The sequence below is a fragment of the Shinella sp. genome, from assembly GCF_052438155.1.
Lineage (GTDB): Bacteria > Pseudomonadota > Alphaproteobacteria > Rhizobiales > Rhizobiaceae > Shinella.
Genome location: NZ_JBQVPI010000001.1, coordinates 328777 through 385207 on the forward strand (window position 1 = coordinate 328777; position 56431 = coordinate 385207).

General features: G+C 63.0%; 51 protein-coding genes and 1 tRNA gene (1 of these 52 cut by a window edge). 34 read left to right on the plus strand and 18 right to left on the minus strand.

The genetic code is table 11. The annotated features are described in order from the left end of the window. Positions 1-88: 88 nt before the first annotated feature. From ACT6VE_RS01570 to trxB, 4 genes are all read right to left on the minus strand, one after another. Positions 89-1210, minus strand: a complete 1122-nt coding sequence (locus tag ACT6VE_RS01570) for an alkene reductase (RefSeq protein WP_444796867.1) — start codon at positions 1208-1210, stop codon at positions 89-91. A gap of 30 nt (positions 1211-1240) precedes the next feature. Beyond that, positions 1241-1546: an ArsR/SmtB family transcription factor gene (locus ACT6VE_RS01575; protein WP_444796868.1), complete on the minus strand. Its 306-nt coding sequence runs from the start codon at positions 1544-1546 to the stop codon at positions 1241-1243. A 505-nt stretch (positions 1547-2051) separates the two neighbouring features. Next, positions 2052-2948 carry a LysR family transcriptional regulator VtlR gene (locus ACT6VE_RS01580; protein ID WP_069058115.1) on the minus strand — a complete coding sequence of 299 codons (897 nt, stop codon included), beginning with the start codon at positions 2946-2948 and terminating at the stop codon, positions 2052-2054. A 113-nt stretch (positions 2949-3061) separates the two neighbouring features. Then, the gene (gene trxB, locus ACT6VE_RS01585; protein WP_444796869.1) at positions 3062-4036 is read right to left on the minus strand and encodes a thioredoxin-disulfide reductase; all 975 of its coding nucleotides are present in this window, start codon (positions 4034-4036) and stop codon (positions 3062-3064) included. 247 nt (positions 4037-4283) lie between these two features. Between trxB and ACT6VE_RS01590 the strand changes: the two genes are divergently transcribed. Continuing rightward, positions 4284-4751 (plus strand): Lrp/AsnC family transcriptional regulator, encoded by a 468-nt coding sequence (locus ACT6VE_RS01590; protein ID WP_444796870.1) that lies wholly within the window; start codon positions 4284-4286, stop codon positions 4749-4751. Here ACT6VE_RS01590 and ACT6VE_RS01595 read toward each other — a convergent pair. Both ACT6VE_RS01595 and ACT6VE_RS01600 read right to left on the minus strand, forming a co-directional pair. After that, positions 4723-5706, minus strand: a complete 984-nt coding sequence (locus ACT6VE_RS01595) for a mitochondrial fission ELM1 family protein (RefSeq protein ID WP_444796871.1) — start codon at positions 5704-5706, stop codon at positions 4723-4725. The two genes, ACT6VE_RS01590 and ACT6VE_RS01595, sit on opposite strands and share 29 nt — an antisense overlap. Position 5707: 1 nt before the next feature. Then, positions 5708-6838, minus strand: a complete 1131-nt coding sequence (locus ACT6VE_RS01600) for a glycosyltransferase family 4 protein (RefSeq protein WP_444796872.1) — start codon at positions 6836-6838, stop codon at positions 5708-5710. Between the two features lie 144 nt (positions 6839-6982). Between ACT6VE_RS01600 and ACT6VE_RS01605 the strand changes: the two genes are divergently transcribed. After that, on the plus strand, positions 6983-8101 hold the full coding sequence (locus ACT6VE_RS01605; RefSeq protein ID WP_444796873.1) for a glycosyltransferase family 4 protein: 1119 nt from the start codon (positions 6983-6985) through the stop codon (positions 8099-8101). Positions 8102-8153: 52 nt separating this feature from the next. Here ACT6VE_RS01605 and ACT6VE_RS01610 read toward each other — a convergent pair whose 3' ends face one another. The 4 genes from ACT6VE_RS01610 to ACT6VE_RS01625 all read right to left on the minus strand — a co-directional run bounded on the left by ACT6VE_RS01610 (position 8154) and on the right by ACT6VE_RS01625 (position 13538). Beyond that, a complete protein-coding gene (locus ACT6VE_RS01610; RefSeq protein WP_444796874.1) occupies positions 8154-8981 on the minus strand; it encodes a glycosyltransferase family 2 protein in 828 nt (275 codons plus the stop codon). A 24-nt stretch (positions 8982-9005) separates the two neighbouring features. Further along, on the minus strand, positions 9006-9482 hold the full coding sequence (gene greA, locus ACT6VE_RS01615; protein ID WP_444796875.1) for a transcription elongation factor GreA: 477 nt from the start codon (positions 9480-9482) through the stop codon (positions 9006-9008). Between the two features lie 319 nt (positions 9483-9801). Next, positions 9802-13284, minus strand: a complete 3483-nt coding sequence (gene carB, locus ACT6VE_RS01620; protein ID WP_444796876.1) for a carbamoyl-phosphate synthase large subunit — start codon at positions 13282-13284, stop codon at positions 9802-9804. A 50-nt stretch (positions 13285-13334) separates the two neighbouring features. Then, positions 13335-13538, minus strand: a complete 204-nt coding sequence (locus tag ACT6VE_RS01625; RefSeq protein WP_444796877.1) for a hypothetical protein — start codon at positions 13536-13538, stop codon at positions 13335-13337. A 43-nt stretch (positions 13539-13581) separates the two neighbouring features. Here ACT6VE_RS01625 and ACT6VE_RS01630 point away from each other — a divergent pair, with 43 nt between their 5' ends. Then, positions 13582-14763 (plus strand): FAD-dependent monooxygenase, encoded by a 1182-nt coding sequence (locus tag ACT6VE_RS01630; protein WP_444796878.1) that lies wholly within the window; start codon positions 13582-13584, stop codon positions 14761-14763. A gap of 152 nt (positions 14764-14915) precedes the next feature. Here the strand turns inward: ACT6VE_RS01630 and blaOXA are convergent, their stop codons facing one another. Then, entirely contained in the window at positions 14916-15722 is an 807-nt protein-coding gene (gene blaOXA, locus ACT6VE_RS01635) for a class D beta-lactamase (RefSeq protein ID WP_444796879.1), read from the minus strand. A gap of 110 nt (positions 15723-15832) precedes the next feature. On the opposite strand from blaOXA, the gene ACT6VE_RS01640 reads away from it, so the two are divergent. After that, positions 15833-16720: a LysR family transcriptional regulator gene (locus ACT6VE_RS01640; RefSeq protein WP_444796880.1), complete on the plus strand. Its 888-nt coding sequence runs from the start codon at positions 15833-15835 to the stop codon at positions 16718-16720. Between the two features lie 4 nt (positions 16721-16724). Here the strand turns inward: ACT6VE_RS01640 and ACT6VE_RS01645 are convergent, their stop codons facing one another. Beyond that, positions 16725-17384: a dihydrofolate reductase family protein gene (locus ACT6VE_RS01645; RefSeq protein ID WP_444796881.1), complete on the minus strand. Its 660-nt coding sequence runs from the start codon at positions 17382-17384 to the stop codon at positions 16725-16727. A gap of 85 nt (positions 17385-17469) precedes the next feature. After that, positions 17470-18261: a LytTR family DNA-binding domain-containing protein gene (locus tag ACT6VE_RS01650; RefSeq protein ID WP_444796882.1), complete on the minus strand. Its 792-nt coding sequence runs from the start codon at positions 18259-18261 to the stop codon at positions 17470-17472. Positions 18262-18351: 90 nt separating this feature from the next. Between ACT6VE_RS01650 and ACT6VE_RS01655 the strand changes: the two genes are divergently transcribed. From ACT6VE_RS01655 to ypfJ, 3 genes are all read left to right on the plus strand, one after another. After that, positions 18352-18870, plus strand: a complete 519-nt coding sequence (locus ACT6VE_RS01655) for a DUF2306 domain-containing protein (RefSeq protein ID WP_444796883.1) — start codon at positions 18352-18354, stop codon at positions 18868-18870. Between the two features lie 115 nt (positions 18871-18985). Beyond that, positions 18986-19918 (plus strand): phosphatase PAP2 family protein, encoded by a 933-nt coding sequence (locus ACT6VE_RS01660; protein WP_444796884.1) that lies wholly within the window; start codon positions 18986-18988, stop codon positions 19916-19918. A 101-nt stretch (positions 19919-20019) separates the two neighbouring features. Further along, positions 20020-20961 (plus strand): KPN_02809 family neutral zinc metallopeptidase, encoded by a 942-nt coding sequence (gene ypfJ / locus ACT6VE_RS01665; protein ID WP_444796885.1) that lies wholly within the window; start codon positions 20020-20022, stop codon positions 20959-20961. 58 nt (positions 20962-21019) lie between these two features. On the opposite strand, the gene ACT6VE_RS01670 is transcribed toward ypfJ, so the two are convergent. After that, positions 21020-22018, minus strand: coding sequence for an aldo/keto reductase (locus ACT6VE_RS01670; RefSeq protein WP_444796886.1), 999 nt, complete (start codon positions 22016-22018; stop codon positions 21020-21022). Positions 22019-22122: 104 nt separating this feature from the next. On the opposite strand from ACT6VE_RS01670, the gene ACT6VE_RS01675 reads away from it, so the two are divergent. From ACT6VE_RS01675 to ACT6VE_RS01685, 3 genes are all read left to right on the plus strand, one after another. Then, complete coding sequence (locus ACT6VE_RS01675) at positions 22123-23025, plus strand: LysR family transcriptional regulator (RefSeq protein ID WP_444796887.1); 903 nt, start codon at positions 22123-22125, stop codon at positions 23023-23025. Positions 23026-23166: 141 nt separating this feature from the next. Next, positions 23167-24420, plus strand: coding sequence for a TCR/Tet family MFS transporter (locus ACT6VE_RS01680; RefSeq protein ID WP_444796888.1), 1254 nt, complete (start codon positions 23167-23169; stop codon positions 24418-24420). A 151-nt stretch (positions 24421-24571) separates the two neighbouring features. Then, positions 24572-25957: an MATE family efflux transporter gene (locus ACT6VE_RS01685; protein WP_444796889.1), complete on the plus strand. Its 1386-nt coding sequence runs from the start codon at positions 24572-24574 to the stop codon at positions 25955-25957. A gap of 735 nt (positions 25958-26692) precedes the next feature. On the opposite strand, the gene carA is transcribed toward ACT6VE_RS01685, so the two are convergent. Beyond that, positions 26693-27901, minus strand: a complete 1209-nt coding sequence (gene carA, locus ACT6VE_RS01690; RefSeq protein ID WP_444796890.1) for a glutamine-hydrolyzing carbamoyl-phosphate synthase small subunit — start codon at positions 27899-27901, stop codon at positions 26693-26695. A gap of 322 nt (positions 27902-28223) precedes the next feature. On the opposite strand from carA, the gene ACT6VE_RS01695 reads away from it, so the two are divergent. From ACT6VE_RS01695 to dnaG, 3 genes are all read left to right on the plus strand, one after another. After that, positions 28224-28673 carry a GatB/YqeY domain-containing protein gene (locus ACT6VE_RS01695; protein ID WP_444796891.1) on the plus strand — a complete coding sequence of 150 codons (450 nt, stop codon included), beginning with the start codon at positions 28224-28226 and terminating at the stop codon, positions 28671-28673. A 244-nt stretch (positions 28674-28917) separates the two neighbouring features. Continuing rightward, complete coding sequence (locus tag ACT6VE_RS01700; RefSeq protein ID WP_444797432.1) at positions 28918-29250, plus strand: hypothetical protein; 333 nt, start codon at positions 28918-28920, stop codon at positions 29248-29250. Positions 29251-29337: 87 nt separating this feature from the next. Beyond that, positions 29338-31305 (plus strand): DNA primase, encoded by a 1968-nt coding sequence (gene dnaG, locus ACT6VE_RS01705; RefSeq protein ID WP_444796892.1) that lies wholly within the window; start codon positions 29338-29340, stop codon positions 31303-31305. A 51-nt stretch (positions 31306-31356) separates the two neighbouring features. Here dnaG and ACT6VE_RS01710 read toward each other — a convergent pair whose 3' ends face one another. After that, complete coding sequence (locus ACT6VE_RS01710; protein WP_444797433.1) at positions 31357-31740, minus strand: VOC family protein; 384 nt, start codon at positions 31738-31740, stop codon at positions 31357-31359. A 141-nt stretch (positions 31741-31881) separates the two neighbouring features. Between ACT6VE_RS01710 and recQ the strand changes: the two genes are divergently transcribed. The 3 genes from recQ (at position 31882) to ACT6VE_RS01725 (ending at position 34575) form a co-directional block, all read left to right on the plus strand. Beyond that, complete coding sequence (gene recQ, locus ACT6VE_RS01715; RefSeq protein WP_444797434.1) at positions 31882-33747, plus strand: DNA helicase RecQ; 1866 nt, start codon at positions 31882-31884, stop codon at positions 33745-33747. 74 nt (positions 33748-33821) lie between these two features. Further along, positions 33822-34298, plus strand: a complete 477-nt coding sequence (locus ACT6VE_RS01720; protein WP_444796893.1) for a VOC family protein — start codon at positions 33822-33824, stop codon at positions 34296-34298. 64 nt (positions 34299-34362) lie between these two features. Further along, positions 34363-34575 carry a hypothetical protein gene (locus tag ACT6VE_RS01725; RefSeq protein WP_444796894.1) on the plus strand — a complete coding sequence of 71 codons (213 nt, stop codon included), beginning with the start codon at positions 34363-34365 and terminating at the stop codon, positions 34573-34575. A 21-nt stretch (positions 34576-34596) separates the two neighbouring features. On the opposite strand, the gene ACT6VE_RS01730 is transcribed toward ACT6VE_RS01725, so the two are convergent. After that, entirely contained in the window at positions 34597-35367 is a 771-nt protein-coding gene (locus ACT6VE_RS01730; protein ID WP_444796895.1) for an SDR family oxidoreductase, read from the minus strand. A gap of 115 nt (positions 35368-35482) precedes the next feature. Here ACT6VE_RS01730 and ACT6VE_RS01735 point away from each other — a divergent pair, with 115 nt between their 5' ends. The 15 genes from ACT6VE_RS01735 to ACT6VE_RS01805 all read left to right on the plus strand — a co-directional run bounded on the left by ACT6VE_RS01735 (position 35483) and on the right by ACT6VE_RS01805 (position 48260). Beyond that, a complete protein-coding gene (locus ACT6VE_RS01735; RefSeq protein WP_444796896.1) occupies positions 35483-36211 on the plus strand; it encodes a class I SAM-dependent methyltransferase in 729 nt (242 codons plus the stop codon). A 127-nt stretch (positions 36212-36338) separates the two neighbouring features. After that, complete coding sequence (locus ACT6VE_RS01740) at positions 36339-36794, plus strand: GFA family protein (RefSeq protein ID WP_444796897.1); 456 nt, start codon at positions 36339-36341, stop codon at positions 36792-36794. A gap of 37 nt (positions 36795-36831) precedes the next feature. Then, positions 36832-38019 (plus strand): glycine C-acetyltransferase, encoded by a 1188-nt coding sequence (locus ACT6VE_RS01745; RefSeq protein ID WP_444796898.1) that lies wholly within the window; start codon positions 36832-36834, stop codon positions 38017-38019. A 33-nt stretch (positions 38020-38052) separates the two neighbouring features. Further along, on the plus strand, positions 38053-39090 hold the full coding sequence (gene tdh, locus ACT6VE_RS01750) for an L-threonine 3-dehydrogenase (protein ID WP_444796899.1): 1038 nt from the start codon (positions 38053-38055) through the stop codon (positions 39088-39090). 13 nt (positions 39091-39103) lie between these two features. Further along, a complete protein-coding gene (locus ACT6VE_RS01755; protein WP_444796900.1) occupies positions 39104-39451 on the plus strand; it encodes a GFA family protein in 348 nt (115 codons plus the stop codon). 423 nt (positions 39452-39874) lie between these two features. Next, on the plus strand, positions 39875-41929 hold the full coding sequence (rpoD, locus tag ACT6VE_RS01760; RefSeq protein ID WP_444796901.1) for an RNA polymerase sigma factor RpoD: 2055 nt from the start codon (positions 39875-39877) through the stop codon (positions 41927-41929). A 459-nt stretch (positions 41930-42388) separates the two neighbouring features. Continuing rightward, a complete protein-coding gene (locus tag ACT6VE_RS01765; protein ID WP_444796902.1) occupies positions 42389-43780 on the plus strand; it encodes a family 16 glycosylhydrolase in 1392 nt (463 codons plus the stop codon). 57 nt (positions 43781-43837) lie between these two features. Then, on the plus strand, positions 43838-45508 hold the full coding sequence (locus ACT6VE_RS01770) for an alpha/beta hydrolase (protein ID WP_444796903.1): 1671 nt from the start codon (positions 43838-43840) through the stop codon (positions 45506-45508). A 128-nt stretch (positions 45509-45636) separates the two neighbouring features. Next, on the plus strand, positions 45637-45990 hold the full coding sequence (locus tag ACT6VE_RS01775; protein ID WP_444796904.1) for a DUF1428 domain-containing protein: 354 nt from the start codon (positions 45637-45639) through the stop codon (positions 45988-45990). A 54-nt stretch (positions 45991-46044) separates the two neighbouring features. Next, positions 46045-46170: a hypothetical protein gene (locus ACT6VE_RS01780; RefSeq protein WP_444796905.1), complete on the plus strand. Its 126-nt coding sequence runs from the start codon at positions 46045-46047 to the stop codon at positions 46168-46170. A gap of 13 nt (positions 46171-46183) precedes the next feature. After that, positions 46184-46606 carry a secondary thiamine-phosphate synthase enzyme YjbQ gene (locus tag ACT6VE_RS01785; protein ID WP_444796906.1) on the plus strand — a complete coding sequence of 141 codons (423 nt, stop codon included), beginning with the start codon at positions 46184-46186 and terminating at the stop codon, positions 46604-46606. Positions 46607-46663: 57 nt separating this feature from the next. Next, positions 46664-47014, plus strand: a complete 351-nt coding sequence (locus tag ACT6VE_RS01790) for a nuclear transport factor 2 family protein (RefSeq protein WP_444796907.1) — start codon at positions 46664-46666, stop codon at positions 47012-47014. A 111-nt stretch (positions 47015-47125) separates the two neighbouring features. Then, entirely contained in the window at positions 47126-47527 is a 402-nt protein-coding gene (locus tag ACT6VE_RS01795; RefSeq protein ID WP_444796908.1) for a hypothetical protein, read from the plus strand. A 230-nt stretch (positions 47528-47757) separates the two neighbouring features. After that, entirely contained in the window at positions 47758-48069 is a 312-nt protein-coding gene (locus ACT6VE_RS01800) for a hypothetical protein (RefSeq protein ID WP_444797459.1), read from the plus strand. Next, positions 48006-48260, plus strand: a complete 255-nt coding sequence (locus ACT6VE_RS01805) for a GNAT family N-acetyltransferase (protein ID WP_444796909.1) — start codon at positions 48006-48008, stop codon at positions 48258-48260. The genes ACT6VE_RS01800 and ACT6VE_RS01805 overlap by 64 nt, the downstream gene beginning before the upstream one ends. A gap of 297 nt (positions 48261-48557) precedes the next feature. On the opposite strand, the gene ACT6VE_RS01810 is transcribed toward ACT6VE_RS01805, so the two are convergent. Beyond that, positions 48558-49313: an SIMPL domain-containing protein gene (locus ACT6VE_RS01810; protein WP_444796910.1), complete on the minus strand. Its 756-nt coding sequence runs from the start codon at positions 49311-49313 to the stop codon at positions 48558-48560. A gap of 154 nt (positions 49314-49467) precedes the next feature. Here ACT6VE_RS01810 and ACT6VE_RS01815 point away from each other — a divergent pair. The 3 genes from ACT6VE_RS01815 to ACT6VE_RS01825 all read left to right on the plus strand — a co-directional run. Next, positions 49468-49543: transfer RNA gene (locus tag ACT6VE_RS01815), tRNA-Ile, on the plus strand. A gap of 538 nt (positions 49544-50081) precedes the next feature. After that, entirely contained in the window at positions 50082-55319 is a 5238-nt protein-coding gene (locus tag ACT6VE_RS01820) for a beta strand repeat-containing protein (protein ID WP_444796911.1), read from the plus strand. Between the two features lie 724 nt (positions 55320-56043). Then, positions 56044-56431 carry the 5' portion of an ABC transporter permease gene (locus ACT6VE_RS01825; protein ID WP_444796912.1) on the plus strand. 332 nt of this gene lie beyond the right edge of the window, so 388 of the gene's 720 nt are visible here — the first part of the coding sequence; its start codon is at positions 56044-56046; its stop codon lies off the right edge, out of view.

A 56431-nucleotide genomic window follows, 5' to 3' on the forward strand; every position in this document is an offset into this window, starting at 1 on the left:
TTTATACATCCACCCCCCCCACTTTTTCGCTATTTTTCCCGGTTTTCGTGGGATTTCTTGTTCCCCCCCCCCCCCGACGCTCAGTTGATCAGGCGACGTTTTCCAGGGCCGGATAGTCCGTATAGCCCTTGGCGCCGCCGCCGTAGAAGGTGGCCTGGTCCGGCGGGTTCAGCACGGTGTCGTTCTTCAGGCGCTCCACGAGGTCCGGGTTGGATATGAAGAGCTTGCCGAAGGCGACGAGGTCGGCCTTGCCTTCTTCCACGGCGTCGATGGCGAGTTCGCGGTTGTAGCCGTTATTGACCATCCAGGCCGCCTTGCCGCCGGCAGCCTGATAGGCTGCGCGCAGTGCCGCATAGTCGAACGGCGCGTCGCCCTGCTGGTGATCACGCGGACCGCCGGTCGCGCCTTCGATGATGTGGATATAGGCGAGGTCGTATTTGGCGAGGCCTTCCACGACATAGGTGAAGAGCGGCTGCGGGCTCGGATCCGAGGAATCGTTGGCCGGCGTCACCGGCGAGATGCGGATTGCGGTGCGGCCGGCACCGATCTCCTTGGTGATGGCATCGACGACCTGGAAGAGCAGGCGGGCGCGGTTTTCGATCGAGCCGCCATATTCGTCGGTGCGCTCGTTGCTGCCGGAACGCAGGAACTGGTCGAGCAGATAGCCGTTGGCGGCGTGGATCTCGACGCCGTCGAAACCGGCATCCACGGCAGCGCGGGCGGCACGGCGATAGTCTTCGATGATGCCTGGAAGCTCATCCTTTTCCAGAGCGCGTGGCTCGGAGGTCTCGGCGAAGCTGCCCGTGCCATCGGCATTGATCAGATAGGTCTTCGACTTGGCGCGGAGCGCCGACGGGGCGACCGGCTTGCCGCCGTTCGGCTGCAGCGTGTCATGCGAGATCCGGCCGACATGCCACATCTGCACGACGATCTTGCCGCCGGCCTTGTGCACGGCGTCGGTCACCTGCTTCCAGCCTTCAAGGGCTTCCGGCTTGTAGAGGCCCGGCACGTCGGCATAGCCCTGGCCCTGGTGGGAGATGGCGGTTGCTTCGGTGATCAGGAGGCCGGCCGAGGCGCGCTGCTCGTAATAGGCGGCGTTCAGCGTGTTCGGTACCGCACCCGGGGAGCGGTTGCGCGTCAGCGGCGCCATGACGATGCGGTTGGCAAGCTGGATGTCGCCGATCTTGAGAGGGTCGAAGAGCGAGGTCATGGATAGTCCTTCTTCTGGCTGGGAGTGCGCTTAGAGGGCGCGGTTGATGTGGTGGAGAAAGGCCGCGATCTTGTCTTCGTCGCGTCTGAAGAACACCCACTGGCCGACCTTGCGCGTCGTCACGAGGCCGGCGCGCTGGAGGGTGGCAAGGTGGGCGGAAACGGTGGACTGCGAAAGCTCGCAGCGCTTTTCGATCTGGCCGGCGCAGACGCCAAACTCCAGCGGATGCTCCTGGCCGGCGAAATGGACCTGCGGGTCTTTCAGCCAGGCCAGGATCTCGATCCGCTTGGGATGGGCGAGGGCTTTCAGGATTTCGTCGGTGTCGAGCGTCGTCATCTGTCTATCGGGGTCCGGCGATGTATATATCGGTTAACGTCGATATTGGGTTCGCCAATGGCCGATACAAGGGGTGTCGGCAAAAAAAGAGGGCCACAAGCGAAGCTTGGGCCCTGCAAGTTTGAAGGTCAAAAAACCTCCAGAGGGGAACAGCCAACGCGCGGCACTGGGAGGAGAAAGACCGCAGGTGCGCTGGCTGTTATAAATATGGGGGAGGGGCGGCATTTCTTCAAGAGAAGCGCGTGCCAAGTTTTGCGGAAATGTTGAAAATTTTGTCTTGGTTAACGAAAGGCAAAAAAAGAGGGCCGCAAGATGAACTTGGGCCCTTTATAGTTTTGAAGGTAATAAAACCTCCAGAGGGGAACAGCTGGTGCGGTGGCACTGGGAGGAAAAAGCCACCAAAATGCATCAGCTGCGTGCGATATGATGGTTTTTTGGGCATACATCAATGATTCAATGTGCATGTCAGCCATGCATGAGGCGCAGGTCTTTGAAAACGGCCTTTTCAGAAGTTCCAGTTGCGCGCCTTGGCGACGATGAAATCCCTGAAAACCTTGAGCTTGGCGGAGTTTTTCATCTCGCTCGGATAGCAGAAATAGGTGTCGAAGGAGGGAATGTCCGCACTGACGGGCAGTTGCAGAAGTCCCGGGTCGCGCCCGACAATATAGTCCGGCAGCATCGCGACGCCGATGCCGAGCAGGCAGGCGCGCTTGATCGAGGTCTGGCTGTTGATCTGCAAGACGGAGGGGCGGGGATTGTCCGAATCGCGACCGGCGATTTCCAGCCAGTTGACGTCGAGCAGGTAGTTGGGTGCCGGTTCGCCGAAGGTGATGATCTTGTGGTTGTCGAGGTCGTCGATCGACTGCGGCTCGCCGTAGCGGTTGATATAGGAGGGCGCCGCGTAGATATGCATGTGCACGGTGAACAGCCGGCGCTGGATGAGATCCGATTGCTGCGGTTCCCGTAGCCGGATCGCGCAATCGGCATGGCGCATGTTCACGTCCAGCTCCTCGTTGTCGAGGATGAGCTGCACCTGCATGTCGGGATAAAGCGCCAGGAACTCCTGCACCTTGTCGGTCAGCCAGCCCTGGCCAAGACCGACCGTGGTGGTGATGCGCAGCTTGCCGCTTGGCTTTTCGGTGTTTTCGGTGAGCTGGACACGCACGCTTTCCAGCTTCATCAGCACGTCGTGCGCGGTGCGATAGAGGATTTCGCCCTGTTCGGTGAGGATCAGGCCGCGGGCATGGCGATGGAAGAGCTTGATGCCGACATCCTGCTCCAGCGCACTTACCTGACGGCTGATGGCCGATTGTGAAAGATGCAGCTTGTCCGCCGCATGCGTGAACGAGCCCGCCTCGGCCGCGGCATGAAAAATCCGCAGCTTGTCCCAGTCGAGCGCCATCCTATCCCCCATATGTCTGTGAGGCGGGGAGCGCTCGCTTCCCGCCTGGTCGCTGATCTTGCTGTTCCCACGTGGGCGGTCGGATCGAATCCGCCGCCCTTAGTTGGCGGCTTCTACTCGGCCGCAATTGCGACAGGCATATGACCTGCAAGGTATTTTTCGGTTTCGAGGGCCGCCATGCAGCCCATGCCGGCGGCCGTAACCGCCTGGCGATAGATGTCGTCGGTGACGTCGCCTGCGGCAAAAACACCGGGCACGTCCGTCGCCGTGGAATCGGCCGCCGTCCAAAGGTAGCCGTTCGGCTTCTGGCGCAGCTTGCCCTTGAAGAGTTCGACCGCCGGTGCATGGCCGATCGCCACGAACACGCCGTCGATGGCGACGTCGCGCGTCTCTCCGGTCTTGACGTTGCGCAGCTTCACGCCGTTGACAGAGGCCGGCATCGGCGGCTTGGGGTCCGTGCCCAGATATTCGACCACCTCGTGGTCCCAGACGATCTTGACGTTCTCCTTGGCGAACAGGCGCTCCTGGAGAATCTTTTCCGCGCGAAAGCCGTCGCGACGGTGCACGACCGTCACGGTCTTGGCAAGGTTGGAGAGATACAGCGCTTCCTCGACGGCCGAGTTGCCGCCGCCAACAACGATGACGTCCTTGTTGCGGTAGAAGAAGCCGTCGCAGGTGGCACAGGCCGACACGCCAAAACCCATGAACTTGTGTTCGGTGTCGATGCCGAGCCACTTGGCCTTGGCGCCGGTGGCGATGATCAGCGCATCGGCCGTCCATTCGGTGCCGCTGTCGGTGGAGACGCGGAACGGGCGCACGCTCATGTCGACATTGGTGACGAGGTCGTTGACGATCTCGGCGCCGACATGCTCGGCCTGTTTGAGCATCTGCTCCATCATCCACGGGCCCTGAACCGGATCGGCGTAACCCGGGTAGTTTTCCACATCCGTGGTGATCATCAGCTGGCCGCCCTGTTCCATGCCGGCAATCAGCACGGGCTCCAGCATGGCGCGGGCGGTATAGATGGCGGCGGTGTAGCCGGCGGGGCCGGAGCCTATGATCAGCACCTTGACGTGGCGGGCGGACATGGTCGTTCCTTCCGGGGCATCAGGCCCCAATGGGCCGACCGCGCGATCCCGCGCATGGCTCGGCCAATGTTCGTTGTTCAATATCCATTTATGAAGGGAGTGCACCGAGTTTCAAGTGCGCGCTGCGCTTTGCCAACAGGCAAGCGATCCCGCGTGACATATTTGTGCCTCTTGCGGTAACAATGTTGCGCTGATGCGGCGATTCGGGTCACTTCCGGTCGCTTTCCCGAAAGGTCTGTAAATTCCCATGTTTCGTGCCGAACTCGACGCCATCGACATCCGTATCCTGAAAGAGCTTCAGGCCGATGGCCGGATGACCAATGTGGAGCTTGCGTCGCGCGCCGGCATCTCCGCACCGCCCTGCCTGCGCCGCGTGCGCAAGCTGGAGGAGAAAGGCATCATCGAGGGCTACACCGCGCTGCTGAACGCGCCGGCACTTGGCTACGATCTCGTCGCCTTCTGCATGGTTGGTCTCAAGCACCAGTCGGAGGCGAACCTCAAGGCCTTCGCGGCGGCGACCGGCGAATGGCAGATGGTTCGCCAGGCCTGGATGGTCTCCGGTGACAGCGATTTCCTGCTGCACTGTGTCGCTGAAAACCTCACCCGCTTCCAGGACTTCGTCATAGAAGAACTGACGGCCAATGCGCAGGTCGATACCGTGCGCACCATGCTGACGATCCGTCAGGTCAAGAAGGTCGGGCTGGTCGAACTCTGACATCCTGCCAACGGGCGAGGATGTCGCGCGCGAGCCCCGGTGTCGAATTGACCGGGGTGTACCGGCCGGTGGCGGGCGCCTCGGGAAAACGTCCTATGGCGGCTTCCTGCGAAAGTGCCGCAAGGAACCGGCCGATCTTCGCGTGCCCACCCGAGGGGTGGAAAACCTGTACGGGAACGCCCAGTGCGGCGGCTTCGCCCACCATGTTGGTCGAATCCGCGGTGACGACGATTTCATCGGCCCATGCGAGATAGGCGAGCAAGGGATTGTCGCCCGTGCCATCCCAGAAGAGCACGTTCGGCCGCTTGGCGAGGTCGGCAAGGGCCATTGCGAGCGGCGCTGGCGTCCGGCGCGAGGCCGTGATCATTAAGGCGTTTCCGGCATCCAGCTTCACCTCAAGGCCGTTGAGGAGACGTCTTACATCGTCCTCGGAAAACTGGTGGTGACGGCTGTCGCCACCGATGAGGACGGCAACCCTTGGTTGGGACAGGGAAGCAAGCCTGTCGGCCATTGCGTGGCGTGCCGTTTCCAGGCGCTCTGGCGACATCCGGTTCGGAGCTGTCGTGACGACGAGCACGTTCTCGCCCCGGGGTGCATCGTGCTGCTGCACGATGAGCAGGTCCGCCTTATGCCGCCGCATGCGCGGATCCTTGAAGAGCACGCAGAAGGTCGTCGGCGACAGGGATTTCAGCGTTCTCAAATAGGTCACGGCCCGCCGGCCCGTCGCAAGGCAGATATCCGGAAACGGTGGGGCAAGCGGCGAGTCGGGCTTTTCCGGTGCGTCCTTGGGATCGATCGGCCCCCAGGGCATCAGCCAAGCGAAGGGGCGGCGCGGTGCGACGCGGCGCAGAACGGGCGTTGCGCCCATGGCCTCGGCAAGCCCGATCAGCGGCTGCTCGTCGCCGGCCTTGCCGTCTGTGAGGACCCACACGCTGGGAGGGGCGCTCGCCGCCATCTCAGCGCTGTGGCTCCGCCATCAGCCTCTGATAGGCGGAGAATTCCTTCTCCAGCATTTGCGCCGTCGTGAAATTCGCCAGGACATGTTCGCGGCCACGCTGCCCCATCGCCGCGAGCCGATCCGGGTCGGCGAGCGCGTCGCTCAGGGCGGTTGCCAGGGCGGCAACATTGCCGGGCGGCACAAGCCAGCCGGTTTCGCCCGGCAGGACGGTTTCGCGGCTGCCACCATGATCGGTGGCGATGACCGGCGTGCCCATCGCCTGCGCCTCGATGGCGGCCCGGCCGAAGGCTTCGGGCTCGGTCGAGGCGGATACAGCGAGATCGGCAGCGGCGAGAATGGCCGGCACATCCCGCCGGCTTCCGGCAAAGGCGACGCGGCCATCAAGGCCGAGGCGCGTCACCTCACGTTGCAATTCGGCAATTAGCGTGTCGGATCCGCTTCCGGCGAAGGCCAGGCGAACATCCGGCCGGCCGAGACGGGAGACGGCCTCCAAAAGGACAGCGTGCCCCTTCCAGCGCGTGATACGGCCGACCATCACCACCAGCGGCCCATCGCCCACGGCGCCCAGCTCTGCGCGCAGCGCCGCCCGCGTTTCGGCCGAAATGGCCGCGGGCTCGAAGAGCGACGGTTCGACACCGCGCGGTGCGACGATCACACGTGCCTCGGGGAAGCCATAGACCTCGACGATATGGCGGCGAATGAACTGCGAGTTTGCGATAACGAGCGGCGCGCGCAGCATGGCGCCATTGTAGAAGCGCTTGAGGGCATTGCCGTGACCGTAGACCCCGTGGAAGGTCGTGACGAAGCGCACCGGCCTTCGGGCAAGGCGACGCGCCAGAAGCCCGACCCAGGCCGGCACACGGCTGCGGGCATGGATGATATCGATGTCTTCCTGATCGACCAGACGCGCGATGGCGCGCGCCGCCGAAACGGCAGAGAACAGCGACTTTCGCCCGACAGGCAGGGTGACGTGCTTCGCACCGGCCGCTTCCGCCGCGGCCACCAGAGGGCCTCCGGCACTGGAAATCCAGTTGGGCAGGCCGAGCGCGCCAAGATGGCCCGCCATTTCCACCGCGCTGCGCTCCACGCCGCCATCGCCGAGGGCGGGAAGAAGTTGCAGGACCTTCATGGTTTCGGGCCGCTTCGGGAGACTTTGAGATGTATGCATGTTTCTTGCCACTGCTTGAATATCGGTCCATAGGAGCCATGTATTCTCCCGGTTGCGAGACAGGTATCGCCTGCGGACCGAAGTGCGACTTTTGCCCGAGAAATGATGAAAATGATAGTGGTCGTCACACAGTGCTTTCCCCCGGCGATCGGCGGAATCGAGAATTTGATGGGTGGCGCGGCGGCGGCGCTTGTCGCGCAGGGCCACCACGTCGTCGTCCTGGCTGATGGGCATAAGGGACGCGTCGATGACTCAAGGTGTTTTGGGGCTGTGCAGTATTTTGGCGGCTGGAAGCCGTTGCGCCGGTGGCGCAAGGCCAGGGCGCTGCGCCATCTTCTGAGAAGCGGAACCGTCCAGGCCGTGCTGGCCGACAGTTGGAAGAGCGTCGAAACGCTGGTGCGCAGCGGCGCGCCGGCCGGCGACGCGACCATCGTCTGTTTTGCCCATGGCAACGAGTACCCGCAGACGCCGAGCGGGTCCAAGGCGCGGCGGATTGCCGGTGCCCTCGCGCGCATCGGAACGGTTGTCGCTGTCTCGCAATTCACGGCAGACCGGGTGAAGAGCTACCGCGATTCGGAAGCGGTCGTCGTGCGTTCGCCACCGGTTGAGGAGCTTGTGCCAAGTTCAGCCGAGGACCGGGCGTGGGCGGAAGGCCTTTGGGCCGGCGGCAGCCCGAAACTGCTGTCCCTTGCGCGCCTTGAACCGCTGAAGGGCGTTGATCATACGATTCTGGCACTTGGCCATCTTGTCGAGCAGCACCCCAATATTCGCTACATCGTTGCCGGTCCGGGAAACGACCTGCCGCGTCTCCAGTCCCTGGTAGTGGAAACCGGGTTTGAGCGCCGGGTGGTGTTTGCCGGCCCTGTTACGGGTGGGCGGAAAACGGCACTTTATGAGAGCGCCGACCTGTTCGTCATGCCGACCCGGCGGGTCGGCGACCGGGAGGAAGGCTTCGGGATGGTCTATCTGGAGGCGGCGCAGTGCGGATTGCCCATTATTGGCGGTCTTTCGGGTGGCGCGCGCGATGTGCTGCGTCACGAAGATGCGGGCCTTCTTGTCGATGGGCAGGATGTCGCTGCGATCGCTGCTGCGATCGCCTCGGTTGTCGATGACGATAAGCGGCGTTCGGTCATGTCGGACGCCGCGCGCAAGGCTGCCGCGGAGACGGGTTGGTCCACGCAAGTGGCCGCGCTGGAGAAGGATCTCGGCGTCTCGGCAGGCTAAGGAAAGCCGGCTTCATCTCGAGGGTACGAAGTGTCGCGCTTGGGCGATGCCGTCATCGATCCGAGGATTGTTTCGCGCTTTCTTGCTTGCGAACGATCTCGCGCGTGAGAGCGAGACGCAGGGCGCGCCCTGCGCTGAGGATGGTCGCGATGACGAACCCCTCCAAGCCGACGGCAAACAGGCGTCGGATGATGTAATTCTTGAAGAAAAACCAGAGCGGATCGGCAACGATGAGGAGGAGCGGCGGTTTATGTCCCTTCCTTGCCCGTTCCTCGGCGGACATCCTGGAATAGGAACCTGTCTTTTCCCAGATATGCATATAGGACTTGAGTGAAATATGCGCGACGTCGCCCTTGAGGGTAACGGCTTTGCTGCCGTCCCTTATGATGACCTTGTCATGCACCGCACTGTCCTTGAAACCGGCACGCCGGCGGTCGTAGAGGCGGGGCGTCACATTGGTGGGATTGAACAGGCCGGGGCGCAGGGAGCGGGCTGACATCGCGACATGGCGGATGCGCAGGGAATATGCGGCAGGGCGTTCTGCCTCCGGTGTCTCGAAGATGGCCCTTATGCTGGCTTTGACGTCATCGAGCAGGATCTCGTCGGCATCGATGTTGAGGATCCAGTCGTTCCGGCACAGCCCTTCGGCATAGACCTTCTGCTGGCCGTACCCCTCCCAGTCCCTGTGATGAACACGGTCGGTAAACGACCGTGCCACCTCGATCGTGCCGTCGGTGCTGCCACTGTCGACGACAACGATATCGTCGGCAAGATCCTGCACGGCTGCCAGCGCAAGCGGCAGCCGTTCCACTTCATTTTGGCAAATGATGAAGACCGACAGAGGGAGTTTCCTGTCAGCGGCCAAACTGTTCCCGACCATGGTCTTTCGCCCCGCGTGGCTGGCTTATCCCCAGGTGATGGCGAGGATTTCGTAGGCCTTGGAGCCGCCGGGCGCGTTCACTTCGATCGATTCGCCGACTTCCTTGCCGATCAGCGCGCGGGCGATGGGCGAGGAGATGGAGATGCGGCCCTGCTTCACGTCGGCTTCCTGGTCGCCGACGATCTGGTAGACCTTTTCTTCCTCGGTGTCCTCATCCATGAGTTTGACCTTGGCGCCGAACTTGATCGTCGAGCCGGACATCTTGGAAAGGTCGATGACTTCCGCGCGGGCGACGAAGTCTTCAAGTTCGCCGACACGGCCTTCGTTGTGGCTCTGAGCTTCCTTGGCGGCATGATACTCGGCATTTTCCGACAGGTCGCCATGGGCGCGCGCTTCGGCAATCGCCTCAATGATTCGCGGACGCTCTTCCTGCTGACGCCAGCGCAGTTCTTCCTGCAGCTTGACGAAACCGCCGTGAGTCATCGGTACCTTTTCAACCATTTTATCCCGTCCTTCAGCCCACGTCGCCAGGCTCCCGCCCGCGCGAACGCAAAAGAAAACGGCCCCCGGAGAAGAATCCCCGGAACCGTCGAAAGCATTTGAACGATTCTTATAGCAGATTGCGGCAGCCGAAAGCCAGTATTTTCGCCGCAGGGCAGCATCCGCCCACAGATGGCCGAACAATCCTCCGTCGCAGATCGCGCCGGATCTCGCGGCTTGCGTGCACGATGCGGCGATTGCTCTGCAAGACCGCGGAAGAAGAAAAGCCGGGCGAAGGTCGCCCGGCTTTTGCTGCTTTACAAGGAGAAACGGGCAGGCCTCAGAAATACGACTGGAGCGGCCGCACTTCCAACTGGCCCTGCTTCAGCGCCCTGATGGCCTGGGCGGCGGCGAGCGCGCCGGCCATGGTCGTGTAGTAGGGCACCTTCTGCATGAGGGCGGCACGGCGGAGCGACTTCGAGTCCGAGATCGCCTTGTTGCCGTCCGTCGTGTTGATGACGAGGCTCACCTGGCGGTTGCGGATGGCGTCCTCGACATGCGGTCGGCCTTCCTGCACCTTGTTGATCTTGATCGCCTCGATGCCCTTTTCCGCGAGGAAGCGGGCGGTGCCGGAGGTTGCCATCACCCTGAAGCCGATTTCGGTCAGGATGCGGATAGCGGGCAGGACGCGGTCTTTGTCCTCGTCGCGCACTGAGACGAACACGGTGCCGTCACGCGGCAGATCGACGCTGGCGCCGAGCTGGGCCTTGGCGAAGGCCATGGCGAAGTTCGTGTCGAGGCCGATCACCTCGCCGGTCGAGCGCATTTCCGGGCCGAGCAGGATATCGACGCCGGGGAAGCGGGCGAAGGGGAAGACGGCTTCCTTCACCGCGATGTGCGGCAGGTTGCGCGGATCGGGCTTGCTGCCGTAGGCTGCGATCGCCACGTCGAGCGCTTCGCCCGCCATGATGCGGGCGGCGATCTTGGCGATCGGCGCGCCGATGGTCTTTGCCACGAAGGGCACGGTGCGCGAGGCGCGCGGGTTGACTTCGAGCACGTAGACCGTGCCGTCCTTGATGGCGAACTGAACGTTCATCAGGCCGACGACGTGGAGCGCTTTCGCCATGGCCTTGGTCTGGCGTTCCAGCTCGTCGACGACCTCGTCGGACAGTGTGTGGACCGGCAGCGAGCAGGCCGAGTCGCCCGAGTGGATGCCGGCCTCCTCGATGTGCTCCATGATGCCGGAGACGAAGACGTCCTTGCCGTCGGAGATCGCGTCGACATCCACCTCGATGGCGTTGGTGAGGTAGGTGTCGAAGAGCAGCGGGTTCTTGCCGAGCAGGGTGTTGATCTGGCCGGTCTTGTCGTTCGGGTAGCGCTGCTTGATGTCTTCCGGCACGAGGCCCGGAACGGTGTCGAGCAGGTAGGTCTGCAGCATCGATTCCGAATGGATGATCTGCATGGCGCGGCCGCCGAGCACGTAGGACGGACGCACGACGAGCGGGAAGCCGATTTCGGCTGCGACAAGGCGCGACTGCTCCACCGAATAGGCGATGCCGTTGTTCGGCTGGGCGAGGTCCAGCTTCTGCAAGAGCTTCTGGAAGCGGTCACGGTCTTCGGCAAGGTCGATCATGTCCGGCGCGGTGCCGAGGATCGGGATGCCGTTCTTTTCGAGCGCTTCGGCAAGCTTCAGCGGCGTCTGGCCGCCGAACTGCACGATGACACCCACGAGTTCGCCGTTGGTCTGCTCGGCCTTCAGGATCTCGATGACGTCTTCCGCCGTCAGCGGCTCGAAATAGAGGCGATCGGAGGTGTCGTAGTCGGTCGAGACCGTTTCCGGGTTGCAGTTGATCATGATCGCTTCATAGCCGGCATCCTTCAGCGCGAAGGCGGCATGGCAGCAGCAATAGTCGAACTCGATGCCCTGGCCGATGCGGTTCGGGCCACCGCCGAGGATAACGATCTTCTTGCGGTCGGAAATCTCGGCTTCCGAGCGCGTGGCGCCGGCAAACGGCGTCTCGTAGGTCGAGTACATGTAGGCGGTCGGCGAGGCGAACTCGGCGGCGCAGGTGTCGATGCGCTTGAAGACCGGGCGCACGTCGAGGCGGTTGCGAAGTTCCGCGACTTCCTTCGGGCGCTTGGCCGAGAGGGTGGCGAGGCGGGCGTCGGAGAAGCCCATGGCCTTCAGCATGCGCAGGTTTTCGGCGTCTTCCGGCAGGCCATGCTCGCGGATGCGGGCCTCCATGTCGACGATCGCCTTCAGCTGCTCGAGGAACCACGGGTCGATCTTCGAGCCCTCATGTGCTTCTTCGAGCGTGAAGCCGAGGCGCAGCGCCTGGGCGACCATGCGCAGGCGGTCGGGCGTCGGCGTGGAAATGGCGGCGCGGATGGCGTTCTTGTCGTTGCCGTCGCTGAGGCCGGGGATTTCGATCTCGTCGAGGCCGGTGAGGCCCGTTTCGAGGCCGCGCAGGGCCTTCTGCAGCGATTCGGCGAAGGTGCGGCCGATGGCCATGACTTCACCGACCGACTTCATGGCCGTCGTCAGCGTCGGTTCGGCGCCGGGGAACTTTTCGAAGGCGAAACGCGGGATTTTTGTCACGACATAGTCGATCGACGGTTCGAACGAGGCCGGCGTCGCGCCACCGGTAATGTCGTTCTCCAACTCGTCCAGCGTGTAGCCGACGGCGAGTTTTGCCGCGATCTTGGCGATCGGGAAGCCAGTTGCCTTGGAAGCGAGGGCGGAGGAACGCGAGACACGCGGGTTCATCTCGATGACGACGAGGCGGCCGTTTTCCGGATTGACGGCGAACTGGACGTTCGAGCCACCCGTTTCAACGCCGATCTCGCGCAGCACCGCGATCGAGGCGTTGCGCATGATCTGGTATTCTTTGTCCGTCAGCGTCAGGGCAGGGGCGACCGTGATACTATCGCCCGTGTGCACGCCCATCGGGTCGATGTTTTCGATGGAGCAGATGATGATGCAGTTGTCCGCCGTGTCGCGGACGACCTCCATCTCGTATTCCTTCCAGCCGAGCACCGATTCTTCGATCAGCACTTCCGTCGTCGGCGAGGCGTCGAGACCGGAATTGACGATCTCGAAGAATTCAGAGCGGTTGTAGGCGATGCCGCCGCCGGTGCCGCCCATTGTGAAGGACGGGCGGATGATGGCGGGAAGGCCGATCGTGTCCAGCGCCTGTGCGCCGACCGCCATGGCATGGCTCATATAGCGCTGCTTGCGGTCGGTCTCGCCGAGGTTCCACTGGTTTTCCAGCTCGTCCAGCGCCTTGTCGAGCGCATCGCCGGAAAGCTGCGCCTTCACCTTGGCGCGCTCGGCCTCATGCGCCCTGCGGTCGACATCCTTGATTTCGGTGGCATTGGCCAGCAGCGACTTCGGCGTCTCGAGGCCGATGCGGGCCATCGCTTCGCGGAACAGCGCGCGGTCTTCGGCCATGTCGATGGCGGCGGGCTTGGCGCCGATCATCTCGACATTGTAGCGGTCGAGCACGCCCATGCGCTTCAGGGAAAGCGCGGTGTTGAGTGCCGTCTGGCCGCCCATGGTCGGCAGCAGCGCGTCCGGGCGTTCCTTGGCGATGATCTTTGCCACGACTTCCGGGGTGATCGGCTCGACATAGGTCGCGTCGGCGAGGCCCGGGTCGGTCATGATCGTTGCCGGGTTGGAGTTGACGAGGATGACGCGGTAGCCTTCCTCCTTCAGCGCCTTGCAGGCCTGGGTGCCGGAATAGTCGAATTCGCAGGCCTGACCGATGACGATCGGCCCCGCGCCGATGATGAGGATCGATTTCAAATCTTGGCGCTTGGGCATCTCTCTATCCGTTCTTCCGCGTGCGCGAAAAACCGGCCATGGTGATGGGTTCACCGGGCCGGGCGCGCAAAATGGTCTTTCAAGGCTAGAAGCGGCTTATAGGCAAATGCGGGGGCGAGCGGAACCCCGAAAATGGAGCCATCGACAGGAAAAGTCAGGGACGCATACCATCCTGCCGTCGGCAAACAGGCGGCGTCCAGAATAGTCTTGTACATGCCGGCAAATTTCGTCTTCTTGGAGGGAGAATCGGTCACGCGGGGAAAATCCCAGTGCGGGTCGATTTTGGGAGTGTGAACGATGCTGCCGCAGGAAACCGATGTGCTGATCGTCGGGGCGGGACCAAGCGGTCTCGCGCTCGCCGTCACCCTGCAACAGGCGGGTATCCGTCCTGTCATCGTCGATCGGCTCTCCGCCGGCGAGAACACCTCACGCGCCGCCGTCATCCATGCGCATACGCTTGAAGTGCTGGAACGCATCGGCGTGACCGATGAATTCGAGGCGCGGGGTCTCGTCCTCACCCGCTTTGCTTTGCGCGATCATGACAAGGCGTTGCTGGAGCTCGACTTCTCCATGCTGCCCTCGCGCTACGCCCAGATCCTCATGATCCCGCAGGACGAGACCGAAGCGATCCTTGCCGAGCGGCTGGTAAGCCTCGGCGGCAATGTCGAGCGCGGCGTTTCCGCAACGACGATCGAGCCCGATTCGACCGGTGTGACAGTGCATCTCGAAACGTCGGATGGTTCCAGGGCGATCCGGGCGCGTTATGTCGTTGGCGGCGACGGCATGCACAGCGTGGTGCGCAGCGCGGCCGGCATCACCTTCGATGGCGAGACCTACGGCGAATCTTTCGTGCTCGCCGACGTGCACATGGACTGGGGTTTGAACGACGAGGTGACGTTGTTCTTCTCGCCGGAGGGCATGGGTGTCGTCGCGCCGCTGCCGGACAACCGCTACCGCATCGTCGCACCGGTCGAGGCGGCCCCGGAAGCGCCCGACGCCGCCTTCGTGCAGGCGCTTCTCGACGCTCGCGGCCCGCGCCAGAACCCCGGTCGGGTGCGCGATGTCATCTGGAGTTCGCGTTTCCGCGTGCACCATCGTGTCGCCCCGCGCTATCGCTCCGGTCCGCTCTTCATCATGGGGGATGCGGCCCATGTGCACAGCCCGGCCGGCGGGCAGGGCATGAACACCGGGCTGGTCGATGCCGTCGTGCTCGGGCAATTGCTTGCCGATGTGCTGCGCGGCAAGGCACCGGAAGCGACGCTGGACCTTTATGAGGAGAAGCGCCGCCCGGCCGCCGCCGAAGTGCTGGAGCTGGCAAGCCGCCTGACGAAGGTCGCGACCGTGCGCAGTTCGCTCGGCCGCGTCGTGCGTAACCTCGCCCTGCGCGTTCTCGGCTCTTCGCCGGTCTTCCGTCGGAAGCTCACGCTCAACCTGTCGGGTCTCGCCCGGAAGGGGATGGGCATGGTGCCCCCGCGCTGAGGGCTACCCCCTCATCCGGCCCTTCGGGCCACCTTCTCCCCGAGGGGAGAAGGGAAGCGAGGCGTTGGTGACTTTCCCCTTCTCCCCAGCGGGGAGAAGGTGCCGGCAGGCGGATGAGGGGGAAGCCGCCCGAATCGAGGGCGGGCGTCTACTCAATCCGTCGCCAGTATTCCCGGCAGTTCCTGCAAGATGCTATCCCTTGCCCGCAGGCTCGTGCGCGGCTCCTGCTTCTTCTCGTCCTGCACCAGCCGGGCGAAGACCACGGTGCGTTCGTCGCGGCGTGCCCATCCGACATACCAGCCCCAGGGTCTGTTGTAGTCGAAATTGCCGTCGGCCTTGCGCGGATAGGCCATGCCGGTCTTGCCCTGTGCGCCCCAGCCGTCCGCGATGTCGCGCCGTTCGATAATCTCCATGGCCGCATCCATCGCTTCGGCGGAGACCGGCAGTTCGTGGTTCACCAGCTTCTTGAGGAATTCGATCTGCTCGCGGGGCGAGATTTTCAGCGAGGAGGCGATCCAGGCGCGCTCCAGCCCGTTGTTCTTGCCGGGGTCACCCGTCATGTCGGCATTGCCGTAGCCGAAGGCATCGGCATAATCACGCAGCTGCTCGTAGCCGAGAAATTCGGTGATGCGCTGTGAAAACCAGACGACGGAGAACTCCATCCAGCGTTTCGGCGTCGTCGGCTGGCGCCAGGCATCGCCGCCCCAGTCCGGATAGCCTTTCATGAACGGCAGGACCGGCTCATTTGCATCTTCCAGATAGCCGGAATCGTAGCCCATCACGGCAAGCGGCACCTTGAAGGTGGAGGCGGGGGTGACGCGGCTTGCGCAATCGCCCTTTTCCAGAATGACCTCGTTGCTTGCCGCATCGGCAACGATCGTACAAATAATGCGGGCTTGCGCAGGCGCGCTGATGCTGGCGGCCAGCAGGGCGCTGGCCGCAAAAAGACGGATATTCATCACGTTTTCCTCGAATTTCGAATGGCTTGTGCATTCTGGATAGCAATGCTTTGATGCCCTGACAAAAGATCAATACTGGTCTCAGCCATTAGGAAAATTGGGGCATTGCCATGGTTCGGCCATACCTGCCGCTGAACGCCTTTCGCGCCTTCGAGGCCTCGGCCCGGCATCTCAGTTTTACGCGTGCGGCGATCGAGCTGAACGTCACGCAGGCGGCCGTCAGCCATCAGGTGAAGAGCCTGGAGGAACAGCTTGGCGTCGTCCTGTTCAAGCGTCTGCCGCGCGGACTGATGATCACGGCCGAGGGGGAAAGCCTGCTGCCGGTGCTGCGCGACAGCTTTGATCGCATGGCGGATGCCGTGGAGCGTTTTCGCGGCGGTCATGTGCGGGAAATCCTGACGGTCGGTGCCGTCGGCACCTTCGCCGTCGGCTGGCTGCTGCCGCGCCTTGCCACCTTCCGTGAGCGCCATCCGTTCGTGGAGGTGCGGCTTTCCACCAACAACAACCGCGTCGACCTTGCGGCCGAGGGGCTGGACTTCGCCATCCGTTTCGGCGCCGGCGCCTGGCACGGCACGGATGCCGTCCGGCTTTTCGACGCGCCGCTCTCTGTTCTCGCCACGCCCGCCGTCGCGCGGGATATGAGGGAGCCTGAAGACCTGCTCGGCCTGACTCTGTTACGTTCCTATCGCCGCGACGAATGGACCCGCTGGTTCGAAGCGGCCGGCCTGCCGCGCACCCCGCCGCCGCAGAACGCCATCGTCTTCGATACGTCGCTCGCGATGATGGAGGCGGTGTTGCAGGGCGCGGGCGTGGGGCTCGCGCCGCCATTGATGTTTTCCCGACTGCTGTCCGCCGGTGCCGTCGTTCAGCCGTTCAAGACGAGTGTTGTGCTCGGCAGCTACTGGCTCACCCGTCTGCAATCGCGCAGCGCCACCCCCGCCATGTCCGCCTTCGCCGCATGGCTTCAGCAGACGGTGGCGGAGGAGGGGCTGGGCTAACCGATCACGTCAGGTTGCGGCGGCGCTCCAGTTCCGCCGCAGTCGGCGTCTCGAATTCGAAGGAGCCGGTGGCGACGTCGCCGGCGCGGGCATATTTGTTCATGACGACGCCGGAATCGCTGGTGCGCGATTCGATCAGCGTCAGCGCGCGCGGGAAGGACGCTTCGCCGAACAGCCGCTTGCCCTTGCCCAGGATGACCGGGAAGACGGAGACGTGGATCTCGTCGACGAGGTCGTTTTCGAACAGTGCCTTGAGGAATTCCGTGGAGCCCTGTGTCAGGAGGTCCGGTCCGTCCTCGCTCTTCAGTGTCTTCACGGCCGCAATCGCATCGGCGCCGAGGACATGGCTGTTCTGCCATGTGGTCTTGAAGGCCGGATTGCGGGTCGCGACATATTTGTTGATGCGGTCGAAGAGCGGGCCGATCGGGTCGTCCTTCGCCGCATAGGGCCAGTGGGCGGCGAAGATGTCGTAGGTCTTGCGGCCGAGCAGCAGGTCGAACGGCCTCGAAAAGAGCTCACCGATGAAAGCGCCCATCTTTTCGTCGAAGTGCGGGGCCACCCAGCCGCCGAATTCGAAGCCGCCGATCGGGTCTTCCTCCGGGCCGCCCGGTGCCTGCATGACGCCGTCAAGGCTGACGAAAGCGCCGACAATGATCTTTCTCATGGGGTTCTCCTGGCAGGTTTGTTGGACTGATACCTAGAGACGATCGGCGGATGCGCCAGCCGACAACCGCTCGAAAATTCCTCCGCTAACCCCAGCGGCCGCGCACCGCCTCGGCGCGGCTGCGGCTGACCGGAATTTCCCGCCCGTCCTTCAGCAGGATCGTCAATCGGCCATCGGCGCGCAGCAGCTTTTCCACATGGCTGTCGGCGACGAAATGCGAGCGGTGCACCTGCAGCCCCGGCGTGTCGCCAAGTTCTTCCAGGGCATCGGAAAATCGGAGCAGGATCAGCTCGCGCCCACGGCTCGTCGTGACCTCCGTGTAGTGGTCGGCGACGGTCATGTGCAGGATCGGCCCGCGGTTCTCCGGTTTCAGCCGGCGTAGCAGGGCGACCTCCGTCCGATCTTCCGTCGCCGGCGCAGGAGAGGGAGAGAGCGTTTCGACCGCCTTGCTGCTCATCGTCATAAAGGTGAGGCCGCAGAACAGGGCTGAGAGGAGAAGGCCGCTGGCTATGCTTTCGGCAAGGCTCGAAACCGTCACCGCGCCGCCGAAGGTCGCAAGGCTGATCGCCTCCGTCGCCAATCCCACCGGCACCCCGGCCACGAGCGTTCCGAGCGCCATGCGACCGGCAAGGCTTGGGACACGGCGCATGAGCAGCGTGTTCACGAGCACGAGAGTGGTGACCGCGATGCTCCAGGCGACGGCGTGCAGCACCAGCCAGAAGCCGAGGCGCGGCACGGTCGCCAGCCGATCGGCGGTGCCATAGGGGCCGGTCACCCAGAAGATCAGCACGACCGCGCCGAACGTCGCCCAGAACCGCGGCGAGCGCAGGAAGACCTGCAGTTCACGAAGCGCGGATTGCAGGAAGGGGCGTTCCACGAAGTTTTCCGTCCGTTCGGGCCAAAGCGTTTGAGGCGGTCCGATCAATGGCTGAAGACGGGTCCGAATTCAACCTTGCCCGGACCCGCCATGACCTTCGAACCGCTTCTCAACGCCCCCTTCGCCGTGCAGTTCCATGTCGCCACCGTGCTGCCCGCTGCCGTGCTGGGCGCCGTCCTGCTTGCCCGCCGGAAGGGAACGCACGCCCATCGCCTCTTGGGGAAAATCTGGCTGCTGCTGATGGTCTTGACGAGTTTTTCGACCTTCTTCATCCATGATCTGAAGACAGTCGGAAACTTCAGTCCGATCCATCTGCTCTCGGTCTACGTCATCGTCGGCAGCATCCCCGCGATCCGGGCCGCGCGCCGCCGCGATATCCGTGCGCACCGGGCCCATGTCGCCGGCATGTATTTCGGTGGCATCGTCGTCGCAGGGCTGTTCACCCTGGTGCCGCACCGCGTGATGGGGGCGATGCTCTTCGATGGCATATCGGGTCTCGCGAGCGGGGTGGCTGCGGCTTTCGTCTGCGTCCTGCTGGTCGCGGCCGGTGCGCTTGCGATCCGAGAAGCGGGTTGGCTGGAGCGTTTCGAGACATTCCGGCGGCGCTGACAAAAGGGCGCCGATTAAATTGCGACAAGGCAGGTTAATCGCCCCTGCCTTTCTGCTTTTTTTACCTGTTTGCGCCTTCATGGTGTGGGTTTGTCGAGACGCCGTTGGGGCCGGAATGACCATCGCACGCGCACGTATTGTTCTGTTCGCCTTCGTGGCACTCGCCTATGCCGTGGCGTTTCCGATCGTCTGGCTGCAAGGTATGGCGATCGACTATGGTTCCTTCGGCGTGCTGCTGAAATCGATCGTGCTGCCGGCGGTAGCCGGTATCCTCTATGCCGTGTTTCGCCGCATGGAGCCGATGCGCGTGGCGCTGGAGGCGATCCTCTGCGGCTTTCTTCTGATGATCCCGATCGGCCTGTGCAGCTACGCGGCCATCGGGGTCAATCTACCCGTGACCGACGAGGCGCTGATCCGCATGGACAATGCACTCGGCTTCGACTGGCGTGCCTTCATCGGCTTTGTCGATGCTCGCCCCGTGCTCGCGACGGTGCTGGAATACGCCTACCAGAGCTTTACACCGCAATTGCTGCTGACGCCGGTGCTGCTGGTCATGTTCGGAAAGCCGGTGCGTGCTTATGCCATGGTCACGGCCTATGGCCTGCTGTGCCTGGTCTCAAGTCTCATTTCGACCTGGTATCCGGCGCTTGGAACCTATGTTGTCTACAATGTTGCGGCGGACAGCCTCACCAATATCAATGCCCATTTCGGCTTCGCCTTTGTCGAACAGTTCAATGGCGTGCGCGGCGATCCGGATTTCGTCTTCGTGTTGACCGAGATGATGGGCATTCTGACATTCCCTTCCGTTCACGCCGCCGTTGCAGCGCTCTGTGCCTGGGCGCTCTGGGATGTTAGGGCGCTGCGCTATCCCTTCCTTGTTCTCAATATCCTGATGGCGATTTCGGCGGTTTCGCACGCCAACCACTATCTCGTTGATGTCATTGCCGGTATCGGCGTCGCGGCGGCTGCGATTGCTGTCGTCACGGCGGTGTTCAAGCTTTCGCCTGTGCAAAGGGCGGGCGAAGCGGCGGCAGCAACAGCGGCTTAGACTGTTGCCGCCATTGAATTTATAGTGGTCCCTGTTATCTGAGGAAGCTGAGGGCACTTTTGTCCGCAGGAACGCCCAGTGGGCGAACGGGAGATCTCGCAATGGAATGGAAAGGTCGTCGACAGTCGAGCAACATCGAGGACCAGCGCGGCGCGGGGCCTTCGGCGGGCGGAAGCAATCCGTTCGGTCGCGGCAATGGCGGGTTTCGCCTTCCGACGGGCGGCGGCCGCCGCGCCGGCGGCGGCATGAGCATCGGCACGATCGTCCTCCTCGTCGTCGTCTACTTCGTCTTGAAGATGATGGGCATCGACCTGTTGCAGGTGATGGGCGAGGGCGGCGGCGGGCAGGTCAGCATGCCGGGCTTCGAGCAGACCGAAAGTGCCAGCAAACGAACGTCGCCGCAGGAAGAAGAAACCAAGGCCTTCATGTCGACGGTGCTTGCCGAGACGGAAGACACCTGGAACGGCATCTTCCAGTCGGCCGGTGAAAAATATGAGGAGCCGAAGATGGTGCTCTTCTCGGGTTCGGTGCAGTCGGCCTGCGGCTTTGCCTCGGCGGCTTCCGGCCCGTTCTATTGCCCGGGCGACCGCAAGGTCTATCTCGACATGAGCTTCTTCGACGAACTCGCCAACAAGTTCGATGCGGCCGGTGACTTCGCCCAGGCCTATGTCGTCGCGCACGAGGTCGGCCATCACGTGCAGAACCTCACCGGCGTGCTGCCGCGCTTCAACCAGCAGCGCCAACGCATGAGCGAGGTGGAAGCCAACCAGATGTCGATCCGCGTCGAGCTCCAGGCCGATTGCTACGCCGGCATCTGGGGCAAGTACACGCAACAGAAGGGATTGCTGGAGAGCGGCGACCTGGACGAGGCGCTGAACGCCGCGACCCAGATCGGCGACGACACGTTGCAGAAGCGCATGCAGGGCTATGTCGTGCCGGAAAGTTTTAACCACGGCACCTCCGATCAGCGCCGCCGCTGGTTCAAGCGCGGTTTCGACACCGGCCGCGTCGATGCCTGCGATACGTTCAAGGGCGACGTCTGAGCGATACGCTGCCTGAAATGAAGAAACCCTCCGGCCATAAAGCCGGAGGGTTTTGTTTTTAAACGTGCTTTTCGCTGTCCATATGGAGGAGCAGTGCGGCCGGGTAGCGCTCGCCGGCGGCGGCGTCCTTCGGCATGGCGGCCTCGATGGCGGCGAGATCTGTTTCGGTGAGCGAGACCTGCTGGGAGCCGAGCGCCTCCGTCAGCCGGTCGCGGCGGCGGGCGCCGATGAGGGGCACGATGTCCGCACCCTGTGCCGCTACCCAGGCGATGGCAAGCTGGGCGACGCTTGCACCCTTCTCCTCCGCCACACGGCGCAGCGCTTCGACGAGGGCGAGATTGCGATCGACATTGCCGTCCTGGAAGCGCGGGCTCATGCTGCGGAAATCGCCGGTGGCGGTCTCACCCTTCTGCCAATGGCCGCTGATCAGGCCGCGTGACAGCACGCCATAGGCGGTGACGGGGATGCCAAGCGCCCGGCAGGTCGGCAGGATATCGTCCTCTATCCCGCGCGAGATCAGCGAATACTCAATCTGCAGATCGGAGATCGGGTGCACGGCGGCAGCGCGGCGGATCGTTTCCGCGCCGACCTCCGAAAGCCCGATATGGCGGATATAACCGGCCTTCGCGAGGTCGGCGAGCGCGCCAATGGTCTCCTCGATCGGCACGGCCGGATCGAGGCGGGACGGGCGGTAGATGTCGATATGGTCGGTGCCGAGCCGTTGCAGCGAATAGGCGAGGAAGTTCCGGATCGCCGCCGGGCGGGAATCGTAACCGGTCCAGCTTCCATCCGGCCCGCGCAACGCGCCGAACTTCACGCTCAACACCACATCCTCGCGGCGGCGTTCCTTCAACGCCTCGGCGATCAGCATCTCGTTGTGGCCCATGCCGTAGAAATCGCCGGTGTCGAGGAGGTTGATGCCGGCGTCGAGCGCTGAATGGATGGTGGCGATGCTTTCGGCCCGGTCGGCCGGGCCATACATGCCGGACATGCCCATGCAGCCGAGCCCGATTGTGGAAACGGTGGGGCCGGACTTGCCGAGGGTTACGGTTTTCATGGCGTCTCTCCTGTGATCTGCCTTCTGGTCGACGCTCTTCTACCGCGTCCGGCTTTGTGCGATAATCCGGTCTCTGTTTGACAAGCTGTGCGGATATCCGAACAATGAGCGCCATTCCCCTTGCCGATCTCGATGCCTTCGTCGCGATCGCCCGTGTGAAGAGTTTTCGCGCGGCGGCGAAACTGCGCGGCGTCTCCGCCTCGGCACTCTCCGAAGCGATGCGGCGCCTGGAGGCGCGGCTTGACCTGCGCCTGTTCAACCGCACGACGCGCAGCGTGACGCTGACGGATGCCGGCGAGCGCCTGCTCGAACGGCTGGTGCCGGCGCTGTCCGAGGTCGAGGCGGCGATCGATGGCGTCAACAGCCTGCGGGATCGCCCGGTCGGCCGGTTGCGGCTCAACGTGCCGGGTATCGTCGCCCGCTTCGTGCTGCCGCCGATCGTCACGCCGTTTCTCAAGGCCTATCCGGGCATCACGCTGGAAGTCGCCTCCAACGATGCGCTGGTGGATGTGCTGGCCGCCGGTTTCGACGCCGGTATCCGCTATGAAGAGGCGCTGCACCAGGACATGATCGCCGTGCCGATCGGCCCGCGCCGCCAGCGCTTCATGGTGGCCGCCGCCCCGTCCTACCTTGCCGAACACGGCGTGCCGGAACATCCGCGCGACCTGATGCAGCATCGCTGCATCCTGCACCGCTTCGCAAGCGGCCGCGTGCTGACCTGGGCGTTCGAGCGAGGGGAGGAGAGGGTATCGATCATGCCGCCCGCCTGCCTGATTTCCGAATCGAACGAAGTGGAGCAGCATGCCGCCGCCGCCGGCCTTGGCATCGTCTGCACCTTCGAGGAGTTTCTGGCGCCCGGTCTTGCCTCCGGTGCGCTGCAGGTCGTCATGCCGGACTGGATCCAGACCTTTTCTGGTCCCTTCCTCTATTATCCGAGCCGCACGCTGATGCCGGCACCCTTGCGCGCCTTCGTGGATTTCGTGAAGGCCAATCCCTGGGTCGAATGACGGGAGGATCAACAAAGCGCATCCGATTCATCAAAAAATTGCGATGTTCACGTATTGTTTCGCGGAAAAAAGTGAAATAGAACTTTTTTCCTGATGTTTTCGCCCGCGCGGCCGGGCGCCGATCATTCCAGAGGGCATACCATGATCGATGCCAGGACCACCCGGCGCGGGCTCTTTCTCGTCTTCATGATCATGTTCCTCGATGTGATCGGCATCGCCATCATCATGCCGGTTCTGCCGACCTATCTGCGCGAACTCACCGGCGACACCATCAGCGAGGCGGCGATCGACGGTGGATGGCTGCTGCTCGTCTATGCCGGCATGCAGTTCCTGTTTGCGCCGTTCATCGGCAACCTGTCCGATCGTTTCGGCCGGCGGCCGGTGCTGCTCGCCTGCATTCTCACCTTCGCCATCGACAACCTCATCTGTGCGCTCGCGACGAGCTACTGGATGCTCTTCGTCGGCCGGGTGCTGGCGGGCATCAGCGGCGCGAGCTTCGGCACAGCGGCTGCCTACATCGCCGACGTCTCGACCGATGAAACCCGCGCGAAAAATTTCGGACTGATGGGCATCGCCTTCGGCACGGGCTTCGCGCTCGGGCCGGTGATAGGCGGCCTGCTTGGCGAGCTCGGGCCACGCATCCCGTTTTACGGCGCGGCAGCGCTTGCCTTCCTCAATTTCGTTGCGGCCTGGTTTCTGCTGCCGGAGAGCCTGGAACCCGCCAACCGCCGCGGCTTCGAGTTTTCCCGCGCCAATCCGCTCGGCGCGCTTCTCCAGATGCGCAACTATCCCGGCGTGCTGTGGATCGGCCTCGTCTTCTTCTGTTATTGGCTGGCGCACGCAGTCTATCCCTCCGTCTGGCCCTTCGTCGCCGCGTTCCGCTACGGCTGGAGCGAGGGGCAGATCGGGCTGTCGCTTGGCGTTTTCGGCATCGGCGGCGCCATCGTCATGGCGTTCGTGCTGCCGCGCGTCGTGCCGAGGCTCGGCGAGTACCGCACGGCCGTGCTCGGCCTTTCCTTCTCCATGCTGGGCCTTGCCGGCTACAGTGCGGCCTGGCAGGGCTGGATGGTCTATGTCGTGATCGCATGCACGGCATTGGAAAGCCTTGCGGACCCGCCGTTGCGCTCCATCGCCTCGGCTCGCGTGCCGCCGTCGGCCCAGGGCGAGTTGCAGGGCGCGCTTACCAGCGTTTCCAGCTTCACCACGATCATCGGGCCGCTGATCTTCACGCAGGTGTTCAGCCACTTCACCGGGCCACAGGCGCCGGTGGTTTTCGCCGGTGCGCCTTACGCGCTCGCCGCGGTGATCCTTCTCGTCGGTCTCGCGATCTTCGCGGTGAAGCTGCGCGGCGCCGGCGCCGGCCCGACGGAGAGTTTGGCGCCGGAAAACGCCTGAAGCGCTTTCAAACGTGACGTTTTGACGAAATTTTTGCCGGAGGCGGGCAGCAAATGCCCGGTTTCGCGCAGTTTTGATGAAAACATCAAATCTATTCGATTGATCGCGACCGGAACATGTGATCCGAAGCAACGCGAAAGTGAGAATTATCATGCACATCGCAATGCATCGCGAGGACAACAGCTGGGGCGCCCATTTCAAGGCGACCTTCACGCTTGGCGTGCCGCTGATCGGCGCGCAGCTCGCCCAGCTCGGCATTCATACGACGGACGTGGTCATCCTCGGCCGGCTGGGTGCTGCGCACCTGGCGGCGATCGTGCTGTCGAGCCAGTTCTTCTTCACCATCTTCATCCTTGGTTCGGGCTTCGCCAATGCCGTCATGCCCATGGTGGCGCAGGCCTATGGCCGGGGCGACACCGTTTCGGTGCGCCGCTCCGTGCGCATGGGCATGTGGGTGGTGCTGATCTATTCGGTGCTAATGATCCCGCTGTTCTACAGTGCGGAAAACATCCTGCTCTATGCCGGCCAGAAACCCGAAGTGGCAGCCCTTGCCGGCAGCTACCTGAAGATCGCGCAATGGGGCATAGGCCCGGCGCTGCTGTTCATGACGCTGCGTGGCCTCGTCAGCGCGCATGGCCGGGCCGGCATCGTGCTCTATGTCACGATTACCATCCTGACGATCAACGCCGTCCTCGCCTATGCCCTGGTGCTCGGCCATTTCGGCCTCCCGGCCATGGGCATGGACGGGGCGGCCATCGCCTCCGTCGTCGTCAACGTGCTGAGCTTCCTGCTCATCACCGCCTATATCCAGTCGCGCGCCGATATGCGCCGCCATGAACTCTTCGTGCGCTTCTGGCGGCCGGACTGGCAAGCTTTTCGCGAGGTCGTCCATCTCGGCCTGCCGATCGGCTTGACCATGCTGGCAGAGGTCAGCCTCTTCACCGGGGCCTCGCTGCTGATGGGCAATATCGGCACGCTGGAGCTTGCCGCCCACGGTATAGCGTTGCAGCTCGCCTCCGTCGCCTTCATGATCCCGCTCGGCCTGGCGCAGGCCGGTACGGTGCGTGTCGGTGTGGCGTATGGCCGGGGTGATCATCTCGGCATCATGCGTGCCGCCTGGGCCGTGCTCATCGTTGCCGCGATCATCGCGGTCGGCGGCGGCGTCCTCTTCGCCGCAATTCCGACGACGCTCGCCTCCATCTTCCTCGACAAGGCGGGCACGGATTCTGCTGCGGTGCTCGCTATCGCCGGCCCCTTCGTGGTGATCGCCGGCCTCTTCCAGCTCGTCGATGGCCTGCAGGCGATTGCCGCCGGCCTGCTGCGCGGCCTGAAGGATACCCGCATCCCGATGATCCTGGCGCTGATCTCCTACTGGCCGATCGGCTTCCTCGCCGCCTGGTTCTTCGCCTTCCCGGCCGGCTTTGGCGGCATCGGCGTCTGGTTCGGCTTCCTCGCCGGCCTCTCCGCCGCCTCTGTCCTGCTCAACTGGCGTTTCTACCGGCTCGTCCGGCAGAAAACCGGCGGTCGCCCTGCATGAGCCACCATGGTGCGGACCGGAAGCGTGCCGGAAAAGCCCGGCCGGTTCGCACGTCCGCAACCGGTTGATTCTCGGTCTTTTTGTCAAACGACGCGCCAACAGGCGTTACCTCCGGCCCGTATTCGCCGACGGTTCGCACTGCCGCTCTGTTTTCGTGTGATGGCCAAAGATGTTACAGGTAGGCCGTCGCTCCCTCACGGGGGCGTGGATTGAAACATGTCGATGAATACTGACCTGTCATCTGGCTGGGTGTCGCTCCCTCCGGGGGCGTGGATTGAAACTTCTGGATGTCGATGGTGGCGATCAGGAAACGGACGTCGCTCCCTCACGGGGGCGTGGATTGAAACCCACGACAGTAGCTCCCCGGCGCCGCCAGAGCCGGGTCGCTCCCTCACGGGGGCGTGGATTGAAACAAATCGGAACGGAAATCCTCCGCGCGACGCAGCCAGTCGCTCCCTCACGGGGCGTGGATTGAAACTTCGCCTTCTGGTCCTGCCTGTAGGAAACGAAACCGTCGCTCCCTCACGGGGGCATGGATTGAAACCTTCGAAAGCCTCGGCGAAGACATGCCTGGCATGGTTGCTCCCTCGGGGGCGTGGATTGCAACGGCCGCCCACAAACAACAGGGGTGCTCGTTGTTCCTTTGTTGAATGGGGTTAGCGCTGTTGGATCACTCGGCCGCCAAAACCAGAAGGCCCCGGACATTGTCCGGGGCCTTCAATTGTGCCGGGGCTTTTACGCCCGCTCTGGAATAGCCTCTTCGCCCTTCTTCTCGCGCACCAGGTTGATGAAGCGGCGGAAGAGGTAGTGGCTGTCCTGCGGGCCGGGGGAGGCTTCCGGGTGGTGCTGCACGGAGAAGACCGGCTTGCCGGTGAGGCGCAGGCCGCAGTTCGAGCCGTCGAACAGCGAGATATGGGTTTCTTCCACGCCAGCGGGCAGCGAGGAGGAGGCGACGGCGAAGCCGTGGTTCATCGAGACGATCTCGACCTTGCCGGTCGTGTGGTCCTTCACCGGATGGTTTGCGCCGTGATGGCCCTGGTGCATCTTTTCGGTGGTCGCGCCGACAGCGAGGCCGAGCATCTGGTGGCCGAGGCAGATGCCGAAGACCGGGATGTCCGTTTCGATCAGCGTCTTGATGACCGGCACGGCATATTCGCCGGTGGCGGCCGGGTCGCCCGGGCCGTTGGAGAGGAAGATGCCGTCCGGCTTCTGGGCCAGCACCTCTTCGGCGCTGGTCGTTGCCGGCATGACGGTGACCTTGCAGCCGAGGCCGGCGAAGAGGCGCAGGATGTTGCGCTTCACGCCGTAGTCGAGCGCGACGATGTGGTATTTCACGTCGGCGTCCGCGAGGTCTTCGGCGCCCTCGTTCCATACCCACGGCTTTTCGCTCCAGCGCGAGGACTGGCCGGAGGAGGCGACCTTGGCGAGGTCGAGGCCGACGAGGCCGCTCCAGGCTTTGGCTTCCGCCTTCAATGTCTCGATGTCGAAGACGCCGTTCGGGTCGTGGGCGATCACCGCGTTCGGCGCGCCGTTTTCGCGGATCCAGGCGGTCAGCGCGCGCGTGTCGATGCCGGAGAGGCCGATGATGCCGCGGGCCTTCAGCCAGGCGTCGAGGTGCTTCGTGGCGCGGTAGTTCGACGGCTCGGTGATGTCGGCCTTGAAGATCGTGCCGACGGCGCCGTGGCGCGCGGCGGGTGTCAGGTCTTCGATGTCCTCGTCATTGGCGCCGATATTGCCGATATGCGGGAAGGTGAAGGTGACGATCTGGCCGAGATAGGAGGGGTCGGTCAGGATTTCCTGGTAGCCGGTCAGCGCCGTGTTGAAGCAGACTTCCGCGGTCACCTTGCCGGTGGCGCCAATGCCCTTGCCTTCGATCACCGTGCCGTCGGCGAGGACGAGAAGGGCGGTCGGCTTTTCGGTGGTCCATGCGGGGGTCGAGGTCATATTCATCCCGTTTCCGGCACCGGGCGTGAGGCTTGAAAACGTCGCCGCCAGGCACCATTTGAGGTCGCAGGCAAGGGCGCGCGGAAACCCGCGTTGGTTCGCCCTGATTGCCAAATTTCGTGCAGGTGCCGGAAAATAGACAAAGCGGATGACGGGGTCAACCGCCGCCTGTGGATTGCGTGGAATTATAAAGCGTTGAAATTCAATTGCTTACGCAATCCGTTTGCGGTTTGACCCCTTGCCGGTCTATGAGCATGCACAATCGAACGATGATCGAGGCCTCGCCGCGCACCGGCGCCGGCGGCCTCCCATGGAGAAAATGATGCGCGAGAACTTCGCAAATTCCCTCAAGGATGCACTCAAGGCCAAGGACGCCTGCCGTGTTTCTACGCTGCGCCTGATCCAGGCCAAGCTGAAGGACTGCGACATTGCCAACCGCGGCGCGGGCAAGGGCCCCGTCGAGGACGACGAAGTGTTGCAGATCCTCGCCAAGATGATCAAGCAGCGCGAAGAATCGGCAAAGATCTTCGGCGACAACGGTCGTCCGGAACTCGCGGCGCAGGAGCGTGCAGAAATCAAGGTCATCGAGGATTTCCTGCCCGAGCAGATTTCCGAGGACAAGATGAAGGACCTGATTGCCGCCGCCATCTCCGAGATTGGCGCGCAGGGCCTGCGCGACATGGGCAAGGTCATGGCCGTGTTGAAGGAGCGTTATCCCGGCCAGATGGATTTCGCCAAGGCCTCCGGCGTGGTGAAGGACCTGCTGAAGTAATCCGGTGGCGACAGGTTTGAACGAAAGGGCGGCTTCGGCCGCCCTTTCTGTTTGAACACGCATCCCGTGCAGCTACGGGAACCAAAAGCCAAGAGCGCAGTTATACGGAAAGAACAGGAGCCCGACGGTGCAGCGATGATCGCGCATCGGCCCGCCCCGGCGAAGTGCATGCTGTGCCGCCGGCTATGTTTGTGCGTTGACGCCCGGTGGCCGTTTTCGTCAAACGGAGGCCGAGCCGATGCGTGTGTTGTCCTTCCTTCCCCTTGCCATGCTAGCCTTCGTCGGACCGGCACGCGCGCACGACGCGGCGAGTGGCTGGCAGTACGCGCAGTTCTGCTGCAACGGCAACAGCCACAATGGCGACTGCCAGACGATACCCGCGACGACCGTACGCATCATCACGGGCGGCTATCAGGTGACGCTGGCGCCCGGCGACCACCGGCTCGCCACGCGCAGTCATATCTTTCGCCTGCCGCAGAATACCGTCCGCCGCTCGCAGGATGGCGAGTACCACCTTTGCCTCTACCCGACGGAGGATACGCCGCGCTGCTTCTACGTGCCGGACATGGGATTTTGACGCGCAGCCTGTGAATTGCTGTGGGTGACCGACTATTGCTGGCGGCGGGGCATCGGCATGGTTATATGAACCTTGACCGAGGTACCCATGCGCTTTTCCAACGCCTTCCTAGACGAGATCCGTGACCGCGTTTCCATTTCGGACGTGATCGGCAAGCGTGTGACCTGGGACCGCCGCAAGACCAATGTCTCGCGCGGCGACTATTGGGCGTGCTGCCCGTTCCACGGCGAAAAGTCGCCGAGCTTCCACTGCGAGGATCGCAAGGGCCGCTACCATTGTTTCGGCTGCGGCGTTTCCGGCGATCATTTCCGCTTCCTGACCGATCTCGACGGGCTGGCCTTCCCGGAGGCGGTGCAGCAGATCGCCGACATGGCCGGCGTCGCCATGCCGCAACCGGACCCGCAGGCCGAGCAGCGCGAGAAGGAGCGCATGGGTCTCGTCGAGGTCATGGATATGGCCACGCGTTTCTTCGAGGACCACCTGCAGACACCAGCCGGCGCCAAGGCGCGCGCCTATCTGCGCGACCGTGGGCTGACGGGGCGCACCATCGAGACGTTCCGGCTCGGTTTTGCGCCGGAGAGCCGCAATGCGCTGAAGGAGCACCTCGCCGGCAAGGGTGTGCCGAAGGAGGCGATCGAGGCGTGCGGCCTCGTCGTGCACGGACCGGAGATCCCGGTCTCCTATGACCGCTTTCGCGACCGCATCATGTTCCCGATCCTGTCGATCCGGGAAAAGGTCATCGCCTTCGGCGGCCGCGCCATGTCGCCGGATGCGCCAGCGAAGTATCTGAATTCCAACGAGACTGAACTCTTCCACAAAGGGGGCGTGCTCTACAACCATGCGCGCGCCCGCAAGGGTGCGCAGGGCGCGGATGGTCCCGGCACGATCATCGCCGTCGAAGGTTATATGGACGTGATCGCGCTCCATCAGGTGGGCATCGAGAATGCCGTTGCGCCGCTCGGCACGGCGCTCACGGAAAACCAGCTCGAACTGCTGTGGAAGATGACGCCGGAGCCGGTGCTCTGCTTCGACGGGGATGGCGCGGGTATCCGAGCGGCGAACCGCGCCGCCGATCTCGCGCTGCCGTTCATCAAGCCGGAGCGTACCGTGCGCTTCGCATTGCTGCCTGACGGCAAGGACCCGGACGATCTGGTGCGCCACGAGGGCCGCGCGCCTTTCGACAAGGTGATGGCCAGCGCCCGGCCACTCGCGGAGATGATCTGGAGCCGCGAGGTTCAGGGCGTGAATTTCGACACGCCGGAAAGTCGCGCGGCGCTGGAAGCGCGCCTGCGCCAGGTGACCGCCGTGATAGCCGACGAGGACGTGCGCCGGCACTACCAGCAGAACATGCGCGACCGGTTGAACACCTTTTTCCGTCCCGTCCAGCGGCAGGGCAGCGGCAATTTTTCCGGCAACCGGCAGGGCAAGGGTGGCGCGCGCAATGCGCCGCAGGGCAATGCCGCGCCTACCGGCGTTTCCGATCGATTGATGCGTTCGGCGCTGGTGCGCGGCGCGCAGGAGCTGCCGGCACTGCGTGAAAGCGTTCTGGCGCTCACCGTCGTCAACCATCCCGGCCTGCTCTTCAGCGACTATGACGAAATCGCCATCATTGAATATGAAAACCGCGACCTGCAAAGGCTCTGGTCGGCGCTCATCGGCATTGCCGGTGCCATTGGCGCCCGGCTTGAGCGTGACCGGTTGATCGAGGAACTGGAGGCCGCCGGCTTCGATACGGTGCTGAAAACCCTCGAACAGCAGGTCCGCAATTCCCGCCTGTGGACCGCGACGGTGGAAGCAGCCCCCGAGGATGCCCGCGAAGGCTACCTGCAGGCGCTGGCACTGCACAAGCGCACCCGCGCGCTACTCTGGCAGCGCCGCGAGCTGGAACGGGAACTCGCCGTCTCGACCGAAGAGGGCGACGGCGAACGGGTGCCGCAGATTCTTCGTGCGCTACAGGAGGTGCAACAGGAGACCGTGCGCCTGGAGAACCAGGAGGCGATCATCGAAGGTTTTGGTGTGCTTTCCGGTCGGGTGAAGGGGCCTGCGGCGCGTTAGAATCAGGGCACGCCGCCAAAAAATTCCGGCATCCGGTGCGCCCGCCCGCCGTCAACCGTTGAAGACGATCGACAGCTTGTTGCCCGAAGGATCGCGCGCATAGGCGGAGTACCAGTCCGGCCCGTATTGCGGGCGGGGGCCAGGGGCGCCGTCATCCGTTCCGCCATGGGCGAGTGCTGCCGCGTGGAAGGCGTGCACCTCGTCCCGCGACACAGCCGGAAAACCGATCATCGTGCCGTTCCCGGCACTTGCCGGCTCGCCGTTGAAGGGCGTGCAAAGCCAGAGCGTGAAGCCTTTTTCGCCGCCGCCCTGGGTGTAGCCGCGCCATCCCGGGAAGTCGGACCGGACCGCCCAGCCGATCGTCGAGAGCACCGCATCGTAGAATGCTGTCGTCGCCGCGGCGTCGGATGTGCCGAGTGTCGCATAGAGATCCATCATCGTTCTCCTTCCTCATGGCATGCAACTTTATCTTGAAATCGGAACAAATCAAGAACATTATGGAGGAAGGGTGAAAGTTGCCTGTGGAGCGGTTGCCGAGGGTCCCATGCCTGGCCGAATGGAGATAAGAACGTGTTCATGATGACCCAGACCAGACCAGCCAGCCCTGTTGCCGCCCTGTTCGATGCGCCGTCGGCGCGCCCCCTCGACGTGCTGAAGCGCGTCTATGGCTATGATGCCTTCCGCGGCAAGCAGCAGGCGGTGATCGAGCGCGTGACGGCCGGCGGGGATGCCGTCGTGCTGTTCCCGACGGGCGCGGGAAAATCGCTGTGCTTCCAGATCCCGGCACTCTGCCGCGAGGGTGTGGGCATCGTCATCTCGCCGCTCATCGCCTTGATGCGCGACCAGGTGGAGGCCTTGAAGCAACTTGGCGTCAAGGCGGCGGCGCTCAATTCGTCGCTCTCCCGCGAGGAATATTTCGCGGTGCGCGATGCGATGCGCACGGGCGATCTCGACATGCTTTACGTGACGCCGGAGCGCATCGTCACGGAGGGCTTTGCCGAACTCGTCGCCGATGCCCGTATCGCGCTCTTCGCCATCGACGAGGCCCATTGCGTTTCGCAATGGGGCCACGATTTCCGGCCGGAATATCGCACGCTTGGCATGCTGAGTGAACGCTATCCCGGCGTGCCGCGCGTGGCACTGACGGCGACGGCGGATCCACACACCCGTGAGGACATCATCGAGCGCCTGGGACTTCAGGACGCCGAGGTCTTCTCCACCAGCTTCGACCGGCCGAACATTTCCTACGAGATCGCCGAGCGCGATCAGGCACGCCAGCAATTGCTGCGTTTCCTGTCGCGCCACCAGGGAGCGAGCGGCATCGTCTATTGCCTGTCGCGCGCCAAGGTGGAGGACACGGCGGAGTGGCTGAACACGCAGGGCATTCGTGCGCTGCCCTATCATGCCGGGTTCGACCGCTCGGTGCGCGACGCCAACCAGGATGCGTTCCTGAAGGAGGAAAACCTCTGTCTCGTCGCGACCGTCGCTTTCGGCATGGGCATCGACAAGCCGGATGTGCGCTACGTCGCCCATCTCGACCTGCCGGGTTCGGTGGAGGCCTATTATCAGGAGACCGGCCGCGCCGGGCGTGATGGCCTGCCGTCCGAGGTCTGGATGGCTTACGGCATGGCGGATGTCGTTCAGCGCCGCAAGATGATCGACGAGGGCAATGCAGCCGACGAGATCAAGCGTGTTGAACGCGCCAAGCTGATGTCGTTGCTCGCCATCTGCGAGACGGCGGGCTGCCGCCGCAAGGCGATCCTCGCCCATTTCGGCGAATCCCACGCCGGCCAGTGTGGCAATTGCGATACCTGCCGCAACCCGGTTGAGACCTGGGATGGCAGCGAAGCCGCCATCAAGGCGCTCGCCGCAGTCTACCGTACGGGCGAGCGGTTCGGCGCGGCCCATGTCATCGATGTGCTGCAGGGGGCAGTGAATGAAAAGACGGAGCGTTTCGGTCATACCGGCCTGCCGGTGTTCGGGGTGGGCAGCGATGTGCCGCCCCGCATCTGGCAGTCGATCTTCCGGCAATTGCTGTCCATGGGGCTGATCAGCGTCGATCACGCGGCCTATGGGGCCCTGAAGCTGGAGCCGGACGCGCGCGCCGTCTTCCGCCGCGAGCGCGAGGTTTTCTTCCGCAAGGACCGGCCGCAGACGGGACGCAAGGCGAAAGCCGGCAATTCGCCCGCCGCCCGCGAGCGTTCGAACCTCACCGGCTCCGATCGCGAGCTCTTCGAGGCGTTGCGCGCCGAGCGCCTTACCATCGCCAAGGACCTCGATGTGCCACCCTATGTCGTCTTCCCGGATACGACCCTGATCGCGCTTGCCAAGGAGCGGCCGCGCGACCGCGAGGAACTTCTGGACATTCCCGGCATCGGCCTCTCGAAGCGCGACCGGTTCGGCGATGCCTTCCTCGCCGTCATCGAGGACTTCGCCGGCTAGGTTTTTTCATCCGTCCTGTCGGAACGTTTATCCGTCGTTCGTCCTTGTGTCTGTTCAGCAAGGAGGACGCCACGATGAAAGTCACCCAGCATCTCTGGTTCGAAAAGGACATGGAAGCCGCCATCGGCTTCTATACGTCGCTCATTCCGGGCTCATCCGTTCAGTGGATTTCACCGCTGCTGGCGGAAACGCCGAGCGGCCCGCCCGGCAGCGTCAAGGTCGCAAGCTTCACGCTCGGCGACCAGCGCTACATGGCGATCGAGGCGGGGCCACTCGACCCGTTCAACCACAGCTTTTCCATCATGGTCGAATGCGAAACGCAGGGCGATCTCGACCGGCTGTGGGATGCCTTGAAGGAAGGTGGCGCGGTGGAGCAGTGCGGCTGGCTGAAGGATCGCTGGGGCCTCTCCTGGCAGATTGCGCCGACACGGCTCGGCGAGCTGATGAACGATCCGGACCAGGCGAAGGTCAAGCGCGTCACCGAGGCGATGCTGAAGATGGTGAAGCTGGATATTGCAGGGCTGGAGGCCGCTGCCGCGGCCGCAGGGTAGGGGCTTGGCGGCACGTGCATTGCTCCCCATGTCGGGGAAGGACCCTCAAAGGCGAGCATCTGCCGTGCCGAATGCCAAAACAAAGCCGAAGGCAGAACCTCTTCGGACCCTTCGTATCATCTGGGGTGTTTTCACGATTGTGCTCGGCACGGCAATCGGTGCCGCGGCCGGCTGGGAGAGCCATGGTCTCGCCGGTGCCGTTGCGATGGGCTTCGTGGGATCTTTGGTCGGCGGGTTCCTCAGCTCTCCGTCGATCGCCGCGCAGTTTTTCCACTGATGGTCAGAAGGGTCACTCGGCCTACATCCTGACCGTCATCCCGCCATCGACCACCAGCACATGGCCGTTGACGAAGGAGGCCGCGTCGCTTGCCAGGAACACGGCGGCGCCGGCGATTTCGTCGGGGCGGGCCCAGCGCTGGACGGGGATGCGCTGGCGCACGAAGGGCATCAGGTCATCGTTGGCGGCGAGGGCTGCGTTGGTTTCCGTCGCGAACCAGCCGGGGGCGATGGCATTGCTGGTAATGCCATGGGGGGCGTATTCCACGGCCATGCTGCGCATCAGGCCGGTGAGGCCCTGCTTGGCGGCGGGGTAGACGCCGTCGTTCGGCATGGCGACCTGCCCGCCGATCGAGGTGATGGCGATCAGCCGGCCGTGGCCGTTGCGTTTCATCAAGGCAGCCGCATCGCGCGACAGGCTGACGGCGGCGGCAAGGTCGGTGCGGATGAGGTCGTCGATTGCCTCGTCGTCCATCTCGGCCAGAGGGCGGCGGTCACGCGCGCCGACATTGTTGACCAGCACGTCGAGCCTACCGTGCCGGCGCTCGATGTCGGCGAGCGCCGCGCGCTGGGCCGGGCGATCGGCGATGTCGAAGGCGGCTGCCGACGCGCTTCCGCCAAGGGCAATGATCTTCGCCACGGCGTCGTCGAGCGTCGCGGCCGTGCGGCCCGTCACCACGACATGCGCGCCGGCTTCCGCCAGCGCCCTGGCGATCTCGAAGCCGAGGCCGCGTCCGCCGCCGGTGACGAGCGCCACGCGGCCTTTTTGGGAAAACCTGTCCAGTATTGTCATGATGCGTCCTTTCGGGAGGCCACCGGATAGCGGCGGAGCGCATCTGTCAACCCTGCCGGGCGGGGTTTGCCCTCCGGCGAAAAGGCGCTATGTCCGCCTAGAAAGGACTCTTCCCATGGCTCAGAATATCTACGATCAGCCCGCCTTCTTCGAGGGCTACAGCAGCCTGCCCCGCTCGGTTCACGGGCTCGCGGGGGCTGCGGAATGGGAATCGGTGCGCGCGCTGCTGCCCGATCTTGCGGGCAAGCGCATCGTCGATCTCGGCTGCGGTTTCGGCTGGTTCGCGCGCCATGCGGCGGCGGAAGGGGCGGCGAGCGTGCTGGGCCTCGACCTTTCGGAAAACATGATCGCCCGGGCGAAGGCGGAGACGGCGTCGCCCGCCGTGCGCTACGAGATTGCCGATCTCGATCGGCTGGACCTGCCGCCGGGCGGCTTCGATTTCGCCTATTCGTCGCTCGCCTTCCATTATGTCGCGGATTTCGACCGGCTGGTGCGCAGCATCCACGCGGCGCTGGTGCCGGGCTCGTCCTTCGTCTTCACCATCGAGCATCCGATCTACATGGCGCCGTCGAAGCCCGATTGGGCCGAGGTCGGCGACACGACGGTCTGGCCGGTGGATAACTACCTCGTGGAAGGGCCGCGCACGACGGACTGGCTTGCCAAGGGTGTCGTCAAGTATCACCGCATGCTCGGCACGACGTTGAATGCGCTGATTGGAGCGGGTTTTGTCATCCGCCATGTGGAGGAATGGCGGCCCAGCGAGGCGCAGCTTGCGGACCATCCGGAATGGCAGGTGGAACTGAATCGGCCGATGTTCCTGCTGATTGCCTGCGATCGTCCGTAAACGGGCAAAAGAGCGGACGGGGCCTTTACGCGGCCTCCGGCTGCGCTAGAACTATGCTCCATAGAGCCACTCGCCGGCAGCACGATCAAAAAGACAAGCCGGCGTTATCGGAAGGGGAGCCGAGGCCATGACAAGACTGACACTGCCACTTGATGGCGCCTGCCGTTGCGGACGCGTGAAAATCCGCATCAGCGCGCCGCCGATGATCACCATGGCCTGTCATTGCACCGGTTGCCAGCGCATGTCGGGCAGCGCCTATTCGCTGAGCGCGGCGATCCCGACGGACGGGTTTGCGGTGATCGAGGGTGAGCCCGTCGTGGCCGGCGCGAGCCCGGAAGCGGGCCATCATTTCTGCCCGGATTGCATGACCTGGATGTTCACCCGGCCGGCCGGGCTCGATTTCTTCGTCAATGTCCGGCCGACCATGCTCGACGATACCGGCTGGTACAGTCCCTTCGTCGAGACCTATACGAGCGAAAAACTCGAATGGGCGACGACGCCTGCCGCGCACAGCTATGAAAAATTCCCGCCGATGGAGGATTTTGAAACGCTGATGGCCGGCTATGCGGCGAGCGTCGCCTGAACCGTCGAACCTTTCTTAAAGCTATGAGTGCGCGCCCATGACCTCCGCCTTCGTCGCCCATCTGCAATCCGAACTCGACGGCCTTAAGTCCGCCGGTCTCTACAAGTCCGAGCGCGTCATCACCTCCAAGCAGGCCGGTGAGATCGCCGTCGCCTCGGGCGAGCGCGTGTTGAATTTTTGCGCCAACAACTATCTTGGTCTTGCCGACAATGAGGAGCTGGCTGAGGCCGGCAAGGCGGCGCTGGACCGCTACGGCTACGGCATGGCCTCGGTGCGTTTCATCTGTGGCACGCAGGAGGAGCACAAGCAGCTCGAAGCCCGCATCTCGGCCTTTCTTGGGTTGGAAGACACCATCCTCTATTCCTCCTGCTTCGACGCAAATGGCGGCCTCTTCGAGACGCTGCTGTCCGAAGAGGATGCCATCATTTCGGATGCGCTGAATCACGCCTCGATCATCGACGGCGTGCGGCTCTCCAAGGCGAAGCGCTTCCGCTATGCCAACAACGACATGACGGCTCTGGAGGAGGAACTGAAGAAGGCGGAAGGCTCGCGCTTCAAGATGATCGCCACGGACGGCGTCTTCTCGATGGATGGCATCATCGCCAACCTGCAGGGTGTCTGCGACCTTGCCGAAAAATACGGCGCCATGGTCATGGTCGACGACAGCCATGCGGTCGGCTTCGTCGGAAAACACGGCCGGGGCTCGGCCGAACATTGCGGCGTTGAAGGCCGCGTCGATATCATCACCGGCACGCTCGGCAAGGCGCTCGGTGGCGCGTCCGGCGGCTATACGTCGGGCAAGCGTGAGGTGGTGGAATGGCTGCGCCAGCGCTCGCGGCCCTATCTCTTCTCCAACACGCTCGCCCCGGTCATCGCGGCCGCTTCACTGAAGGTCTTCGACCTGATCGACAACGGTGACGCGCTGCGCCAGCGTCTCTATGCCAATGCGGACCTGTTCCGCACGGAGATGACGAAGCTAGGCTTTACCCTGGCGGGCGAGGGGCATGCGATCATTCCGGTCATGCTGGGCGATGCCACGCTCGCGCAGGAAATGGCGTCGCGCATGTTGACCAAGGGCGTCTACGTCGTCGGCTTTTCCTTCCCCGTCGTGCCGCGCGGCCAGGCACGTATCCGCACCCAGATGTCGGCGGCGCACAGCGAGGCGGATGTTCGCAAAGCGATTCAAGTTTTCGCCGATGTCGGACGCGAGCTGGGCGTCATTTAAAGAATCCTCTGAATCCCTTGTGGAGATTTCGTCATGTCGAACATGATGCGTGCGCTGGTTAAAGCGAAACCTGAAGTCGGCCTCTGGATGGAGACCGTTCCGGTGCCGGAGGTCGGGCCGAACGATGTCTTGATCCGGGTGAAGAAGTCGGCGATCTGCGGCACGGACGTGCATATCTGGAACTGGGATCATTGGGCCCAGAAGACCATTCCGGTGCCGATGGTGGTCGGCCATGAGTTCGTCGGTGAGATTGCCGAGATCGGCTCGTCGGTCACCAAGTACCATGTCGGCGAGCGCGTCTCGGGCGAGGGGCATATCGTCTGCGGCAAGTGCCGCAACTGCCGGGCCGGCCGTGGGCATCTGTGCCACTACACCAAGGGTGTCGGCGTCAACCGGCCGGGCTCCTTCGGCGAGTTCGTCTGCATTCCCGAGCACAATGTCGTGCCGATCCCCGACGAGGTGCCGGACGAGGTGGCGGCGATCTTCGACCCGTTCGGCAATGCCGTGCACACCGCGCTCTCCTTCGATCTGGTGGGCGAGGACGTGCTCGTCACCGGCGCAGGACCGATCGGCATCATGGGGGCGATGGTCGCAAAACGCTCCGGAGCGCGAAAGGTCGTCATCACCGACATCAATCCCGTTCGCCTCGATCTCGCCCGCAAGGTCGGTATCGATTATGTCGTCGATGCATCGAAGCAGGATCTGGCCGAAGTGATGACCGAGATCGGCATGACGGAAGGGTTCGACGTTGGCCTGGAAATGTCCGGCGCGCCGCCGGCCTTCCGCTCGATGATCGACGCGATGAACAATGGCGGCAAGATCGCCATTCTGGGCATCGCGCCAGATGGTTTCGGCATCGACTGGAACAAGGTGATCTTCAAGATGCTGACGCTGAAGGGCATCTATGGCCGGGAAATGTTCGAGACCTGGTACAAGATGATCGCCTTCGTGCAGGGCGGGCTGGACCTCTCGCCCATCATCACCCACCGCATCAAGATCGACGAGTTCCGCGACGGCTTCGAGGCGATGCGCTCGGGCAATTCCGGCAAGGTCGTCATGGACTGGCACTGAGAGGAGATATGGTATGAAATACGAAGGAAGTTGCCATTGCGGCAATATCGCCTTTGAGGTCGAGGGCGAGTTCGATAGCGGGCTCGACTGCAACTGTTCCCTGTGTCGTCGGCGCGGCGGCCTTCTTGCCTTCGTGCCTGCGGAAAAATTCACGCTGACGACGCCCAAAGAGAACGTCTCCACCTACCAGTTCAACCGTCACGTTATCGAGCACCACTTCTGCGCCAATTGCGGCATCGCGCCCTACGGTGAGGGCAAGGATCCGAAGGGAAACAGTGTGGCGGCGATCAATCTGCGCTGCCTTCCGGCGATCGATCTTGAGACATTGATCATCACCAAGGTCGATGGAAAGTCGTTTTGAAACTCTGGCGTGCGAATCGGTGCGCGCGGGGGAATGGCGGGGCGAAGACGGAGGCTCTTGTCTTTTCGGGATTTGCGCCTACATGAAGGCTCAATCACCCGGATCCGCCGACTTGCCAGTTCGCGAAGCCGAATCGTAACCTTTTGCGGCTTTTTTGCCGGAAAAGCTTGACGGAACCGAAAATTCTGGGAATCACCATTGTTGGCGAGCAAGGAACGGGTACGGCAGATCGGGAAGTCATGTCAATTGTGTTGCCTCGGCAACATATCCATAGTCCCGCGGGCCGGGATGTGGTTAATCAGGATTTAATTGTCAATCCGTTAGGTCAGGGACGCTGAGAAGCGATTGCGCATGCCGAAGGGCGATCGGCTGCGGAAACCCTAACCGCTTGAAAACTGGATGCTCAGGAAAGCGACGAAATAAATGGCGACAAAGGTCAAAGAGAACGAGGAAGTCGAAAACGAACGCGAAGGCGCATCCGACGGCCCACTTCTCGATCTTTCCGATGATGCAGTCAAGAAGATGATCAAGGCCGCCAAGAAGCGCGGCTATGTCACGATGGACGAGCTGAATTCTGTCCTGCCGTCCGAGGAAGTGACCTCGGAGCAGATCGAGGACACGATGGCCATGCTCTCCGACATGGGCATCAACGTCATCGAGGACGAGGACTCCGAAGAGGCGGCCCCGAGCAGCGAAGACGAGGCGAGCGACGACGACAACGAGAGCGAAGGCGGCGAGATCGCGCCTTCCAGCGGTACCGCGCTTGCGACCGCGAAGAAGAAGGAGCCGACCGACCGCACGGACGATCCGGTTCGCATGTACCTGCGCGAAATGGGTTCCGTCGAACTCCTGTCGCGCGAGGGCGAAATCGCCATCGCCAAGCGCATCGAAGCCGGCCGCGAGACGATGATCGCCGGCCTCTGTGAGAGCCCGCTGACGTTCCAGGCCATCATCATCTGGCGGGATGAACTCAACGAAGGCCAGACGCTGCTGCGCGAGATCATCGATCTCGAGACGACCTATTCCGGTCCCGAGGCGAAGGCTGCCCCGCAGTTCCAGAGCCCGGAAAAGATCGAGGCCGACCGCAAGGCTGCCGAGGAAAAAGAACGGACCCGCAAGCCGCGCGCTGCCAACGACGACGACATCACCAATGTCGGCGGCGACAGCATGCCGGCAGAGGAAGAGGAAGAGGACGACGACGAGTCGAACCTTTCGCTCGCCGCCATGGAAGCGGAACTGCGTCCGCAGGTCATGGAAACGCTCGACACGATCGCCGAGACCTACAAGAAGCTGCGCAAGCTGCAGGACCAGCAGGTGGAAGCCCGCCTGCAGGCGACCGGCACGCTGTCTCCTGCCCAGGAGCGCCGCTACAAGGAGCTCAAGGACGAGCTGATCACGGCCGTGAAGTCGTTGTCGCTCAACCAGAACCGTGTCGACAGTCTTGTCGAGCAGCTCTACGACATCTCCAAGCGCCTGATGCAGAACGAAGGCCGCTTGCTGCGCCTTGCCGAAAGCTATGGCGTCAAGCGCGATTCGTTCCTGGAACAGTATTCCGGCGCGGAGCTCGATCCGAACTGGATGAAGTCGATCGCCAATCTGGCCGCCCGCGGCTGGAAGGAATTTGCGCGTTCGGAAAACACGACGATCCGCGATATCCGTCAGGAGATCCAGAACCTCGCCACGGAAACCGGCATCTCGATTGCCGAATTCCGCCGCATCGTTTCGATGGTGCAGAAGGGCGAACGCGAAGCCCGCATCGCCAAGAAGGAGATGGTGGAAGCCAACCTCCGTCTCGTGATCTCGATTGCCAAGAAGTACACGAACCGTGGCCTTCAGTTCCTGGATCTCATCCAGGAAGGCAATATCGGCCTCATGAAGGCGGTCGACAAGTTCGAGTATCGCCGCGGCTACAAGTTCTCCACCTACGCGACGTGGTGGATTCGTCAGGCGATCACCCGTTCGATCGCCGACCAGGCGCGCACGATCCGCATTCCGGTGCACATGATCGAGACGATCAACAAGATCGTCCGCACCTCGCGCCAGATGCTGCACGAGATCGGCCGCGAGCCGACCCCGGAAGAACTGGCCGAAAAGCTCGCCATGCCGCTCGAAAAGGTCCGCAAGGTCCTGAAGATCGCCAAGGAGCCGATCTCGCTCGAAACCCCCGTGGGTGACGAAGAGGATTCGCATCTCGGCGATTTCATCGAGGACAAGAACGCGCTTCTGCCGATCGACGCCGCCATCCAGGCGAACCTGCGCGAGACGACGACCCGCGTGCTGGCATCGCTCACGCCGCGCGAAGAGCGCGTGCTGCGCATGCGCTTCGGCATCGGCATGAACACCGACCACACGCTCGAAGAAGTCGGCCAGCAGTTCTCGGTTACCCGCGAACGTATCCGCCAGATCGAAGCGAAGGCGCTGCGCAAGCTCAAGCACCCGAGCCGCTCCCGCAAGCTGAGAAGCTTCCTGGACAGCTAAGTCCGCCGGACTGTGGATCCGCAACAAGACGAAAGCCGGGCCTTGCGCCCGGCTTTTTGCATTTGTGCACAGGGTCTCGGATAAATCAGCCTCTGCCACGACCCGCTAATTGAGGTCCTGGTTTAATCCTCTGAAACTCAAGAACTCTCTTGGGAAGCCTGTCGGTTTTTCCCACCCGCAATGTGCCGGAATGGGTGATGGTGGGTTAAGGCTGGAGCGGATTGTGTCACGCCCTGGGACATTTGCGCCAACCTGCCGACAACCGGCAATTTCCCGCAACATCCTGTTTTACTGGCCATATTAGGAGCTTGCCCGGTGGACACCCGGCTCTCGCCGCAGGCCTGGCGCGAGGCGGGGGTCGATTCGACGCGTTCGCCCCCCGCTGCTAGCCTTGTCGCACGTCATTGGATTGAAGAGCGCATTGCGGGGAGGAGCGTGCGCGCAACGAGGATTGGATATATGGCCGGAAGCATTCTGAACGCCCTTGGCGTTTCTCTTCGCTACAGCGGTGGCTCTTCTGCGTGGTTTTCTGCCACTGGCTCGGGCCCCCGGCTGAACGGCACGGCCAGGAACGACTCGATGTGGGGTGACGGCGCGGTCGATGTCACGATGGCTGGCGGCGCCGGTGATGACATCTACTATCTCTATTCGACGCGCAATCGGGCGTTCGAGGCGGGCGGGGAGGGCATCGATACGATCTCCACTTGGATGAGCTATACGCTGCCGTCGCATATCGAGAACCTCACCGTCACCGGCCATGGCCGTTACGCATTCGGCAACGGTCTCGACAATATCCTGACCGGCGGTTCCGGCAGCCAGACGATAGACGGCGGCGCAGGTAACGATGTGCTGATCGGGGGCGGGGGTGCCGACATCTTCGTCATCCGCAAGGGCAATGGCAGCGATCTTGTTACGGACTTCGGCGCGGACGACACGCTGCGCCTTGATGGCTACGGCCTTACCTCCTTCGCGGGCGTGCTTGCCGCCATGGACCAGGAGGGAGAAGACGTGCGCCTCGCGCTCGGTGGTGGGGAGAGTTTTGTCTTCGCCGACACGACGATCGCCGATTTCCGGCCCGACCAGTTCCGCCTCGCGCTCGACAGGTCGGCACTGGCGCTGACCTTCGTCGATCATTTCAACAGGCTGAGCCTTTCGGACGACGGCGGCACATGGGACACCCGGCACTGGTGGGCGCCGGAAAAGGGCGCGACGCTGACCGAAAACGGCGAAAAGCAGTGGTATGTGAACCCGTCCTACGGCCCGACCTCGACGGTCAATCCGTTCTCGGTCGATGACGGCGTTCTGACGATTACGGCGGAGAAGACGCCCGACGATATCCGCCCAATCATCGACGGGTACGAATACACGTCCGGCATGCTGACGACGCATTCCTCCTTTTCTCAAACCTATGGCTACTTCGAGATCCGCGCCGACATGCCCGACGAGCGCGGAACCTGGCCGGCCTTCTGGCTGCTGCCCGCAGACGGCTCCTGGCCGCCCGAACTCGACGTGGTGGAAATGCGCGGCCAGGACCCCAACACAGTGCATGTCACGGTTCATTCGAACGAGACCGGCAAGCGCAGCTCGATCTCCAGTGCCGTCACGGTCGACGACACCGGCGGGTTCCACAACTACGGTGTGCTCTGGACGCCTGAGAAGATCGTCTGGTATTTCGACGACGTCGCGGTCGCCAGCGCCGAAACCCCAGACGATATGCACGACCCGATGTACATGATCGTCAATCTGGCGGTCGGCGGAGTGGCGGGTAGACCCGATGCCGGGCTGGATGACGGCGCCGAGTTGAAGGTCGACTACATTCGCGCCTATGCGCTCGACGACTGGTTGGTGTAGCCTTTCCGCCGTGGTTTCCTTGCACCCGCATCGTCCCCATGCAAGTCTGACGGCGACATGTCGAATGCGGGAGCGCTCAAGGGAATGCTGAAGCGGATTGCGGGTTTCGCGGGTTTTTCCGCTGCGGGCTTGATCGTCGGTACATTGCTTTTCGCCGCCTCGCTGACGCCGAGCCTGTTGCCGCGCACCTATGTGACGCAGGGCCTGCTCTCCGGCGTCGCCATGGCCTGTGGCTACGGTCTTGGCGTGCTGCTTGCCGCGTTGTGGTTCTGGCTGGAACTGCCGGAGCCGAAGGATCGTGTGCGGCTGGGGCTGAAGGCGATAGTCGGCGGCGCCTGCGGCCTGGTCGCGCTGGTCTTTCTGTGGCGCACGGCCGAATGGCAGAATTCCATCCGCACGCTGATGCACCTGCCGCCGATCGAGACGGCGCATCCGTTCTATGTTGGCCTCATCGCGCTTGCGGTCTTCCTCGTCTTCCTTGCCCTGGGGCGTCTCTTTGCGCTGTTCGTGCGGCTGTTTGCCAGCACGTCGCGTCGAGCGGCCCCGCGGCGGCTCTCCTATGTCATTGGTACGGTACTGGCCGCCACGCTGTTCTGGACATTGGCCGATGGCCTGCTCGTACGCCTCGTGCTGCACACGGCTGATTCGTCCTTCCGTCGGCTCGACCAGGTGATCGAGCCGGATACGGCAGAACCGTCCGGGCCGCTGAAATCGGGAAGTGCCGCCTCGCTGGTGCGCTGGGGCGAGCTTGGCCGCATGGGCCGTTCCTTCGTGGCAAGCGGCCCGACGGCGGCGGATATTGCTGCCTTCACCGGCAAACCGGCCATTGAGCCGCTGCGGGTCTATGCCGGCCTCAATGCCGCCGAGACGCCGGAGGCTCGCGCCAGGATCGCACTCGACGAGCTCATCCGCGTCGGTGGCTTTGAGCGCTCGACGCTGCTGATCATCATGCCGACCGGCACCGGCTGGGTCGATCCCGAGGGGATCGATACGGTCGAGTACCTGCACCACGGCGACATCGCCAGCGTCGCCATCCAGTATTCCTATCTCGCAAGCTGGCTCTCGCTGCTCGCCGAGCCGGATTACGGCGCCGAGGCGGCCCGCGCGCTCTTCCACGCCATCTACGGCCACTGGACCACGCTGCCGAAGGAGAGCCGCCCCAAGCTCTATCTCTACGGCCTCAGCCTTGGGGCGCTGTCGTCGGAGCAATCGGCGGAACTCTTCGAGGTGATCGGCGACCCCTATCAGGGCGCGCTGTGGGCCGGCCCGCCGTTTCCGAGCCGGATCTGGCGCAAGATGACGGCGGATCGCAATCCAGGCACGCCAGCCTGGTTGCCGCGCTTCCGCGATGGCTCCTATGTGCGCTTCACCAGCCAGCGCAATGTGCTGCCGGAGGCGGGCGATCACTGGGGGCCGATGCGCATCGTCTACCTGCAATATGCCAGCGACCCGATCGTCTTCTACGATCCTTACTCCTTCTACCGTCAGCCATCCTGGATGGACGTGCCGCGCGGGCCGGATGTCTCGCCGGATTTCCAGTGGTACCCGGTGGTCACCTTCCTGCAATTGACACTCGATATGGCCATGGCGACGACGACGCCCATGGGATTGGGGCATGTCTATGCCGGCGAGCATTATATCGACCCGTGGATCGCTGTGACCGACGTCACGGACTGGAGTGCGGCGGACATTGCGCGACTGAAGGAGAAGTTCCGCGCGGGGCGGTGAGGGGAGCGAAAGGCTGGTTTATGCACGGCTTCACTCTCCGAATGACGCCGGTAAAAAAATCGGCCCCCTTGTCGGATCGGCGCGCTGACCCACGTCCTTGTCATGTCCAAATCAAGGAGGAGACGATCATGACCTATGTCGATGGATTTTTGCTCGCCGTGCCGAAGGCCAATCTCGATGCGTACAAGAACATAGCGCGCGCGGCGGGTGATGTCTGGAAGGAGCATGGCGCGATCGACTATGTCGAGTGCATCGGCGACGACGTGCCCTATGGCGAACTCACCTCGTTTCCGCGCGCCGTGCAGGCTAAGGATGACGAGATTGTGATCTTCGCCTGGGTCACCTACGAATCGCGCGCCCGGCGTGATGAAATCGTCACCAAGGTTATGGCGGACGAGCGCCTGAAGGGGGATGCCTGGAAGGATGTCTTTGATGGCAAGCGCATGATCTATGGCGGCTTCCAGGCGATCGTCGAGTTGTGAGCAGAGGCAGGTTACGGTATCACTGCGCCGGATAGCTTTGCAAAGGATGCGCCCATGCAGGACCTCTATTACGCGATCGTCGGTACCACCACGGATACCAATGCCGGCCTCGCACGGTTCATGGGCGTCATCCTCATCTTCATCGTCGTGGTCGGCACCCTGTTCTGGGCGATCGGCTGAGGCGCCGGGCGCCATGGCGCAGAAAATCCTGACGGTCCAAACGCGCGGGCAGGGGCTCTATGAGTTCACCGGCGATGCCGCGGCCTTCGTGCGCGGCGCGGCGGTGGAAGAGGGGCTGCTGACGGTCTTTGTCCGCCACACATCCTGCTCGCTGCTCATCCAGGAAAATGCCGATCCGGACGTGCGGCGCGATCTCGACCAGTTCTTCCGTCGCCTCGTGCCGCCTTCCGACGACCCGTCCATGCGCTGGATCGTGCACACCATGGAAGGGCCGGACGACATGCCGGCCCATATCAAGGCGGCCCTGACGCAGGTCTCGATCGGCATACCCGTCATGGATGGGCGTCTCGCGCTCGGCACCTGGCAGGGCCTCTATCTCTTCGAGCACCGGGACCGGCCGCACCGCCGGGAAATCGTGCTGCATCTCGGCTCTTGACGGAACACGTTCACACAGTGGAACGTTCCTGCGGTGATCCATCGAGAGGAGAGATCCATGGCGAACACCGAAAGCATCAATCATGCCGTGATCGAGGCGCTGAACAGCCGCGACTTTGCCGCCCTTGCCGCCAAGGTTAACGAGGACGTCTCGATCTCCGGCATCGGCGAGGGCATGGACAATGGCCGCGAAGCGTTGCGCGCGCGTCTTGCCCGGCATTTCGAGGCCTTTGACGAAAGCTACGACGACGCCCTGGTGATGAGCGATGCCCTCGGCAGCAACGTCGCGATAAAGCTGACGGCGCACGGCAAGAGAGCCGGCGGCGATAGCTATTCGGCGGAAAAGATCCTGCTGCTCGAACTCGAGGACGGATCGATCACCCGCATCGCCTTCTTCACCACTTCATGAAGTTGAACGCAGGCTGAACGGCGGCTTCGGCCTGCGTTCAGCCTGGCCCTTCTAAGGTCTCCTCAATCGCCGAACACGACGGTTCGGCGGAACGAAACAGGAGATCCTTCGATGGCCAGCTTTCTCAAAAAATCCATTCTTGCCGCGGTTCTCGGTCTTGGCGCGCTGACCGCCTCGGTGCCGGCCGCCTCTGCCGCAGGCCTCGACGTGACGATCGAAACGGTCGGCTATCGCAACGGATTCCTCGAAGTGCACGACAATGGCTGGCGCCGTGACCGCTGGGATCGTCGCCACGACCGCTGGGATCGCCGTAACGAGCGCCGTCATGAAACGGGCCGTCGCGGTCGCTGCTCGCCGGATCTAGCCGTGGCCAAGGCACGCGATTTCGGCGTGCGCCGCGCCCGCGTCGTCGACATGTCGCCGCGCCGGGTCGTCGTCGAAGGCTACCGTCATGGCGGCTTCAGCCGTATCGTTTTTGTCAACGACCGTGGCTGCCCGACCATGTGGCGTTAAGGGGAGGGTGCTGGTCCGCACCGGCGCTCCCTGACGGAAACCGCTCGTCACGTCACCCCCGGCCGGCGAGCGGCCACCCTCCCGGTTTCGACCGGGAGGGTTTTTGCATTTTGGCAGGTCGCAGCGCTCTCGTCTCCAAGAGGATCATGGCCGGCACCGCGCAAGCAGCTATTCTGCGTCGTACACCTGTGCGGGGCGGCATGCCCGGTCAGACTGCCAGGGTGTGAGGCATGACCATCAGGACATCGGTCGTGGAGGATGCCGCCGGGGTGGAGACGCTACTGGGCCGGTCCTATCCAGCTTTGATGGCAGGCCCCTATGAGGAGAATGTCTTTTCGCGCGCGTTGCCGCTCATGACGCGGGCAAACTCCAAGCTTTTGATATCCGGCACGTTTTACGTCGCTGAGGAAGCCGGTGACACTGTCGGTTGCGGCGGCTGGACATTCGAGCAGCCGGGTCCGGCCAGCGGACCGACGGATTGGCGCATCTGCGCCATTTCGCGGTCGATTCCGCTCACGCGCGCCGCAGCATTGGCCGTTTGATCGTCGCACGGTGCGCCGACATGGCATTGCGCCGCGGCGCCTCCCGTTTTCAGGCCTTCTCCAGCCTGAACGCGGAACCATTTTATGAAAGCGTCTGTCTCAAACGACAGGGCGTCATTCAAATTCCCATGGCCGAGGACATCGGTTTTCCCGCGGTGCTCATGGAGGTAAGGATTGCGGTAGCCCCGTAGCACGCTCGCATACCGAAGAACTTTGGTTGCTGCACGCGGCTCCGTATTCTGACGCCACGCCTGCGTACGGCTTTCGCAAGGCGATACTGATCAAGAAGCTTGCCCCAGCTTTGCAAAGAACGGGCTATCCGCCTCAGCCGGTGAGGCCGCGCATGTGTTGCCTGTGGATTTTCACCTGCATTCGCCCCCGGTGCAGGACACAAGAAACGGCCTGGACGCGGTTGGATGGCACGTTGGCTGGCGAAACGAAAAAGGGGCCGGTTTCCCGGCCCCTTGTTTGAAAGCGATCAAGCGGTTTCACTTGCCAAGTGCGAATGTCACGTTGACGGTGACAGCGTAGCTGTTCTCGCCGGTGGCGAGCGGTACGGCGCCGCCTTCGGCATAGTCCTTGGCCATGGCGCGCATCATCGGCATCGGTTCGGCGCGGTAGCTGGTTTCGGAAATCTCCAGCACGCGGCCGAGGCCGACGCCTGCGGCTTCCGTCAGTTCCTTCGCCTTTGCGATGGCGTTTTGGACGGCCTTCTTGCGCGCGGCGCTGACGGCCGTTTCCGGCTTGTCGTTGGTGAAGCGGATGCCGCCGCCCTGGTTGGCACCGAGGGTTACGGCCTTGTCCATGATTTCGCCGAGCTTTGCGAGGTCGCGCACGCGCAGCGTGACGGTATTGGTGACCTGGAAGCCGGTCAAAACCGGCGGCTGGTTTTCGCCCGTCGAACTCTGCGGATACTGGTACTGCGGGTTGATCATGAAGCCGGAGGTCTGCAGGTCACGCTCCGCGATGCCGGCTTCCTTCAGCGCGGCAAGGACTTCGGCCATGGCCTTGTTGTTGGCATCCAGCGCCTCGCGGGCAGTCTTGGCATCCTTGACGACGCCCAGGTCGATCAGCGCCATGTCCGGCGCGACTTCGGCGGTGCCTTCCCCGGTGACGATGATGGTCGCCTCGCGCTGCTTGACAGCCTCTTCAGCCTTTGCGGCCAGCGGAACGGCGGCGGCGAGTGCCAGCGAAAGTGCAAAAAGGCTGGCGCCCGTACGGCGGCCCAAGGTCCCGTGGATCATAAAGAAGGTCTCCTGATGGTTGTGTCCCTTGCCCTGTTTTTCGCCCGGGATTGTGTAGAGAATACGGCAGCGCTTGTGAGCGGCAGCGAATTCGTCTAGACGATCCACATCGTCGGCCGCCATTGACCGACGACCCCGGCAGACCCGCCGGGCCGGGCCTGTAGCTCAATGGTTAGAGCCGGCGGCTCATAACCGCTTGGTTGGGGGTTCGAGTCCCTCCGGGCCCACCACTTTCATTTTTCTTCCCATGTTTTTCGTTCGTTCCCACCCTGCGCTCTTGAGCTTGGTGATGGCGATCTGGGGAGCCGCTTTTTGTTCACGGCGGCGCAGTGGATTCGATCTCTTTTATGTTCGCATCTCCGATGATGGACATGATTTCCAACGCCGCTCAACCTGTTTTGGCAAGGGTGGGGATGTGGTCGCGACCGCTGGATGGCTAGGTATCAGGGTCGGCGTCACGCGTGCGTGAATTCCTGTCGTTTCAAAAATGGACGCAGACACCCTGACGCCATTTCGGTAACGCTCCTGAAGAGTGAAAGTTTACGCCCGCGCAGGCGCTACGGCTTGCCCGCTCTCTGCGTCTTCGCGCGACACAATTGTCTGAAGTGGGAATGTCGTCGCTCTGCGCTGCCACCCATCGGGGATCGCTTGGCGGTGAGGGCATGGCCGAAATTTGGGAAACGGCAGGCTGCGGCTTGTTTTGTCCATTCCGGGAACGAGCTGCGGCGAACTCCTGCCTTTTAAACGCGCGTTATCCGGGGGAACACGATGAGCACGACCTTTACGAGACAGGACTACAGCGTGGGCACCAGTCCCGTTGATCTTGAAATCGCCGACATCAATGGGGACGGCAATCTTGACCTGGTGGTAACCAATGTGGGTTCCACGGCCAAGCTTCTGGTGTTGCTGGGCAGTGGTACGGGAAGTTTCTCGACATCGACGAACATCGACGTCACGACCGGCGAGCCCAGCATGGGCTTCGCCAAGGTTGCCGACATGAACGGCGACGGCCATCTCGATATCGTCTTCGACAGCTACTATGACTACAGCGTCCGGGTGCTCCTCAGCGACGGCGCGGGAGGCTATCAGGCCGGACCCCATGCGAGTTTCTGGTCTCGCCCCATGTCGATGGCGATCGGCGACGTCAATGGCGACGGCCGGACTGACGCGGTGACCACGAGCCAGAACGGTGTGATTACCGTGCTGTTGGGCGATGGGCAGGGCGGCTTCCAAAGCCCAATCAACAACGCGTCCATCACCTCCCGTTTTCCAGGTTACGTCGCCCTGGCGGACATGAACGGCGATGGCAAGCTCGACATCGTCGCCTCCGGCAACTCTTCGTTCGGCAACGTCTCGGTGATGCTGGGCGATGGTGCCGGCGGCTTTACGGCCGTTACACATTACAGCATGGGAACGCGCCTGCCGGGCACCGTGACTGTTGCGGATGTCAACGGCGACGGCAAGCTCGACGCCCTGACGACCAATATCGGAACGCCCGGCACGGTTTCGGTCCTGTTGGGCAATGGCAATGGCGGCTTCACATCGGCGACGGACATCAGCGTCGGCGCCAATCCCGGATCCCTCACAGTGGCGGACCTGAACGGCGACGGCAAGCTCGACCTCATCACAGCGAATTCCAATGCCAACAGCGTTTCGGTGCGGTGGGGAGACGGCAGCGGTAATTTCTCGGGCGGCACCGATATCGCTGTCGGCAGCATGCCAAGAAGTGTCAAGGTGGCCGACGTCAACAAAGACGGCAGGATGGACATCGTCGTTACCACCGTCATGGGCGGTGGCGTCACAGTCCTGCTGGGCGGCAAGAAGGCAGACGTCACGGCGATCTCGTCGAGTGCCACCGGCACGCTGAAAACCGGCGACACGGTTACTTTCACGCTGACGACCGACGTGCCCGTCACCGTGAACGGCATGCCGGAACTGGTACTCAGCAATGGCGGGCGGGCGGTCTATGCCGGTCTTGACCAAAACGGCAGGCCGACATTCGCCTATACGGTCGTGGAGGGCGACACGGGTACGAGCAACCTTACCATTACCGGCATCGACAGCACCGACGGCTCTGTCGATGGGTTGGCCGCGCTGAGTTTTGAAACGCCGACAACCGTGGGAACGCAGAGTTCCACGACCTTCACGGCCATCGCAGATGTGAACCGCGACGGCAAGCTCGATCTCGTGACAACCAATGGGCAACAGGGCACTGTCGCGATACAGCTCGGCGAGGGCGCCGGTGGCTTTTCCGCGGCGACACAGGCCAATGTCGGCTACTCGTCAGAGTGCGTCGTTGTGCGCGATGTAAACGGCGACGGCAAGCTCGATCTCCTGGTGGCCGAATCGACTTTTAACGTCGTTGCCGTCCGGCTCGGGGACGGCAATGGCAACTTCTACGGATTGGCGATGGTTCCTGTGGATAGTATGCCGGTTTTCCTCACGACCGGCGACGTGAATGGCGATGGCAAACTCGATCTGGTGACGGCGAACGAACTTGGCATCTCCGTGCGGCTCGGCGATGGCGCCGGCAGTTTTTCGGGGTCGACAGAGATCGCTATGGGAGCTACCCCCCTTTCGATCGCTCTTGCCGACGTGAACGGCGACGGCAAGCTCGATATTCTCGCAGCCGATTCCAATGCCAGCGAGGTTTATGTAAAACTGGGTGACGGTGCTGGCAATTTCTCCGGTACGACACAGGTCGGCACGGCGAACTCCCCGAGCTCCGTTGCCGTTGCCGATGTGAATGGCGATGGCAAGCTCGACCTGTTGACGACAAGCTCCACTTTGGCCACCGTCTCCGTGCATCTGGGCGATGGCGATGGCGGCTTCTCCGGTGCGACGCAGGTTTCGATAGGATCCGCAGCGAATTCGATCGCTATTGGCGACTTGAATGGCGATGGCAAGCTCGATCTGGTGACAGGAAACGCGGCCGGAAGTGTCTCCATACGACTGGGCGACGGCGCCGGCAATTTCTCCGGTTCGACGGATATCGGTTTGAGCGGTTCACCGGACTCCATTGCCCTTGCCGATGTGAATGGCGATGGCAAACTTGATATCGTCGTGCCCAACGAAGGGCGTATCTCGGTCATCCTGAACAACTCGCGTACGGCGGCGTCCTTCTTCGACGGTACTACCATTTCCACCGCGGACGGATCGCTAACCGGACTCGGGGTGGACGCGACCCGGCCGGATGCGCCGGATCTAACGCTCGCCGACGATAGCGGAACGTCCGCGACCGACCTTCTCACCAACGATGGCTCCCTGACGATCGGCAAGGAGGTTGGGGCAACGCTGAGCTATGTCGTCGATGGCGGCCAGGCTTCGGCCAGCTACGATCCGACAGCGCTTGCGGACGGCGAACACACGATCGAGGTGACGCAGACGGATCTTGCGGGTAACGTTTCCCTGGCCCGCAGCATCACATTTACGATCGATCGGACCGCGCCCGACGCGGTGGTCCTGGCGCTGGCATCCGACAGCGGAACATCGTCCACGGACAAGCTCACAAACAATGGCGCGCTGTCGGTTTCCGGCCTGGAAGACGGCGCGACGCTGAGCTACGTCGTCGATGGCGGCGCGGCATCGTCGAGCTTCGATTCGGATGGGCTTGCCGACGGCGAGCATACGGTCGAGGTGACGCAGACCGATGCGGCGGGCAACGTTTCCACCACCCGCAGCATCACGTTTACGCTCGACAGGACCGCTCTGGCCCCCGTTCTTGCCCTGACATCGGATACCGGCTCGTCCTCGACCGACAAGATCACCAGCAGCGGCGCGCTGACAATGACCAGGGAAAGCGGCGCCACGCTGAGCTACGTCGTGGATGGTGGGACGGCGTCAAGCAGCTACGATCCGTCCACCCTTGCCGATGGCACGCATACCGTCGAGGTCGTGCAGACGGATCTTGCGGGCAACGTTTCCGACGCCGGCAGCATAACATTCACGATCGACAAGACCGTCCTGGCGCCTGCGCTTGCCCTGACGTCGGACACAGGCGCGTCCTCGATCGACAAGATTACCAGTAGCGGTGCCCTGACAATCACCAAGGAAAATGGTGCCACGCTGAGCTACATCGTGGATGGCGGGGCAGCGTCGAGCAGTTACGATCCGTCCGCCCTTGCCGATGGCACGCATACCGTCGAGGTCGTGCAGACGGATGTCGCCGGCAATGTCTCCGATGCCCGCAGCATCACCTTCACGCTCGATCGGGCAAAGCCTGCCGTACCGGTTCTCTCCCTGAGCTCGGATACGGGGTCGTCCTCGACTGACAGGATCACCAGCAACGGTGCCCTGACGATCGCGGGGAAGGAAAGTGGGACGACGCTGAGCTATATCGTGGATGGTGGCCCGGTATCGAGCACCTATAATCCGTCTGCTCTCACGAATGGTGCCCATACCGTGAAGGTGATCCAGACCGACAAGGCCGGCAACGTGTCGTCGGCCGGCATCCTGACCTTCACGCTGGACAAGGCTGCGCCGACCGTGACCGGTGTCACGGTTTCCGGTCCGGGTGTCAGCGGCGGTTCGGGCACGCTCACCACCGGTCAGACCGCCGAGTTCAAGCTCACGCTCAGCGAGGCGGTGGTCCTGACGGGTGCCACCAAGCTGACGTTGACGCTCAGCAACGGCAAGCAGGCCATCTATGATGCCGCGGCATCGAGCAGCAAGACGCTTGTTTTCGACTACAAGGTCGGGCTTGAGGACACGGCGAGCGATCTCTCCGTCACGAAGCTCAACCTCAACGGCGCCACCATCAAGGATGCCGCCGGCAATGTCCTCAACATTACGGGTGCCAGCATCAATCCCGCCGGAAAACTGGTCATCGATGGTTATACCGGCACATCGGCCGCAGACGTCTTCAACGGCACGGTCGGTGCGGAGACATTCCGTGGTCTGGCGGGTAACGACATCTATGTCGTCAACAACAACGGCGATGTGTTGGTGGAAGGCGCGAGCGCCGGCACTGATCTCGTCAAGGCATCGGTCAACTACACGCTGACCAGCAATGTCGAGAATCTGACGCTGACCGGCTCCGGCAAGATCAATGGCACCGGCAACGGCCTCGCCAACATCCTGACCGGCAACGGCGGCGACAACGTGCTCGACGGCAAGGGCGGTGCCGACCGAATGATTGGCGGCAAGGGCAATGACACCTATGTCGTCGACAATGTCGGCGATGTGGTGGTGGAAGGCGCGAGTGCCGGCACCGATCTCGTCAAGGCATCGGTCAACTACACGCTGACCAGCAATGTCGAGAACCTGATGCTGACTGGCTCCGGCAAGATCAACGCCGTCGGCAACGGCATTGCCAACATCCTGACCGGTAACGACGCGGACAACGTGCTCGACGGCAAGGCCGGCGCGGATCGTCTGATCGGCGGCAAGGGTAACGACACCTATGTGGTCGACAATGCTGGCGATGTGGTGGTGGAAGGCACGAGCGCCGGTGCGGACCTGGTGAAAGCGTCGGTCAACTACGCACTCACCAGCAACGTGGAGAACCTGACGCTGACGGGCTCCACGAAGATCAATGGCGTGGGCAACACGCTTGCAAACATCCTCAACGGCAACAGCGCAGACAACATCCTCGACGGTAAGGCCGGAAACGATACGCTTGTTGGCGCTAGTGGTGCCGACAAGCTGTACGGTGGCGCAGGGGCAGATAAGCTGACCGGTGGTTCCGGCGCGGATGTGTTTCTGTTCAAGGCGGTCACGGACACGACGGTCGCAGCCGCCGGCCGCGACACAATCATCGACTTCAACCGCAGCCAGGGGGACAAGATCAGCCTCAACGCGATCGACGCCAATCCGGACCTGAAGAACGACCAGGCCTTCACTTTCATCGACACGCAAAAGTTTCACAAGACGGCCGGTGAACTGCGCTACGAGATCAAGAGCGGCGACACATTCATCTCCGGCGATATCAACGGCGACGGCACGGCGGACTTCTCCATCAGGCTCGATCTCAGCCTGGCCATGAAGGTGACGGACTTCATCCTGTGATCGTACAGAAGGGGAGTATCAAGGGGTAAGGTGCTTTTGCCCTTGCCGTAAAATCGCAATCACGTCGCTATGTTCATACCGTATTTCCCACGGTATGCGCTTAACCGACTGTCGTATTTTGCAACAGGGTTCAAAAGTCCACTATGTCCGGGCCGAGTTCCCGTAAATTTTCCAAAATCGGCATTTAGTGCATTGATTTTATTTGTATTTATCTAGGGGGATAGCTCGCCATTCCCCTATGGCGACGCAGATCGTTCGATCGCTGCTCGACAGAGTGATGACGCCCTCCAGGGCCTTACCTAGCACCTGTGCTGCGTCAAGAGCCGCGCGGAGAGCGAACTGCTGTGCAAGGCCGGCCGTGCCGCTGCGCAGTTCGGCAGCGCGCTTGAAGCACACCCCTTGAGGGAAGCGCCAAAATGCATGCATTTATCAACAGTCGTGCATACATCTCTGACATATCATCTCTGGGTAGTTCCTTATTATCCCGCGACAACTCAAAAGGTTGCGCGGGTTTCTTGTGCGAAATCGGGTATTTGCAAAAATCGCCTCAGTGCATTGTCAGCGAATTGACAGTATTATCGCATACAGTTATAAAGCTGACATTGCCCCTGTGCGGGCCTACCCGCTGAGGAGTGCGGGTTCACGGAGGATCATCGATGACTGATAAACGGTGGCACTTCGCCCCCGACGGCGGCGGCTTGCCTGCGCCCAAGGCAGGGCGCTGATGCAAGGTCCGTCCTTCTTTGATCTCGTCGGTTTCGGCCCGGAGGGCTGGGGAGCTGCCTTGCTGACGGCGACGGGCATGACGCTTGCCGTCGCGGTCGGCGGCTTTGCGGCGGGCTCGGTCATCGGTGCGGGCATCACCAGCGCAAAGCTTTCCCGCAGCGGCGCGCTGCGCGCCTTCGGCGACGGCTACACGACCGTGCTGCGCGGCATTCCGGATTTGCTCGTCATCTACCTCTTCTATTTCGGCGGTAGTGCTGCGCTCGGCGCCGTGGGGCGGCTCTTTGGCGCGGAAGGTTTCATCGGCATGCCGGCCTTCATGACGGGTGTGCTCGCCATCGGTGTCGTCTCCGGCGCCTACCAGGCGGAAGTCTTTCGCGGCGCATTCA

Excerpts from the sequence above, each read along its gene's own strand:
- ACT6VE_RS01570 (WP_444796867.1), bottom strand. The coding sequence starts at position 1,210 with ATGACCTCGCTCTTCGACCCTCTCAAGATCGGCGACATCCAGCTTGCC.
- ACT6VE_RS01575 (WP_444796868.1), bottom strand. The coding sequence starts at position 1,546 with ATGACGACGCTCGACACCGACGAAATCCTGAAAGCCCTCGCCCATCCC.
- ACT6VE_RS01580 (WP_069058115.1), bottom strand. The coding sequence starts at position 2,948 with ATGGCGCTCGACTGGGACAAGCTGCGGATTTTTCATGCCGCGGCCGAG.
- trxB (WP_444796869.1), bottom strand. The coding sequence starts at position 4,036 with ATGTCCGCCCGCCACGTCAAGGTGCTGATCATAGGCTCCGGCCCCGCC.
- ACT6VE_RS01590 (WP_444796870.1), top strand. The coding sequence starts at position 4,284 with ATGTTTCGTGCCGAACTCGACGCCATCGACATCCGTATCCTGAAAGAG.
- ACT6VE_RS01595 (WP_444796871.1), bottom strand. The coding sequence starts at position 5,706 with ATGGCGGCGAGCGCCCCTCCCAGCGTGTGGGTCCTCACAGACGGCAAG.
- ACT6VE_RS01600 (WP_444796872.1), bottom strand. The coding sequence starts at position 6,838 with ATGAAGGTCCTGCAACTTCTTCCCGCCCTCGGCGATGGCGGCGTGGAG.
- ACT6VE_RS01605 (WP_444796873.1), top strand. The coding sequence starts at position 6,983 with ATGAAAATGATAGTGGTCGTCACACAGTGCTTTCCCCCGGCGATCGGC.
- ACT6VE_RS01610 (WP_444796874.1), bottom strand. The coding sequence starts at position 8,981 with ATGGTCGGGAACAGTTTGGCCGCTGACAGGAAACTCCCTCTGTCGGTC.
- greA (WP_444796875.1), bottom strand. The coding sequence starts at position 9,482 with ATGGTTGAAAAGGTACCGATGACTCACGGCGGTTTCGTCAAGCTGCAG.
- carB (WP_444796876.1), bottom strand. The coding sequence starts at position 13,284 with ATGCCCAAGCGCCAAGATTTGAAATCGATCCTCATCATCGGCGCGGGG.
- ACT6VE_RS01630 (WP_444796878.1), top strand. The coding sequence starts at position 13,582 with ATGCTGCCGCAGGAAACCGATGTGCTGATCGTCGGGGCGGGACCAAGC.
- blaOXA (WP_444796879.1), bottom strand. The coding sequence starts at position 15,722 with ATGAATATCCGTCTTTTTGCGGCCAGCGCCCTGCTGGCCGCCAGCATC.
- ACT6VE_RS01640 (WP_444796880.1), top strand. The coding sequence starts at position 15,833 with ATGGTTCGGCCATACCTGCCGCTGAACGCCTTTCGCGCCTTCGAGGCC.
- ACT6VE_RS01645 (WP_444796881.1), bottom strand. The coding sequence starts at position 17,384 with ATGAGAAAGATCATTGTCGGCGCTTTCGTCAGCCTTGACGGCGTCATG.
- ACT6VE_RS01655 (WP_444796883.1), top strand. The coding sequence starts at position 18,352 with ATGACCTTCGAACCGCTTCTCAACGCCCCCTTCGCCGTGCAGTTCCAT.
- ACT6VE_RS01660 (WP_444796884.1), top strand. The coding sequence starts at position 18,986 with ATGACCATCGCACGCGCACGTATTGTTCTGTTCGCCTTCGTGGCACTC.
- ypfJ (WP_444796885.1), top strand. The coding sequence starts at position 20,020 with ATGGAATGGAAAGGTCGTCGACAGTCGAGCAACATCGAGGACCAGCGC.
- ACT6VE_RS01670 (WP_444796886.1), bottom strand. The coding sequence starts at position 22,018 with ATGAAAACCGTAACCCTCGGCAAGTCCGGCCCCACCGTTTCCACAATC.
- ACT6VE_RS01675 (WP_444796887.1), top strand. The coding sequence starts at position 22,123 with ATGAGCGCCATTCCCCTTGCCGATCTCGATGCCTTCGTCGCGATCGCC.
- ACT6VE_RS01680 (WP_444796888.1), top strand. The coding sequence starts at position 23,167 with ATGATCGATGCCAGGACCACCCGGCGCGGGCTCTTTCTCGTCTTCATG.
- ACT6VE_RS01685 (WP_444796889.1), top strand. The coding sequence starts at position 24,572 with ATGCACATCGCAATGCATCGCGAGGACAACAGCTGGGGCGCCCATTTC.
- carA (WP_444796890.1), bottom strand. The coding sequence starts at position 27,901 with ATGACCTCGACCCCCGCATGGACCACCGAAAAGCCGACCGCCCTTCTC.
- ACT6VE_RS01695 (WP_444796891.1), top strand. The coding sequence starts at position 28,224 with ATGCGCGAGAACTTCGCAAATTCCCTCAAGGATGCACTCAAGGCCAAG.
- dnaG (WP_444796892.1), top strand. The coding sequence starts at position 29,338 with ATGCGCTTTTCCAACGCCTTCCTAGACGAGATCCGTGACCGCGTTTCC.
- ACT6VE_RS01710 (WP_444797433.1), bottom strand. The coding sequence starts at position 31,740 with ATGGATCTCTATGCGACACTCGGCACATCCGACGCCGCGGCGACGACA.
- recQ (WP_444797434.1), top strand. The coding sequence starts at position 31,882 with ATGATGACCCAGACCAGACCAGCCAGCCCTGTTGCCGCCCTGTTCGAT.
- ACT6VE_RS01720 (WP_444796893.1), top strand. The coding sequence starts at position 33,822 with ATGAAAGTCACCCAGCATCTCTGGTTCGAAAAGGACATGGAAGCCGCC.
- ACT6VE_RS01730 (WP_444796895.1), bottom strand. The coding sequence starts at position 35,367 with ATGACAATACTGGACAGGTTTTCCCAAAAAGGCCGCGTGGCGCTCGTC.
- ACT6VE_RS01735 (WP_444796896.1), top strand. The coding sequence starts at position 35,483 with ATGGCTCAGAATATCTACGATCAGCCCGCCTTCTTCGAGGGCTACAGC.
- ACT6VE_RS01740 (WP_444796897.1), top strand. The coding sequence starts at position 36,339 with ATGACAAGACTGACACTGCCACTTGATGGCGCCTGCCGTTGCGGACGC.
- ACT6VE_RS01745 (WP_444796898.1), top strand. The coding sequence starts at position 36,832 with ATGACCTCCGCCTTCGTCGCCCATCTGCAATCCGAACTCGACGGCCTT.
- tdh (WP_444796899.1), top strand. The coding sequence starts at position 38,053 with ATGTCGAACATGATGCGTGCGCTGGTTAAAGCGAAACCTGAAGTCGGC.
- ACT6VE_RS01755 (WP_444796900.1), top strand. The coding sequence starts at position 39,104 with ATGAAATACGAAGGAAGTTGCCATTGCGGCAATATCGCCTTTGAGGTC.
- rpoD (WP_444796901.1), top strand. The coding sequence starts at position 39,875 with ATGGCGACAAAGGTCAAAGAGAACGAGGAAGTCGAAAACGAACGCGAA.
- ACT6VE_RS01765 (WP_444796902.1), top strand. The coding sequence starts at position 42,389 with ATGGCCGGAAGCATTCTGAACGCCCTTGGCGTTTCTCTTCGCTACAGC.
- ACT6VE_RS01770 (WP_444796903.1), top strand. The coding sequence starts at position 43,838 with ATGTCGAATGCGGGAGCGCTCAAGGGAATGCTGAAGCGGATTGCGGGT.
- ACT6VE_RS01775 (WP_444796904.1), top strand. The coding sequence starts at position 45,637 with ATGACCTATGTCGATGGATTTTTGCTCGCCGTGCCGAAGGCCAATCTC.
- ACT6VE_RS01780 (WP_444796905.1), top strand. The coding sequence starts at position 46,045 with ATGCAGGACCTCTATTACGCGATCGTCGGTACCACCACGGATACCAAT.
- ACT6VE_RS01785 (WP_444796906.1), top strand. The coding sequence starts at position 46,184 with ATGGCGCAGAAAATCCTGACGGTCCAAACGCGCGGGCAGGGGCTCTAT.
- ACT6VE_RS01790 (WP_444796907.1), top strand. The coding sequence starts at position 46,664 with ATGGCGAACACCGAAAGCATCAATCATGCCGTGATCGAGGCGCTGAAC.
- ACT6VE_RS01795 (WP_444796908.1), top strand. The coding sequence starts at position 47,126 with ATGGCCAGCTTTCTCAAAAAATCCATTCTTGCCGCGGTTCTCGGTCTT.
- ACT6VE_RS01800 (WP_444797459.1), top strand. The coding sequence starts at position 47,758 with ATGACCATCAGGACATCGGTCGTGGAGGATGCCGCCGGGGTGGAGACG.
- ACT6VE_RS01810 (WP_444796910.1), bottom strand. The coding sequence starts at position 49,313 with ATGATCCACGGGACCTTGGGCCGCCGTACGGGCGCCAGCCTTTTTGCA.
- ACT6VE_RS01820 (WP_444796911.1), top strand. The coding sequence starts at position 50,082 with ATGAGCACGACCTTTACGAGACAGGACTACAGCGTGGGCACCAGTCCC.